The organism is Rhodopirellula islandica (genome assembly GCF_001027925.1).
Taxonomy (GTDB): Bacteria; Planctomycetota; Planctomycetia; order Pirellulales; family Pirellulaceae; genus Rhodopirellula; species Rhodopirellula islandica.
On sequence record NZ_LECT01000016.1, the window covers coordinates 115344 to 172365 of the forward strand.

57 protein-coding genes (2 of these 57 only partly in view) are annotated in these 57022 nt (G+C 56.7%); 35 read left to right on the forward strand and 22 right to left on the reverse strand.

From position 1 onward, the window contains the following. The 5 genes in view from RISK_RS07455 to coxB are tightly spaced (at most 42 nt apart) and all read right to left on the reverse strand, a layout consistent with a single transcriptional unit that may run on beyond the window. A protein-coding gene (locus RISK_RS07455; protein ID WP_047813648.1) for a c-type cytochrome crosses the window boundary here: on the reverse strand, positions 1-300 show its beginning. It extends 795 nt beyond the left edge of the window; only the first 300 of its 1095 coding nucleotides appear in the window; its start codon is at positions 298-300; its stop codon lies off the left edge, out of view. Positions 301-342: 42 nt separating this feature from the next. Further along, on the reverse strand, positions 343-1014 hold the full coding sequence (locus tag RISK_RS07460) for a cytochrome c oxidase assembly protein (RefSeq protein ID WP_047813649.1): 672 nt from the start codon (positions 1012-1014) through the stop codon (positions 343-345). After that, positions 1014-1427 carry a transmembrane prediction gene (locus tag RISK_RS07465; protein WP_173442634.1) on the reverse strand — a complete coding sequence of 138 codons (414 nt, stop codon included), beginning with the start codon at positions 1425-1427 and terminating at the stop codon, positions 1014-1016. Before RISK_RS07465 ends, RISK_RS07460 begins: the two co-directional genes overlap by 1 nt. After that, complete coding sequence (ctaD, locus tag RISK_RS07470) at positions 1427-3928, reverse strand: cytochrome c oxidase subunit I (protein ID WP_047813650.1); 2502 nt, start codon at positions 3926-3928, stop codon at positions 1427-1429. Before ctaD ends, RISK_RS07465 begins: the two co-directional genes overlap by 1 nt. Continuing rightward, positions 3925-4857, reverse strand: coding sequence for a cytochrome c oxidase subunit II (gene coxB / locus RISK_RS07475; protein ID WP_047813651.1), 933 nt, complete (start codon positions 4855-4857; stop codon positions 3925-3927). The genes ctaD and coxB overlap by 4 nt, the downstream gene beginning before the upstream one ends. 293 nt (positions 4858-5150) lie before the next feature. Between coxB and RISK_RS07480 the strand changes: the two genes are divergently transcribed. Beyond that, positions 5151-5669 carry an MgtC/SapB family protein gene (locus tag RISK_RS07480; RefSeq protein WP_047813652.1) on the forward strand — a complete coding sequence of 173 codons (519 nt, stop codon included), beginning with the start codon at positions 5151-5153 and terminating at the stop codon, positions 5667-5669. 20 nt (positions 5670-5689) lie between these two features. Here the strand turns inward: RISK_RS07480 and RISK_RS07485 are convergent, their stop codons facing one another. The 4 genes from RISK_RS07485 to RISK_RS07500 form a co-directional block, all read right to left on the reverse strand. After that, positions 5690-6310, reverse strand: coding sequence for a DedA family protein (locus tag RISK_RS07485; protein WP_047813653.1), 621 nt, complete (start codon positions 6308-6310; stop codon positions 5690-5692). 32 nt (positions 6311-6342) lie between these two features. After that, complete coding sequence (locus tag RISK_RS07490) at positions 6343-6813, reverse strand: response regulator (RefSeq protein WP_047813654.1); 471 nt, start codon at positions 6811-6813, stop codon at positions 6343-6345. Continuing rightward, positions 6806-7303, reverse strand: coding sequence for a nucleoside deaminase (locus RISK_RS07495; protein ID WP_236696122.1), 498 nt, complete (start codon positions 7301-7303; stop codon positions 6806-6808). The genes RISK_RS07490 and RISK_RS07495 overlap by 8 nt, the downstream gene beginning before the upstream one ends. Positions 7304-7583: 280 nt before the next feature. Beyond that, a complete protein-coding gene (locus RISK_RS07500) occupies positions 7584-7766 on the reverse strand; it encodes a zinc ribbon domain-containing protein (protein WP_047813819.1) in 183 nt (60 codons plus the stop codon). A gap of 293 nt (positions 7767-8059) precedes the next feature. Here RISK_RS07500 and RISK_RS07505 point away from each other — a divergent pair, with 293 nt between their 5' ends. The 8 genes from RISK_RS07505 to RISK_RS07540 all read left to right on the forward strand — a co-directional run bounded on the left by RISK_RS07505 (position 8060) and on the right by RISK_RS07540 (position 17928). Further along, positions 8060-8278 carry a hypervirulence associated TUDOR domain-containing protein gene (locus tag RISK_RS07505; protein WP_047813820.1) on the forward strand — a complete coding sequence of 73 codons (219 nt, stop codon included), beginning with the start codon at positions 8060-8062 and terminating at the stop codon, positions 8276-8278. A 76-nt stretch (positions 8279-8354) separates the two neighbouring features. Further along, entirely contained in the window at positions 8355-9161 is an 807-nt protein-coding gene (locus tag RISK_RS07510) for an SDR family oxidoreductase (protein WP_047813655.1), read from the forward strand. A gap of 54 nt (positions 9162-9215) precedes the next feature. Next, a complete protein-coding gene (gene dps / locus RISK_RS07515) occupies positions 9216-9710 on the forward strand; it encodes a DNA starvation/stationary phase protection protein Dps (RefSeq protein ID WP_047813656.1) in 495 nt (164 codons plus the stop codon). Between the two features lie 101 nt (positions 9711-9811). Beyond that, a complete protein-coding gene (locus RISK_RS07520; protein ID WP_047813657.1) occupies positions 9812-10084 on the forward strand; it encodes a GlsB/YeaQ/YmgE family stress response membrane protein in 273 nt (90 codons plus the stop codon). 160 nt (positions 10085-10244) lie between these two features. Beyond that, positions 10245-10727: a pyridoxamine 5'-phosphate oxidase family protein gene (locus RISK_RS07525; RefSeq protein ID WP_047813658.1), complete on the forward strand. Its 483-nt coding sequence runs from the start codon at positions 10245-10247 to the stop codon at positions 10725-10727. Positions 10728-11646: 919 nt separating this feature from the next. Continuing rightward, the gene (locus tag RISK_RS07530; protein ID WP_236696123.1) at positions 11647-12648 is read left to right on the forward strand and encodes an amidohydrolase family protein; all 1002 of its coding nucleotides are present in this window, start codon (positions 11647-11649) and stop codon (positions 12646-12648) included. Positions 12649-13143: 495 nt separating this feature from the next. Then, positions 13144-15318, forward strand: coding sequence for a right-handed parallel beta-helix repeat-containing protein (locus RISK_RS07535; protein ID WP_047813659.1), 2175 nt, complete (start codon positions 13144-13146; stop codon positions 15316-15318). An 81-nt stretch (positions 15319-15399) separates the two neighbouring features. Continuing rightward, positions 15400-17928, forward strand: coding sequence for a right-handed parallel beta-helix repeat-containing protein (locus RISK_RS07540; protein WP_102017541.1), 2529 nt, complete (start codon positions 15400-15402; stop codon positions 17926-17928). Positions 17929-18245: 317 nt separating this feature from the next. Here RISK_RS07540 and RISK_RS07545 read toward each other — a convergent pair whose 3' ends face one another. Next, positions 18246-18683 carry a hypothetical protein gene (locus RISK_RS07545; protein WP_150122514.1) on the reverse strand — a complete coding sequence of 146 codons (438 nt, stop codon included), beginning with the start codon at positions 18681-18683 and terminating at the stop codon, positions 18246-18248. Between the two features lie 139 nt (positions 18684-18822). Between RISK_RS07545 and RISK_RS07550 the strand changes: the two genes are divergently transcribed. Then, complete coding sequence (locus RISK_RS07550) at positions 18823-20859, forward strand: flagellin (RefSeq protein ID WP_047813661.1); 2037 nt, start codon at positions 18823-18825, stop codon at positions 20857-20859. Between the two features lie 390 nt (positions 20860-21249). Here RISK_RS07550 and RISK_RS07555 read toward each other — a convergent pair whose 3' ends face one another. From RISK_RS07555 to RISK_RS07575, 5 genes are all read right to left on the reverse strand, one after another. Next, entirely contained in the window at positions 21250-22278 is a 1029-nt protein-coding gene (locus RISK_RS07555; protein WP_047813662.1) for an AI-2E family transporter, read from the reverse strand. After that, the gene (locus RISK_RS07560; protein WP_047813663.1) at positions 22278-23597 is read right to left on the reverse strand and encodes a mechanosensitive ion channel family protein; all 1320 of its coding nucleotides are present in this window, start codon (positions 23595-23597) and stop codon (positions 22278-22280) included. The genes RISK_RS07555 and RISK_RS07560 overlap by 1 nt, the downstream gene beginning before the upstream one ends. Continuing rightward, positions 23587-24843: a DUF2254 domain-containing protein gene (locus tag RISK_RS07565; RefSeq protein ID WP_236696124.1), complete on the reverse strand. Its 1257-nt coding sequence runs from the start codon at positions 24841-24843 to the stop codon at positions 23587-23589. Before RISK_RS07565 ends, RISK_RS07560 begins: the two co-directional genes overlap by 11 nt. An 8-nt stretch (positions 24844-24851) precedes the next feature. Further along, positions 24852-26261 carry a mechanosensitive ion channel family protein gene (locus RISK_RS07570; protein WP_236696125.1) on the reverse strand — a complete coding sequence of 470 codons (1410 nt, stop codon included), beginning with the start codon at positions 26259-26261 and terminating at the stop codon, positions 24852-24854. A 164-nt stretch (positions 26262-26425) separates the two neighbouring features. Beyond that, positions 26426-27097: a hypothetical protein gene (locus RISK_RS07575; protein ID WP_047813666.1), complete on the reverse strand. Its 672-nt coding sequence runs from the start codon at positions 27095-27097 to the stop codon at positions 26426-26428. A gap of 226 nt (positions 27098-27323) precedes the next feature. Between RISK_RS07575 and RISK_RS07580 the strand changes: the two genes are divergently transcribed. Continuing rightward, positions 27324-28364 (forward strand): YheT family hydrolase, encoded by a 1041-nt coding sequence (locus RISK_RS07580; protein ID WP_047813667.1) that lies wholly within the window; start codon positions 27324-27326, stop codon positions 28362-28364. A 120-nt stretch (positions 28365-28484) separates the two neighbouring features. Here RISK_RS07580 and RISK_RS07585 read toward each other — a convergent pair whose 3' ends face one another. Further along, a complete protein-coding gene (locus RISK_RS07585; RefSeq protein ID WP_047813668.1) occupies positions 28485-28973 on the reverse strand; it encodes a hypothetical protein in 489 nt (162 codons plus the stop codon). A 72-nt stretch (positions 28974-29045) separates the two neighbouring features. After that, positions 29046-29501, reverse strand: a complete 456-nt coding sequence (locus RISK_RS07590; RefSeq protein WP_047813669.1) for a TIGR03067 domain-containing protein — start codon at positions 29499-29501, stop codon at positions 29046-29048. Positions 29502-29991: 490 nt separating this feature from the next. On the opposite strand from RISK_RS07590, the gene RISK_RS07595 reads away from it, so the two are divergent. From RISK_RS07595 to RISK_RS07640, 10 genes are all read left to right on the forward strand, one after another. Continuing rightward, positions 29992-30423 (forward strand): CsbD family protein, encoded by a 432-nt coding sequence (locus RISK_RS07595; RefSeq protein ID WP_047813823.1) that lies wholly within the window; start codon positions 29992-29994, stop codon positions 30421-30423. 2 nt (positions 30424-30425) lie between these two features. After that, entirely contained in the window at positions 30426-30812 is a 387-nt protein-coding gene (locus tag RISK_RS07600) for a hypothetical protein (RefSeq protein WP_047813670.1), read from the forward strand. Beyond that, on the forward strand, positions 30809-31018 hold the full coding sequence (locus RISK_RS07605; RefSeq protein WP_047813671.1) for a hypothetical protein: 210 nt from the start codon (positions 30809-30811) through the stop codon (positions 31016-31018). The genes RISK_RS07600 and RISK_RS07605 overlap by 4 nt, the downstream gene beginning before the upstream one ends. A 5-nt stretch (positions 31019-31023) precedes the next feature. After that, the gene (locus tag RISK_RS07610) at positions 31024-31509 is read left to right on the forward strand and encodes a phage holin family protein (protein WP_047813824.1); all 486 of its coding nucleotides are present in this window, start codon (positions 31024-31026) and stop codon (positions 31507-31509) included. 5 nt (positions 31510-31514) lie between these two features. Then, a complete protein-coding gene (locus tag RISK_RS07615; RefSeq protein WP_047813672.1) occupies positions 31515-31784 on the forward strand; it encodes a hypothetical protein in 270 nt (89 codons plus the stop codon). 111 nt (positions 31785-31895) lie between these two features. Continuing rightward, positions 31896-32225, forward strand: a complete 330-nt coding sequence (locus RISK_RS07620; protein ID WP_047813825.1) for a DUF4235 domain-containing protein — start codon at positions 31896-31898, stop codon at positions 32223-32225. Then, on the forward strand, positions 32222-33466 hold the full coding sequence (locus RISK_RS07625; protein ID WP_083434837.1) for a M20 family metallopeptidase: 1245 nt from the start codon (positions 32222-32224) through the stop codon (positions 33464-33466). The genes RISK_RS07620 and RISK_RS07625 overlap by 4 nt, the downstream gene beginning before the upstream one ends. Before the next feature lie 107 nt (positions 33467-33573). Further along, on the forward strand, positions 33574-34692 hold the full coding sequence (locus tag RISK_RS07630) for a glutamate--cysteine ligase 2 (RefSeq protein WP_047813673.1): 1119 nt from the start codon (positions 33574-33576) through the stop codon (positions 34690-34692). Between the two features lie 169 nt (positions 34693-34861). Further along, positions 34862-36325: a sigma-54-dependent transcriptional regulator gene (locus RISK_RS07635; protein ID WP_047813827.1), complete on the forward strand. Its 1464-nt coding sequence runs from the start codon at positions 34862-34864 to the stop codon at positions 36323-36325. A gap of 164 nt (positions 36326-36489) precedes the next feature. Then, complete coding sequence (locus RISK_RS07640; RefSeq protein WP_047813674.1) at positions 36490-36843, forward strand: Hpt domain-containing protein; 354 nt, start codon at positions 36490-36492, stop codon at positions 36841-36843. Between the two features lie 83 nt (positions 36844-36926). On the opposite strand, the gene RISK_RS07645 is transcribed toward RISK_RS07640, so the two are convergent. Next, positions 36927-37277, reverse strand: a complete 351-nt coding sequence (locus tag RISK_RS07645) for a hypothetical protein (protein WP_047813675.1) — start codon at positions 37275-37277, stop codon at positions 36927-36929. 51 nt (positions 37278-37328) lie between these two features. Continuing rightward, the gene (locus RISK_RS32540; protein WP_173442635.1) at positions 37329-37502 is read right to left on the reverse strand and encodes a hypothetical protein; all 174 of its coding nucleotides are present in this window, start codon (positions 37500-37502) and stop codon (positions 37329-37331) included. Between the two features lie 399 nt (positions 37503-37901). Here RISK_RS32540 and RISK_RS07655 point away from each other — a divergent pair, with 399 nt between their 5' ends. The 8 genes from RISK_RS07655 (at position 37902) to RISK_RS07690 (ending at position 48850) form a co-directional block, all read left to right on the forward strand. Further along, the gene (locus RISK_RS07655; protein ID WP_047813676.1) at positions 37902-38177 is read left to right on the forward strand and encodes a hypothetical protein; all 276 of its coding nucleotides are present in this window, start codon (positions 37902-37904) and stop codon (positions 38175-38177) included. Positions 38178-38258: 81 nt separating this feature from the next. Beyond that, entirely contained in the window at positions 38259-38438 is a 180-nt protein-coding gene (locus RISK_RS07660) for a YqaE/Pmp3 family membrane protein (RefSeq protein WP_047813677.1), read from the forward strand. A gap of 144 nt (positions 38439-38582) precedes the next feature. Continuing rightward, positions 38583-39128: a DUF421 domain-containing protein gene (locus RISK_RS07665; protein ID WP_047813678.1), complete on the forward strand. Its 546-nt coding sequence runs from the start codon at positions 38583-38585 to the stop codon at positions 39126-39128. A gap of 102 nt (positions 39129-39230) precedes the next feature. Continuing rightward, positions 39231-40382, forward strand: a complete 1152-nt coding sequence (locus RISK_RS07670; RefSeq protein ID WP_047813679.1) for an endonuclease/exonuclease/phosphatase family protein — start codon at positions 39231-39233, stop codon at positions 40380-40382. 18 nt (positions 40383-40400) lie between these two features. Continuing rightward, positions 40401-41174: a CDP-alcohol phosphatidyltransferase family protein gene (locus RISK_RS07675; protein WP_047813829.1), complete on the forward strand. Its 774-nt coding sequence runs from the start codon at positions 40401-40403 to the stop codon at positions 41172-41174. A gap of 651 nt (positions 41175-41825) precedes the next feature. Further along, positions 41826-42320: a response regulator gene (locus RISK_RS07680; RefSeq protein ID WP_047813680.1), complete on the forward strand. Its 495-nt coding sequence runs from the start codon at positions 41826-41828 to the stop codon at positions 42318-42320. Positions 42321-42690: 370 nt separating this feature from the next. After that, positions 42691-47604 carry a chemotaxis protein CheB gene (locus RISK_RS07685; protein WP_047813681.1) on the forward strand — a complete coding sequence of 1638 codons (4914 nt, stop codon included), beginning with the start codon at positions 42691-42693 and terminating at the stop codon, positions 47602-47604. Between the two features lie 61 nt (positions 47605-47665). Continuing rightward, positions 47666-48850 carry an App1 family protein gene (locus RISK_RS07690; protein WP_047813682.1) on the forward strand — a complete coding sequence of 395 codons (1185 nt, stop codon included), beginning with the start codon at positions 47666-47668 and terminating at the stop codon, positions 48848-48850. Between the two features lie 424 nt (positions 48851-49274). On the opposite strand, the gene RISK_RS07695 is transcribed toward RISK_RS07690, so the two are convergent. Continuing rightward, positions 49275-50201 (reverse strand): YihY/virulence factor BrkB family protein, encoded by a 927-nt coding sequence (locus RISK_RS07695; RefSeq protein ID WP_047813683.1) that lies wholly within the window; start codon positions 50199-50201, stop codon positions 49275-49277. Positions 50202-50601: 400 nt separating this feature from the next. Beyond that, on the reverse strand, positions 50602-51291 hold the full coding sequence (locus RISK_RS07700; protein WP_047813684.1) for an RNA polymerase sigma factor: 690 nt from the start codon (positions 51289-51291) through the stop codon (positions 50602-50604). Positions 51292-51381: 90 nt separating this feature from the next. Here RISK_RS07700 and RISK_RS07705 point away from each other — a divergent pair, with 90 nt between their 5' ends. The 6 genes from RISK_RS07705 to RISK_RS07730 all read left to right on the forward strand — a co-directional run bounded on the left by RISK_RS07705 (position 51382) and on the right by RISK_RS07730 (position 56856). Beyond that, on the forward strand, positions 51382-51735 hold the full coding sequence (locus tag RISK_RS07705; RefSeq protein WP_047813685.1) for a 4a-hydroxytetrahydrobiopterin dehydratase: 354 nt from the start codon (positions 51382-51384) through the stop codon (positions 51733-51735). After that, positions 51732-52073 (forward strand): hypothetical protein, encoded by a 342-nt coding sequence (locus RISK_RS07710; RefSeq protein ID WP_047813686.1) that lies wholly within the window; start codon positions 51732-51734, stop codon positions 52071-52073. Before RISK_RS07705 ends, RISK_RS07710 begins: the two co-directional genes overlap by 4 nt. Positions 52074-52217: 144 nt before the next feature. After that, positions 52218-53549 (forward strand): hypothetical protein, encoded by a 1332-nt coding sequence (locus tag RISK_RS07715; protein WP_047813687.1) that lies wholly within the window; start codon positions 52218-52220, stop codon positions 53547-53549. A 259-nt stretch (positions 53550-53808) separates the two neighbouring features. Further along, a complete protein-coding gene (locus RISK_RS07720; protein WP_047813688.1) occupies positions 53809-55143 on the forward strand; it encodes a beta-ketoacyl-[acyl-carrier-protein] synthase family protein in 1335 nt (444 codons plus the stop codon). A gap of 1064 nt (positions 55144-56207) precedes the next feature. Next, the gene (locus RISK_RS07725) at positions 56208-56378 is read left to right on the forward strand and encodes a hypothetical protein (RefSeq protein ID WP_236696126.1); all 171 of its coding nucleotides are present in this window, start codon (positions 56208-56210) and stop codon (positions 56376-56378) included. Positions 56379-56409: 31 nt separating this feature from the next. Beyond that, positions 56410-56856 (forward strand): hypothetical protein, encoded by a 447-nt coding sequence (locus RISK_RS07730; RefSeq protein ID WP_236696127.1) that lies wholly within the window; start codon positions 56410-56412, stop codon positions 56854-56856. Between the two features lie 8 nt (positions 56857-56864). On the opposite strand, the gene RISK_RS07735 is transcribed toward RISK_RS07730, so the two are convergent. Then, positions 56865-57022, reverse strand: partial view of a citrate synthase gene (locus RISK_RS07735; protein WP_047813690.1) — the 3' end only. It continues 1159 nt past the right edge of the window; the window shows 158 of its 1317 coding nt (coding positions 1160-1317); the start codon falls outside the window, past its right edge — the gene reads right to left on this strand; it ends in the stop codon at positions 56865-56867.

Genomic DNA, 57022 nt, shown 5'->3' on the forward strand with positions numbered 1-57022 from the left:
CGTCATCCCCTTGGCAACGGGCGGTTGTTCTTTCCCGGGCAAACCATGACAGAAACGACAATTGGTTTGGAAGATCTCGGCCCCCAATCGCACGTCCATCAGTTCACGGTCTTCGGGTGGCTCAGTCCCTCGAGAGTGAAAACTCACCGATCGGTCGCTTGCGAAATCGAGGAACCAACGTGTGACCTGCCAATGCCCACTGCTCGCTTTCACCGGAACGACACCGCTTATCAAGACAACGCTGCCCAGAAACCCAAAAACGCAAGCTGCGAACAATGCTCGCTTCCAAGTCAACAACATGATTCGGCACCGTCACTCTGCTTTGAAAGATGAAACCCAGGATCATTCATGTGATGCACTCCCGCAATGCGTTTGGAAAGACGCAACGGAGAGCCGTGCTGAACCATTCTCACCATCGCCGACCAAATCCCTTGTGAGCCAAAGCCCTCCCGCCAAGAAAGCAATGCCGCCGACCACCAACATCACTGCTCCACCAAGGTGTTGGTCCGTGATCGGATCCAGCCATCCTGAATGATGATGTGAATAGAGCAACCTTGGTGAGAGCGTCAGCAAGGCACCGAGCAACGTCATGTGCATCGAAGTCAACAGCAAACCAATCACACCCGCTCCACTGCGTGCCGGTGAGCGAGGCAATGAGCCCCCGAACGCAGAGATCCAAACCCACACGCCGGCAGCCAAGAACATGGATTGCTCGATCACAAATCCGATCAGGGAGTGACGAGCGAAGTGATGCAAGCCGGGAGCATGCCAAGCCCAAACGATCAACAGTTCGCCCACGGATGCTGGGATCGGTGAGAACAGACCAGGCACCTTCCGAACAGGATCCAACCTTGTCCCGGCTGCCGCGATCGCCAGCAGCGGCGACGCAACCGCAACCACCGCCATGTGCAACGTCATGTGCGCGGCGAAGGAAACCTGCGCGAGTTCAGGCAACGGTCCCAACCATGCAAGTCCGAGCACAGCCCAGCCAAAATTCCACATCCACACTTTCATCAGTCGCAACTCCCAATCAACACGAACACCAAAGCCGTGAACAGCGTCGCGACGACACTCAACACTGACAACAAAAAGGCGGTGAATCCGAGGAAGTGAGTTCGATCCGTCGGATCGTCAAAGTCATACGGGACCGGCGGATCGCCGCGACGAAAGTTGCGGTAGCTCGCCCAACCAACCCATCCAATTGCAGGCAACGCGATCGCGGTGTAGATCGCAACGGAGAACTGCAACGGCCGCAGGTTGCCTGCCATCATCTTCTCACACCAAATCGCCGCGGTGATGTAACTCGCCAGAAAGTGAATGGCCCAAACCGTCGGCGAAATCGCAATCCACCACAAACGCATCCGCATCGGGCGCAGTCGCTCATGCTCATGCAGTGGAACAGCCTGCCGATTCACACGCTCACTCATCAAGCCACCCAAGGAAAGAGTGCCAACACCGATCCGGTGATCGCAACGGTCAGCAACAAAAAGTGCCACGCCAATGTGACGTTCACGATATCCGCGTCATGCTCGGCATCCATCTTCCCGAAGAGGCGCCGAGCCATGCAGTAAAGAAGCATCGTGGCACCGAGAATCAAATGAACGAAAGACCAGAGGACCAACACTCCGGTGGTCGAGCTATACACGTGCACCGTTGGATCCATCCCGTTGGAATACGGTCCCCAAACAAGCGCCACGCCAGACGCCAGTGCGGCCGCCACCGCCAACGAGCTCGACGCATAAAACCCCAGAATGAAGTCGTTGTGATTCCAACGCCGCGCCATCACCACCGCGAACCACGCCACTGCCCCCAATCCAACCGAAACGAGGGGCCAAAGCGATCCTGCGCCGACAACAGGCTCGCCGTTCCAGTGTGCCGGGGGGAAGTCTTCGTGCACGGTCCAATAGAAGAAATACCCAAACACCAGCGAGATGAATGCTGTCATATCGCCCAGCATCGTGATGAACATCGCCCACCAACCCACCGCCGCGGGCCCCGACACATAAAGTGGCAACGATTGGCCCAATCCAACCGGCTTGGTTTCTTTTTCAGGGATCTCTGCCGTCCCCGTCCACATCCAAGTCACGATCGTTGCGAACGAGAGCACGCTGCAACAACCGGCCAGCATCCACCAGTGATAGGTTGAAAAGATGAACACTCCACCGGTGAACACTGCCGCCCAAAAAGGCAAAAACGATGGCCCCGGAACACGCAAACACTGGATCAATTCCGCGTCCACCGCACTGGTCACCAACGTCTCTCGCCGCCCCTCCTCCGCATCGGCCAAGTAGAATTGTCCGGCATCAATCTCGGCCATCAGATTCTCTTGCTCCCACAGCGGGTATCTCGTTTCAATGATCGGTATGGAGCGAATACCCCAGGGATGATCAGGCACCTGCCCGCTCCACTCAAGCGTTCCCGCGTTCCAAACATTTCGCGGTACATATGGGTGGTTCCCCTTGGGGCGAAACACGTCCCAAAGCAGCACCACGAATCCCGCCCCCAACCCAAATGCGCCAATGGATGAGATCAAATTTGGCAATTCAAACCCCATTCCACCCGGGAATGTGTGGACCCGGCGAGGCATCCCAGTCAATCCCGCGAGGTGCATCGGAAAGAATGCAACATTGAATCCGATCAACATCAACCAAAACGCGATGTTGCCCAGCCTTTCCGAAAGTCGCTTGCCCGTCACGAATGGGTAGTAGTAGTAAAATCCCGCAACGATTGGAAAAATCGTGCCACCGATCAACACGTAGTGCAGATGCCCAACGATGAAGTAAGTGTCGTGAGCTTGGTAATCAAACGGGGCGATCGCAACCATCACCCCTGTCAACCCGCCGATGATGAACGTCGCCAACCCGGCCAGCACAAACTTCAAACAGACCTTGCGTTGGACACGGCCCACCAACAACGTCGCGATGAAACAGAAAATCTGCACGCCGGTGGGTATCGCCACCGCTTGGGACGCAGCCGAAAAGATGCCAATCGAGATCCCCGGCAATCCGGTCGTGAACATGTGGTGAACCCACAACCCAAAGCTCAAAAACCCGGTTCCCACCGCTGCCAGTACGATCCACCCATATCCAGCCATCGGCGTACGGGCGAACGTCGGAATGATCATCGCGACCAAGGCAATCGAAGGCAGGAAAACGATGTAGACCTCAGGATGTCCGAAGATCCAAAACAGGTGTTGCCAGAGCATCGGGTCGCCACCACGCTCGACATCAAAGAACGGCCAATCCATGGCTCGTTCCAATTCCATCAACAAATCACCAGCGATCAATGGTGGAAAGGCGAACAGAATCATGACCGCCACGACCAGGATGTACCAAGCGTAAAGCGGAATCAGATTCAATCGCATTCCCGGCGGCCGGCACTTCAAAACACCAACAATGAGTTCCACCGCTGCAGCAATGGAAGCAATTTCAATGAACGAAAGCCCCAGCAACCAAATGTCGGGCCCAATCCCCTCTTGGTACTCCGTTGTCATCGGTGGATACATGAACCAACCACCGCGGGGGCCAACGCCGAAAAACAGCGAGGCGCACACAAACACGCCACCAATCAAGAAGCACCAGTACCCGTAGGCTGACAACCTTGGGAACGGCAGGTCACGTGAGCCCAACATCTCGGGAAGCAGCATGATCGAGATCGCTTCCAAGATCGGCACGGCAAACAAGAACATCATGACGCTGCCGTGCATCGTGAAGATCTGATTGTACTGATCAGGTGTCAGCCAATGGTTGTCGGGCAACGCCAACTGAACCCGCATGATGAGGGCCAGCACACCGCCAAATAGAAAGAACGCAAACGCAGTGAGCGTGTACCACAGTCCCACTTCGCTGTTGTTGACCGCCGACCAATAACGCCAACCTTTGGGCGTTTCCCACGCTTTCAACAACCGCTTCGCTCTTGGATCATTCACTTCAATTCCCCCAAGTAGCGAACCAACGATTGCAGCTCGGCATCATTCAAGACTTCAAACGTAGGCATCTCCACTCCCGGTTTGATGCGATGAGTTTCGGTGACCCAGCGAGTCAGATTGTCCGGATTGTTTGGCATCACAGACGCACCGATGCTTCGGCGACTACCAAAGTGCGTCAAGTCGGGACCGACAACTCCGTCAGACGACGTTCCGCGAATCGCATGGCAAGCGCCACAACCGGACGACTCAAAGACGCGTTGACCTCGTTTCGCCAAGCCTGACATTTCGACCGCGGGCGTTTTTTGTTGGCGTAGCCACTCGTCGTAATCCTCTCGTGACTCCACCATCACATCAAACGCCATCTGCGTGTGGGCCTCACCGCAGTATTCGGCGCACACACCGCGATAGACACCGATTCGATTGGGCACCAGCTTCAACCGATTTTCGCGACCAGGAATCATGTCGATCTTGCCGCCCAACGAAGGAATCCAAAACGCATGGATCACGTCGTCGCTCTTCAGCTTAAATTCGATGGGTTCGTTCACCGGCAAATGAATTTCGTTGGCGGTCTCCACCTTGTTTCCGTCTGTCGTTTGGTAGACAACTCGCCACCACCATCGAACCCCGGTGACCTCAATCACCTGGCTGCCATCCGGAGCCGGGCGTTGCAGCTCGGGCAACATCGCCAACCCGTACGCCAGGAGCGCCGTCAAAACCAACGTCGGGAAAACGGCCCCGCCACCAATGACAAGCATTCGTGTCTTCTTCTGGTCATGCTGACCCGGGAACACAATCGCATAGACTGCTAACCCGACCACGATCAGCCAAATCAAACTTCCACCGAACAACATCACCCAAAACAAGTCCGCAATCGAATCGGCACCGACACCGGCGGGATCGAGAGCGGACTGGGAGGCAGCAAAGTTCATAGACGGTGGTCGATAAATGCTCAGTGGGATAGCAATTCGTCCAGTGACCATGCAGCGCATGTTCGGATCGGTGGGACGCCAGATTGCGGTTGTCAGCAGCAATCGCCATGCCGGACAGGCTCGTGGACTGAACGTGTTCCCCCGGCGATCACCAACGATGTCATGAGCTGAAGATGCGTTGCAGGTACCGTTTGCCGGGGACGGCCCAGGGGGTGCTTCCCGCGACAGGTACCGGACACTGAGTTCACGACCGTTCTCAAGCAAGGGCACAACTTTTGCTCGGTGCAGAGCGCATGCTAGACAGTCTCGACATCACCCAATTGCAAACCATCGCTACCGCTGGTGGCCTGGGCGCTTTGCTGGGAATCGAACGTGAGTTCGCTCGCAAGCCCGCTGGAATCCGGACTCACATTTTCGTTTGCGCGGGATCATCGCTGATGATGCTGCTGGCTCAGGAAGCAGTGAATCACTTCCAATCTCGCGAGCCCGATTCGCTCCTCAGCGCGGACCCGATTCGTGTCCTTCAAGCGATCGTGGTTGGCATCAGTTTCCTAGGTGCCGGGACGATCGTTCATCAGAAAGGCGAACAGGTCGAAGGACTGACAACAGCGGCGAGCATTTTTCTGACGGCTGGCATCGGTGTCGCAACCGCTGTGGAACGAGTGGCACTGGCAACCAGCGTCGCGATCGCGGCCGTGTTCGTGCTTCTCATTGTGGGATGCATCGAACATCGCATCGCAAAGTGGGTGATTCGAAGGTCCAAAACGAGTTCGGCAAAGAATAGCTCAGAAGAGCCTCAAGACCGACGCTAAGCAGGTCGCCATCCATTCTCTCATCCGTGCGTTGTGCTACGGGCTCGCATACGACGTTGCTGAACCAACCGGTAGAGCCAGATCGCCACCATCAAAGCGATCACTCCTGTGCTGACCCAACTGAGCGGACCGGCGAGATCGCCGTAATTCTTACCGAGCCACCAGCCGATCACGGCCAACAGCGAGGTCCAAGCGACCGTCCCGACGGCGGTGTAAACGGAGAACTTGAAGGGGGGCATCTCTGCAAAGCCAGCGGGAACGCTGATCAACGTTCTCAAACCGGGAACCAAACGACACAAAAGCACGGCTGCGGCACCCCACTCTCCAAACCAACGATCGACCCGGTCAATGTCGTCACGGCTGATGGTCAGCCAGGCACCATGCTGATCCACCCACGCCGCCAAACGTTGTTTTCCGATTCGACGTGCGCCCCAGTACCACGCCCACGCCCCTGCAAAGGATCCAAGGCTACCGGAAATGACAACCGCGAGAAAAGAAGACTGTCCCTGGCTGACGGAGTACCCCGCCCAAGGCATCACCAACTCAGATGGAATGGGAGGGAACACGTTTTCCAGGAGCATCAACATTCCGACGCCGAACGCTCCAAACTGCTCCAAGACTGTTTCGATCCACTGATCCATGATTGATCAAATCCTCGCAAGTGACGTTTGTGTCAAAGGCCAATCTCTTGACCAGCCGAAAATCGCTCATGCAGCCAACGGCTGGTGGCAACCATCTTCAGCGTGACGCTCAACCGTGAGACGGAGATTGGTTTCTGCAGGAAATACACCCCAACGTACTGCCGTGCTCTCCGAGCGACTGCCTTGCTTGCCAGCGTGCTCGTCACAATCACCGGCATGGTTGCCACTCGCTGATCCTTTGACCTCCGCATTGCATCGACCAAATCAAAGCCACTCCAATTTGGCATTTCGATGTCGGTGATCACAGCGTTGAAAGCCCGCTTGGACAACCATTCGAATGCTTCGCGACCGTCGGAAGCCTGCACGCTTTCAACCTGCAGGTCACTCAAAACTCTTGAGATGATCGTTCGCATCACGGCGACATCGTCCACGACCAAAACATTTCCCATGCCAATCGTTGGTAGCGGCAGTTCCTGGGCAACCTTCCAATTCAGTTCAACCATCGCCCTGATCCTTCCTTCGATGATTGATCAGAAGAGCCGAACAGTCATACTCCAAGACACCGCCGGTCAGTTCAATGGCCGGCGACAACTGACTTGCGAGATCACTGGCCTTCAATCCCAAGGTGCCGAAGTTGGCCGCCTCGATGGTTGCTGCGGACGCTCCATACGCAACTCGTTGGATCCCTGCCAACCCGATTGCAGCCAGACACATCGGGCAGGGCTCGCCGGTTGAAACGATCCATAAACCTGACAGGTCCGGCCCCCGAAGCTTTTTGGCAGCCTTCCCGATGGCCAGAATCTCTGCATGGGCTGTCGGATCACAGCGTGTGACCACTTCGTTGTGAGCAACGGCGATTTGCCTTCCGTCCTCGGTGAAGACGCCAGCACCAAACGGATGCTCGCCGCTGGCCACTCCCTCGATCGTCACCGACACAACAGACTTCATCCACTGGCGAAGCATATCGCTGCGAACTGCCGAGGATGAAGACATGGAATTAGATCAATAAGAAAGGATGAAAGTTTGAAATCAAGGCGACGCAAGTGTCGTGCCGCGATCGACCGCCAGCTGCATACCGCTCGTGGACCCGGCGTTTTCCGCGGCGAAGCGTCCGGCGATGAAAATCAAACCTGATCCTCCCTCACAGGAGAACTTCAACTGAACAAATCATCACAATCAGCGGGACACATGATCGCGTTCAAACGAACGCGACAACGCTTGCGGATGTGAAATGATCTGCAATCGACCGCGTCGCACGAAAGGGAACCAAACACTACTTCCTGGGATCGTTCGCCGGCAAAGGCTCGTGCTTGGTCGGAGTGATCCCGCCCGGATGTTCGACGTAGATCTTCTCGCCGCATCGAGGGCAAGCCGGAACGCGATCATCCACCTGCTTCCCGCACCCGGGGCAAGGCGTGTGATTCAGAGGGGCGGTGTCTTGTTGAGTGTCGTTCATGACCATTGTCCGTGAGTGAAAGAATGCTGTGGGATCAATTCAGCCAAAACCCAGGCTGAACTGCCGCAGCGAAAGACGGCCGCGAAGGCATGCAATGAACCGTTTGCGTCCGCCTCTTCATCATCCGCAAGCGGCGAGCCAATCGTAACGGCATCACCTTTGGCCCGGCGTTTGCTTCCAAGTTTCTAGCAGTCTGATCTTCGCAGTCTGAATCGTTTCCTGTGCTTCGCTCGGACTCAGCCCGCGACGTTCGAAACCGAAGCACGCCTCCCCGAGAGCAGCCTGAACTTCTCATGAGCCAAAAATTCCAAGTCAACCAATACGTCACGTGGAACTATGGCAGCGGAACCGCCAAGGGACAGATCAAAGAGTCCCACAAAGAGAAGGTGACGAAGACCATCAAGGGCAATGAGGTCACACGAAACGCCAGCGACGAAACACCTGCCTATTTCATCGAACAGGAAGACGGCGACCATGTTTTGAAAAGCGAAACCGAGCTGGAGGACGCCTGAGCAACTCGGGTCTCCTAACGCAACGCAACATCCAGCGGCAAGAGTCCGCTACCAAAGATCCTCATCACAGAGTCCCATGAATCGCAAAGCAATCATCACCGGCGGCAGCACAGGCATTGGCCGCGCGACCGCTGTCGCCCTGGCTCAATCGGGGCATGACGTTGCAATCACCTACGCTCACAGCGAAGAAGACGCCCAGCGCACTGCCAAAATGGTGCAAGCAACAGGACGTTCGTGCGTGATCAAGCACTTGGATTTGACACATCCCGAAACCGCGAATCCAGTGGTTGATGAGATGGCCGACGAACTGGGTGGTTTGGACGTGTTCGTTAACAATGCCGGCATGATGGTCAACCAGACCATGCCAGATCTGGACGTTGCGACAGCACAGCGAATCTTCAACGTCAACACGATCGGTGCAACCTTGGCGATCCAGCGGGCCGTGCACCACATGTTGCCCGGTGGTTTGGACGGCGCCCCCAAAAGGACGCCTGGACGAATCATCGTCGTCACCAGCGTTCACGAAGCGATCGCCAGTCCAGTCGATACGCTGTACACCATGACCAAGCACGCTCTTGGCGGCCTGGTGAAATGTTTGGCATTGGATCTGACACCGCTCAACATCACGGTGAACTCCGTTGCCCCCGGTGAAATCGCGACACCAATGAACGACATGGATGCCGACGAGGCAAACAGCTCGCCGCGTGAGGCAATTCCCGTCCGCCGAGTCGGTCATCCCGATGAAGTCGCGGCCGTCATCAACTTCTTGGCTGGCGAGCAAGCGGGATTCATCACCGGAGCACGCTGGCCGATCGACGGAGGCTTCGAAGCCGCCGCACCACTCGCTGCCACCGCTTTTCGCGAAGACTACTTGGCTCCCTAGCGAACTCCCTCCCGCTCATCAATTCCCTCTCCCACAAACCCAAGAGATTAAAGCATGTCCACCACAACCACGACAAAAACTCCGTTCAAACGTGAGATCCTCGAGGACGAAACGAACCAGGAAGTGACTTCCTTGTTGCAACACAACCTGACGGATTTGATTGACCTTGCCCTGCTGATGAAACAAGCCCACTGGAACGTGGTGGGACAGAATTTCCGCAGCATTCACTTGCAACTCGATGAAATCATAGAAACGGTACGTGCCGGAAGCGATGAAGTCGCGGAACGGATCGTTACCTTGGGTGGACCTGCCGATGGGCGCAGTTCGACCGTCGTCGCGGAAAGCGAACTGGAAGAATACCCCGGCGGTTTCGTCAAAGTGAGCGAAACCATTGCGAAAGTCGCCGACGCACTGAAGCAAATGATTGACTCGCTTCGAAGTGCCATCGAAAAGCTCGGTGAACTGGACGCCATCAGTGAAGACATGCTGATTGCCCTGTCCGGGGAACTCGAGAAACATCTGTGGATGTTGCAAGCCCAAGAAGTCTGACCTGGCGTCCCGAGTCTTTGCTCGTTGAAAACGACTCACTTCCTTCGAAGTGAGTCCACCTCGTTTGAAGTTCACACATCGCTCTTGAAAGGAGCCCCACTATGTTAATTCCTATCATCGGCTGGATCATTTTCGGATTGATCGTTGGAGCCCTTGCTCGCCTCATCTATCCGGGTCGCCAAGACCTGGGAATGATCAAGACGACGCTGCTGGGCGTCGCAGGTTCGTTCGTCGGCGGATTCCTTGCCTTCCTACTATTCGGTGGGTCGGCCATGCAAGCGTCCGGATGGATCGGATCGATCATCGGTGCCGTCGCCGTGCTCGCCATCGCAACCCGCTGGAATCGGTCGCCTTCACAGACCCACATGCACTGATCCGCAAACGATTCGTGTGAAACGGATCGAATCACCGTTTCGAACTGCGAGAGGTTCCCACCTCTCGTTTTTTTGTGCGAAGGCATGATCTCAGGCATGTTGGCCTCCCATTTGCAACTCATGCCAGTCACGTAACTCGCCCCCGTTAGTAGGTACCAAGATGAACACTCAAAAGAAGCTGATTGAACTCATTCACGACTTCGACAATGCCATGCTCGTCACCAAGACCGATGATGGCGGGTTGGACGCTCGTCCGATGGCAATCGCCGAAGCGACCGACGACGGTCAACTCTGGTTTGTGACCAGTCGCAACTCAGGAAAGATCGCGGAATTGATGCTGGACCGTGACGTGGCGGTTACCCTGCAGGCGTCCAACAAATTCGTCACCTTGTCGGGGCAGTGCCGCGTCATCGATGACGCGGCCAAGCTGGACCAGCTTTGGAAAGAAGCCTGGAAGGTTTGGTTCCCCGAAGGCAAGAACGATCCCAACATCACCTTGCTCCGCGTCGAACCCGACCATGGAGAGTACTGGGACAACAGCGGCTTCACCGGAATCAAGTACTTGCTGCGTGCCGGGAAAGCGTACGTCCAGGGCGAACGTGCCGAAACGGACGAAAAAATCAACGCCAGCGTCTCGTTGTAAGCAGGTCGGCAGGAATGATCGGGCATAATCCTGTGAGCCGTTTGGGCGTTCGCCCCGGTTGGACAATCTTTGGTGTCGACGCAGCGTTTTCGTGGACAGTTTCTTGCCTGTCACCTCTCCCCCGACGAAGTTGGGGGAGAGGTCGGAGCGAGCGTTCAGCGAGATCCGGGTGAGGGGGCACGTGATGTGTGAAACGAGGCCAAAAAGGCGGTTTGCTGTGAATCGCCCCCTCACCCGAACAGGGGCTCCATCGGCCTGTTCGACCTCTCCCCCAGCAAAGCTGAGGGAGAGGTGACTTGTCGATGCGAGACAGAAACTTGCGCACACCAGAAGCGCTGTACCCCCAAAGATTGAACAGCCCAGGACAGCCCCCAATGCTTCTTTCGAATACAGAGGTTGAGCCGTCAATGAGGCTTCAACGCAGGTAGCATGTAGGATGGGCACTCTTGCCTTTTTGTACCCCACAACTTCTGGGAGCCGTTTGCGTTGTAAATGCAGGCGTTTTGAAGCCAAACATCCCTTGCCCAAGAACCATTAAGCAGGTACGCAGGTGTCATCGGGTATGTGAGCCGTTGGCGTTAGCCACGGTTTTCACGCACAACCGGGGCTAACGCCCAAACGGCTCACATGATTGTGCTTGATCATTCCTGCCGACCTGCTTCGTGTTCGATCAGCGGAGATGAGTGTTCCCTTGGCCGCTCTGGCGGAACACTAATCCACTCTGATCGGACACTAATCTTTGGTGTTTCGAGTTGTGGGGTATAAAAAGGCACTCTTGCCCGTCCAAGTTGCGGACGTCGGCCAAGAGTGGTCAACCTACTGCAAAATCGACTCGCCCTTTGCCAGCGGGCGGGGGTCGCAAGACGTCACGAACACGGCACTTCAAAATTGCATGACCTCTACACAGACCAGGAACAGCATGAGTGGTGAATCCTCATCCGATCGTTCGGCCTCGTCAGTCGAACACACGACCCGCCGTGGATTCATGGTGAGCACCGTTGCCATGGGAGCAGTGGCGGTGGCAGAGTCTGCAATCGCGGCACCAAGTCCGAAAGACGAGCCGATTCCAATCATCGATTGCCACATCCATCTCTTCGACGGGTCTCGTCCTCAGGGAGCGCCCTACGTTGGTCCGGGCGGTGACTCCCCCACCATTGCCATGCCAGCCGACTATCGGAAGCTGGCCGTTCCGTTGGGAATCACGGGTGCGATCAAGGTCGAAGCCAGCCCGTGGGTGGAAGACAACCTGTGGGCGCTTCAAGTCATGCAGTCGGACGACATGATGCTCGGGCTGGTCGGCAATCTGCAGCCGGAGAAACCGGACTTCGCCGAATTGTTGGTTCGCCACGCCAAGAACCCGTTGTTTCGTGGCATTCGGCACGGAACGCTGTGGGGCTACGATCTCCCGAAGATGGTCCAAGACGATGCATTCCTTCGAGGTATGCGTTTGCTGTCCGACCTGGATCTGTCGCTGGATGTTGCCAACCCGTCCGTGCCGTTGCTGGAAGCGGTCGTGAAGCTCAACGACAGCGTGCCGGATCTACGCATCATCATCGATCACCTGCCCCGGCTGGAACCCACCGCGGCCACTCAAACGGCTTACGACAATGTCCTGAGAGTTCTCCACCATCGAACGAACGTCTATGTCAAACTGTCGGGCGTGATTCATCGCATCGCTGGCAAGATCGTCAAGGACCTCGAGGTGCATCGCCCCAAACTAGATCGACTGATCGATGTGTTTGGAGACGACCGAATCCTGTTTGGCAGCGACTGGCCGAACAGCGACGGTGCTGCACCTCTGGATCAGATCGTGAGCATCGTCCAAGACCACTTCGCTGACAAACCGCGTGAACTCCAAGAAAAGTACTTCTGGAAGAACTCCCTCGCCGCTTACAAGTGGAAGGTGAACGAGGATCGCTGAAGCTGTTAGGCCGGGCCAACGCGCCACCTCGTGCGACTCCCCCGCTCGCCCCCGGGCTCCCGCCTGGGAACGCCATGCACCGCAGGCTCCCGCCTGCCGAATCAAACTCGCGAGGCAGGAGCCTCCAAGCCAGTGTGTCCCCAGGCAGAGCCTGGGAACAAGATCTCGCTTGCTCGTCCCCAGGCTCCCGCCTGGGAACGCCATGCACCGCAGGCTCCCGCCTGCCGAATCAGACTCGCGAGGCAGGAGCCTCCAAACCAGCGTGTCCCCAGGCAGAGCCTGGGAACAAGATCCACGCTCGTCCCCAGGCTCCCGCCTGGGAACGCCATGCGACGCAGGCTCCCGCCTGCCGAATCAAACTCGCGAGGCAGGAGCCTCCAAGCCAGCGTGTCCCCAGGCAGAGCCTGGGGACAAGAAGATTCCGCTAACATGGTGGGTGAAGTTAGCTCACCACCTCACTGCCATTCTTGCCCCGTCATCCCCTGAACATCTTGAATGAGAACCACTGCCTGCCTGTTGCTGGCCCTGCTGACCATGACGAACATCGCCCACTGCGACTGGAACCTGCATGTCGCGGCCGATGCGAGTGCCGGAGGAAAGGGAAGTCAGAAGCAACCATTTCGATCGCTGACCGAGGCACGCGACGCGATCCGTGCGGCCAGAGACTCCGGCGCGATACCAACGGACTCACCCGTGGTCGTTCACATCGGGGCTGGTACTTATCCTCTGGATCAGTCATTTGAGTTGACCAAGGCGGACAGCGGCACAGCAGAATCGCCTGTCGTCTATCGAGCGGTCCAGAGCGGTGCCGCCCAACTTCATGGCGGCATCCAACTGAAACCAGGTGACTTCCGATCGGTCACTGACGGCGAAATGGTGAAGCGGTTGGATCCTTCGGCACGCGAACTCGTGCGAGTTTGTGATCTTAAAAATTTCCCCGGGGAGTTCCAGGCATTCAGCGACGCATTCCGTGGCGTCTCGACCGGGCCTTGGCTGTACATCAACGGGCAACCGATGGAACTGGCTCGCTGGCCGAACAAGGACGCTGCGAATGGCGGTTGGGCGGGTTTCTCGAAAGTGATTGACACGGGCTTGCCACAACCCGATGCAAAGAACGAATCCTTGCGCAAGCCTCATCCGGGCTCATTTCAGTTTGAGAACACCCGTCCAAGCAAGTGGAACATCGACCAGGGTGTGTGGCTGCGAGGGTACTGGACACACGATTGGTTTGACGAAGTCATCCGCGTGGCCTCCTACGATCATTCAACGAAGGCAATTCGCTTGGCCAAACCGCACAACTACGGAATCATGGGCGGCACATGGGGCAAGGCAGAACGACGATTTCATGCGATCAATGTCTTCGAGGAACTCGATGCACCAGGCGAATGGTACCTCGACCGATCGCAGAAAAAGCTCTACGTCTACCCTCCGGCCGACTTTCAAAGTGCGAACATTGACTTGGCTGTCCTCGCCTCTCCGATGGTGAAAATGAGTGACACCCAGTATGTGACGCTCGAAGGTTTGACGTTGCAGTTCAGCTTCAGCGACGCGATGGTCTTGCGGAACGCGGAGCACGTCACGATCAAGAATTGCACAGTAGCGAATCACGCCCGTTCAGGAATTTCGATCGTTGGCAGTCACAACGAAGTCCGTTCCTGTCATCTGCACAACCTGGGAACGTCAGGCATCTCGGTCAACGGCGGTGATCGACGGACGCTCACGCCCGCCAACAATCGCATCGTCAACAACCACATCCATGACTATGCCAAATTCATTCGGACCTACCAGCCTGGCGTGAGTGTCCAGGGGTGTGGGCAAATCGTTCGCAACAACTTGATCCACGATGCCCCTCACAATGCGGTGACCTATGGCGGCAACGAACACTTGATCGAACGGAATGAGGTCCACCACGTTGTGATGGAAACAGGCGATTCGGGCGCGTTCTACACGGGACGTGATTGGACCAGTCGCGGCAATGTGCTACGACACAACTACATCCACGATCTGGGAGGTGGTGACGACAAGCACATCAACACGATGGGAATCTACCTGGACGACTGCGATTGCGGCGACACAATTGAAGGCAACGTGTTCTACCGAGCTGGTCGCGCGATCATGATTGGCGGCGGCCGCGACAACCCGGTCATCAACAATCTGATCATCGACTGCCCGATTGGATTGCACATGGATGCCCGCGGGATGACCTGGAAGCAGTGGAACAATCCCGACTACCCCAGTTGGCGTCTGGAAGCAAAGGCGGAGAAATTCGATTACCAGCATCCGCCTTGGAGCAACCGCTACCCACACCTCGCGAAGATCATGCAGGACTCGCCCCGGGAACCGCTCTACAATCCGATCCGTCGCAACATTTTTGTCGACGTTTCCAAGCAAGTCTGCAGCTTCGATGGAAACGTCAAGAAATTGCTCGATCAGTTTGAGATCTCTGACAACCTCGTTGTCAACACAACGGGAGCGTCCGAAGGGATTGCGACCGCGGCTGGCATCCAAGGGTTCACAAATCTTGGCGGTGTTGGAATCCCCTTTCCCGCTGGATTCAAAAATGCCACCCGCCAAGACTTCCAACTGCAATCGGACTCCAACATTTTGAAAGAGCTGCCGACCTTTGAGCGGATCCCCATGGATCAAATTGGTTTGCAGCCTGACCACTGAACTTTGCCTCGCCCCACAACCGAAACAACATTGGATCGAAGAATGCCTCGCACACTGACTCCCCTCCTGCTCGCGTGGATCATGATGGCGACAGTTGTCTCCGCGGAGACAACGTTGCAGGTCAGCAAAGATGGTCCGTTGCGAACGCTGGCGGAAGCCCGCGACGAGATCCGCAAGCGGCGAATGGAGACACCGAAGGAAGCATTTCGCGTGCTCGTGGGAGACGGTCGCTATGAAATCACCGAGCCACTGGCGTTTGAACTCGGCGATGGCAACGTGGTTTACGAAGCCGTCGCGGGAACCACCCCGGTGATCTCAGGAGGTCGACGCATCACGTCGCACTGGACGGAGGGAGAAGGTGGCATTTGGACCACTCAACTTCCTCCGGACTGGCTTTTTGAACAACTGTGGGTCAACGGCCAACGCGCTGTGAGAGCACGTGAACCCGACCACTTCTTTCACTATCTCGTTGCTTGCCGAGAACAGCCAATCGACGGTGGAAAGCGTGCCCAGCAAACGCTCTCGGTTCGTCCCGAGGACATCGTCGGCCTTGAAGGACTCACTCCAGAAGAGATTCGCCAGGTCCAAATACTCGCCTTTCACAAATGGGATACCACGCGTCGATTCCTCGACAGCGCCAACGTCGAGAATGGTCAATTGGTCACTTCCGGTCGGAAAATGAAGTCCTGGAACCCACTGACCCGCAACACCGGTTACATCCTGGAAAACTACCTCAAGGCTCTCGACGAACCCGGGGAGTTCTTTCTGGCGTCCGGAGGGCAACTCAGCTACCGACCGCGATCAGGCGAGTCCATGGATGACGCTGAGTTCATCGTCCCCGTTTGCGAGAAACTGGTCGTGATCCGGGGAGATTCCTCCCACGACAAGTTCGTTGAGGATCTCGAATTTCGTGGCATCGCGTTCCGCCACTGCGGAATGCTCACGCCTCGATCCGGGTTTGAGCCATCGCAAGCCGCCTCTCCGATCGAGGCTGCGATGCAGATCGATGGGACAAAAGGCGTTGTCTTGGATCACTGCGAAATTGGCCACACCGGTGGTTATGGCATCTGGTTCCGCAAGGGTTGCACGGAAGGAGTCCTCAAGCACAGCTTTGTGCACGACCTGGGCGCAGGAGGAGTGCGGGTCGGTGAAACAAGAATTGCAACCAATGAGTCGGAACGGACCCACGACATCGTTGTCGACAACAACATTGTCTACGACGCTGGGCATCTCTTTCCGTGTGCGGTGGGCGTTTGGATTGGCAACAGTGCCGACAACCATGTGACACACAACGAAATTGCCAACATGTACTACACCGGCATCTCCGTCGGTTGGCGGTGGGGATACGATCAAAGCCTGGCGAAGGGCAATCGGATCGAACACAACCACATTCACCATCTTGGCAAAGGCTGGCTCAGTGACATGGGCGGCATTTACACGCTTGGCCCGTCTGAAGGCACAGTCCTACGAGGAAATCGCATCCACGACATCGAGTCTTGGGGATACGGTGGCTGGGGGCTGTACAACGACGAGGGCAGCACTGGCATCTTGTTGGAAAACAATCTTGTCTATCGCACCAAGTCCGGTGGCTACCACCAACACTACGGTCGCGAAAATGTGATCCGCAACAACATCTTCGCCTTCGGTCGTGAGTATCAAGTTCGACGCAGCAGAGTTGAAAAGCATCTCTCCTTCACCTACCAGCAAAACATCATTCTGTGGGACTCCGAGAAATTGTTTCATGGCAATTGGGGTGACGATGGCGTTGAGATTGGTGGCAACTTGTATTGGCGAATGGGCAAGCCTGTCGACTTGAGCGAGGCCGACACCAGCGAGAATTCACTCATCGCTGATCCGTTGTTTGTCGATCCTGCGAAGGACGACTTCCGGTTTGCAGACACATCGATTGCCAAAAAGATTGGCTTCCAGCCGTTCGATGCGTCACAGGCTGGCGTTGATGGTGATGAGGCGTGGAAAGAACGAGCCAGGTCGTTGTCGATGCCAACGATGCAACAGGCCCCCGCCCCTCCGCCGCTGACCTTTCGAGAAGACTTTGAGTTCGGTGATCTTCCGGTTGGCTCATCTGTTTCTGCCACGCCGGACCTCGGTGGAATCCAGGTGATCGATTCGCCGCTCGCAAACAGCGGGAACAAGGTCTTGCAGTTCACCGACACCCCCGGTCAAAAGCATCGTTATTATCCGATGCTATCCATCCAACCCAAGCACAGCGACGGCACAACGAGTTGCAAGTTCGCCATCCGCCTCGGAAACAATGCGGTGTTCCAGCATGAATGGCGGGATTCCTCTCACCCCTACCAAAGCGGTCCCAGTTTGTGGTTCGAGAATGGCCAGCTTCGCTCCCCGAATCGTGTCCTGACGACACTCCCCGTCGACGAATGGATCCTCGTTGAGGTGACCGCCAAACTCGGAACAGACGCGGGCGAGTGGAGCGTTTCCGTATCAATCCCCCACCAGCAAACGCAAACATTTGACGGCTTGCCGCTCGTCAGCGACAAATGGAATCGTCTGGACTGGCTGGGCTTCGTGAGCCAAGCCGATGGCGATGCGGTGGTCCTCCTCGACGATCTCCAACTGACTCGAACGGAGTAACACCGTCCAAGTCCAAACGGTTCCTCGTCGTTTGCACCACCGCCTGCCAAGGGATGTCGTGATGTCACGACCAGCGAACGCGAAACAGGTCGGCAGGAGTCTTCCGGCATTGGGACTGTTTGGAAATGCGTGGTGGCTTCCACGTCCAACCGGGGCGAACGCTGAATGGCGATCAGCGTTGCGGTGATGCTCTTTCCCTGCGACCAACTGAGCTGCGGCGTGTCCTTCGTCCAACCGTCCGCGTAACGCTCACCGATGATCTTGCCATCGTATGCGACCACCAAGGCCCGAGTGTTCTGATCCTCTTGCGTCATCGCTCAATCCAGCGCGGCAGCGACTGCTTTGGAGTCAACGCCATCGGGAACCGGAACGGTCGCTCCGACATCCCCCATGGGCCACTCCTGTGTGGAAGGATCGGGCAGGTTTCGGGGAACTTGAACGGGTTCGAAGAAGACGTTTGTTTCGCCGCGCGGCAGAATCGTGCTGCTTTGGTCCCCGGTGTACCGAGCGCTGCGGGGCGGAGCATCGGGAGCCGTCACCGTGACGATCTTTCGAGCCTCATCGACCTGATACTCAAACTCAGGTTGCCAACCAAAGTATGAAAAAGGGGCGATGTCCTGCGCGATGACTTCCTCCGCGGTCCGCTGATAGTCGCGCCCCACCACCCACAGTCCAGAACAGAGATGGTGAGCGCAGATCGCGGCCCGAAACTCCATGTTCTCCTTGGGTTGAAGCGACTGTAGTGGATGGGGCATGTGGGCAACGGCATTCGCCTTTGTTTTTGGCAGCCACACGAGGCGCCAATTGAAGCTGCGTTTCAAAAATGTGTCATGGTTCCATACCCCCCTGCCGTCACTTTCGCTACACATCCTGGCTCACGTTGCCCCCGTCGCCATGACCCGAATCAACACGAACGTTTCGTCGTTGGTCGCCCAGAACCGCCTGGCGTCCAGCAACCATGATCTTCAGCAATCGCTAACTCGGTTGTCCACCGGCTTGCGAATCAATAGCGCCTCCGACAATCCCGCCGGCCTCTTGGCAAGCCAAGCTCTGCGAAGCGAGATCACTGGCCTGACCAAGGCGATCAGCAACACCACCCGAGCCAGCCAGATCATCAGCACCGCCGACAGCGCGCTCGGCCAAGTCAGCAATTTGCTCAATGACGTCCGAGGATTGGTGGTTGAGGCAGCCAACACGGGTGCATTGTCGGACGAGGAAATTGCCGCGAATCAATTGCAAATTGATTCGTCACTCGAGGCGATCAACCGAATCTCTCAAACAACGACGTTCCAAGGCAAAAAACTGCTCGATGGATCGCAAGAATTCATCAGTACATTGGACACGGTCCCCGGTGTGACCGACTTTTCGATCGACCAAGCGAATCTGGGCACCAGCGGCAAGATCGACGTGGAAGTCAATGTCAGTTCCGCGGCGGCCAAGGCGGAGATTTCCGTGGCCGCTGGAACCTTTGATCCGCCGCTCGATGGAGAAGCGGTCGCCACCAGCAAGCTGGAAACCAACACGTATTATCATGCGGTGCTCAATGACAGCGGCATCCGCATCACTGGCGACTTTGATTCCGTCCAATTTGTCGACGACGGCAACTTCAACAACATTCCTGCCGCATCAATCGCCGGCGGTGTTCTGACTTTGCTTTACGACTCCTACGATCAGCCTCATGCCATTGGTTTGAGCGCGTCAAGAATCAACGCTCTTCCCGGCATCGAAGCCCATTACGAGGGAGGCTATTCAGAGCACACCCAGCAAACTGGCGGTGTGACCCCAGTGCACGCCGGCCTGGAAGTTCGCCGTAGTGATGGTGGAAATATCGCGATCGCCTACACCGATGCGGATCAAGCCGCGACAACCGCCTCTTTCGATGAACAGACCAACACTGTCAACATCGCATTGGGAACGGACGAAACCGGGAAGGGGTTTGTCGACATCGCGCAACTGGTCAACGACCTCCCCTCGCTCTCCGGAGGTGCTGACCTAACCGCCACAGTCATCGACAGCGATGGGGAAGAAGCCACCGGATCATCGCAACGCTTGAACTTGACCGCCGCTGACCTCAGCACCAACCTCACGAACTTCCAACCCAAGCTGAAGGGTGACTTGATCTTCGAACTCAAAGGGAGTGCCGGCGGAGAAACCTTTCAATTTTCCGAGGGTGCCACCGCTCAACAGATTGCTGCCGCTGTGAACTTGGTCAGTGATTCAACCGGGGTGGTTGCGAGCATCGACGACGGTCTTCGTTTCACCAGTCAAAACTACGGCAGTGACGAATCCGTCGAAATCGAAGTGATCCGAGAAGGTGACGACGGCACATTCGAAAGCAACCTGAGCCAATCCCGAGGTCTCGGAAGCGACGTCGAAGCAACCGTCAACGGTGTGAAAGCCGGTGGAACTGGGAACAATCTTTCCATCAACACATCCGGCTTGGATTTGTCAGTGACCGTCGAGGAAGGCAGCAGCAGCAATTTCCAATTCAGCATCACAGGCGGTGGCGCCACCTTCCAACTCGGCCCCAATGCAACCAGCACCCAACGAGCGTCACTTGGAATCGGCAGCGTCTCCACCGGAAAACTGGGCGGCGCGTCAGGACGTCTCTACGAGTTGGGCAGTGGACAAGCCAAGTCGCTGACAAACGACGTGCAGGGTGCCGCCTCAATCATTGACGAGGTCATCAGCAAAGTCGTTGGCATGCGAGGCCGCCTAGGATCGTTCCAAAGTACCACACTCGAGAGCAACCTGGTGTCGCTTAATGAGACCAAAGCCAATTTGCAAGAAGCAGACTCCTCCATCCGCGATGCCGACTTCGCTCAAGAATCTGCCAACCTGACCCGAGCACAAATCTTGGTTCAATCAGGAACCAACGTGCTGTCGCTCGCCAACCAAAACCCACGGAATGTCCTGTCACTTCTTGGCTAAGCAGGTCGGCAGGATTGATCGGGCACAATCATGTGAGCCGTTTGGGCGTTAGCCCCGGTTGTACCTGGGAGCAACGACGCTTACCGAAACAGTCCAAATGCCGAAAGACTCCTGCCGACCTGCTTAGTGGTCTGTCAGGACTTGTTTTTAGGGTAGTGGACGAGGCCACGAGTCCTGAACTGGCGTCAAATCCAAGGACTCGTGGCCTCGTCCACTACGATCAACCCTCACTTTTAGCTGTGACAGACCACCAGAGCAGAATGACATCTCATTCGTCTGCCTCGCCGTGTTGATGCTATCATCCCCATGGCGAGATCCATGAACCTTCCTTTCAGACGGTGATTCCGCACGCATGTGAGCCAGCCATCTCCGAGCTTGACACTGGCGCCATCAACTCTCCAACCAGTCCTCGACGTAGACCTGTTTGATCCACAGCATGCTGACCGCGAACATTGGCGTGGCAAACACGATTCCCCAGAATCCAAAGACCAACCCGCCGACGATCTGCGCCAAGATCACCATTGCTGGCGGAAGTTCGACTTGGTGTTCTTGAACCATCGGCGTGATCAGGTAGCTTTCAATCGTCTGGATCACCAGATAGAGAACCAGCACGCTGATCAAGGCCGTTGTTCCCTCCTGGGATGCCAACAACAACGCAGGCACCACTGCCGCGATCCCGCCAATGTTCGGGATGAACGTCACCAAACCAGCGAACACCCCCAATTCCAAGGGCATCGGAACGCCGATCACAGCCAATCCGATTCCGAACACGATTCCCACCAGCGCCATCGCAATCAAACGACCGATCATCCACCGCCACAACGTTGTCGAAGAATCGGAGAGCAAATCAGAAGTCTTGTCACGCCACCCCGTTGGCAACAGCCGAATCGCACCAACGCGGTACTTGTCGGGACTGATTGCGAAGTAGATGGACAGGATCAACAGAATCAGGAAGTCCGCCATTCCACCGAACGCGGACGTGAAGAAATTCTTGGCCAATCCAATCGACTTGCCTGACGAAGGCATCATCGAACTGAGCTTCGCATCGTCCTTCAAATGATCTTCCACCAACGGTTGCGTCTTGAACGACTCAAAGGATTCTTGAACTGAACTTTCGATTCGGTCCTTGAACTGAGTGGCTTTGTCCACCGCCGAATTGGCGAACGAATACAACATGACACAGGACAGCAATGCAACCGCTGAGATCACCCATCCGACCCGTGCTGTATGAGACAGCGATGCTGGTACCAAGCGTCCCAGAACCGTGGCCAGTTGGTTCAGCACCACCGCAATCAGAATCGCCCCGAAGATCAACGGCACCAAATTCCGAGCAACGTAGAACAATGCCGCAACCGCCACGACGAGCAGCGTGATGCCGCTGGCAATCAGAACGCGTCGTGCAAAACCAGTGTCATCCATCAGGAATCGCTTTCGTCTGTTTGAGAGGAGTGAAACTTGTCCGACTCGCCAGTTTGAATGGATGGTTCAGGCGACTGAAAACCAAGCTGTTCCGGGTTTTTAAAGGTCAGTGTCCGATACGGGAATGGAATTTCAATTCCGGCTCCATCCAGTTCTCGCTTGATCGCCGCAACCACCTCGTCGCGACTGCGACGGATATCCAAGGGCTTGGATCCGGCCCACCAGGCAACCTCAAAGTTGATGCTGGAGTCCGCGAATTCTTTTGCAAAGACCTCGACAGTCCGCTTGCCTTGGACACTCTCGCAAGACTGAACCGCTTGCTTGATCACATCGCGAGATTGATCGACGTCTTCGTCGTAGGCGACCCCACAGATGATTCTCACTCGACGCTGTGGCTGACTGGTTAGCACGTCCACATTGTTTTTGAACAGCGTCGCATTGGGAACGACGGCCAACTCACCATCCAGCTTGCGGATCAAAGTGTTGCGAATCGTGATTTGCTTGACCTCTCCTGTCACGTCACCACAGGTGATGAAGTCACCTCGGTCAAACGGGTAGCCCCACAAAATCAAAATCCCGGCGAAGAAGTTTTCGAAGATATCCTTGAATGCAAAACCGATCGCGACGGAACCCAGCCCCAGCACGGTCAAGGCCTTGGAGGGTGTCATCCCGGGAAAAGCAACAACGGTTGCGATCAGCAACCCCACAATCCAGATTGCAATCAACGTCAATTGATTGATCAAGTCCTTGAGACTGGTTCGCATCCCGCGTTTGTCCAGCAATCGGTGAATCACCCAGCTCGCGAGCTTCGAAAGCAATGACGTGATGAGAACCACCACCAACGCCGCGACCAACAAAGGAGACCGAACCAGAAAATCGGTCCACAGCGAGTCCAGGGATTTGCTGACGACATCGCGGGTTGATTCCAAATTCACCGCACTGTCAATCGCCAACTCGTTGATCACCGCGACCACGTCTTCCGTTTTCCGAGCCACGTTCTCGGCCCACTGCCGGTGTTCGTCCGTGTCAGCCTTCCCTCGGATCGTGACAATGCCGCTTTGCAACTGGACCTCCACATCGGTCAGCCAGCCAGCGTTTTGGGCGGAGTCAAAAATCTCCGTCAGTCGATCACGAATCGCATCGTCGTCGACAATGTTCTGCACGGCGACGGTTTCCGCGGGAGCATTGGTTTCCACCGTGGGTTCCGTCTCGTTTGCGTCTTGCCCCTCCGCGTGATTCAGGCTCACGAAGAGGCACACACAGAACGCTGTCCAGACCGACCACCGACGCCCGCGACTGAATTGTGAATCAGTTTTCATCTTGCCAGGCCTGTTCGAGAGTACGGATGGGTTCTTCGATCAACTGGTTGAGCGTCTTGCAGTCTGAGATCTGAATCACGCGTTCCAGGGACGCAATGAAATACTGCGAAACATTTCGATCACCACGAACATAGGGAACCAACTGCCAAATCATTGACTGAACGAAATCCGCCCGCGTGACCTCCGTCGTGATGATTCGCAGCTCCTCGTTCTCATCCATGCGGTAGCGTGTCGGCAGCTTTCGCTGTGACAGCTGAATCAATCCATCCGACAACCAGTCGATGCACTGCATGGCAGTGAAGGGGTCATTCACGCCCGGCGACAGCGCCCGGGTCGCGACTTCCACAAATTCGTTGAGGATGAAAAACACATCCTGAGTCGGCGTGCGTGAATAGCCAATCGCGAAGCCGCGTCGAATCTGACGTGCGTCGTCGTCGCTCCAGCCCGTGATTCGGGTGACCTCAGCAATGACTTCACTGCGGCAGACAAAATCTCCCGGACGCTTGACCAATCGCACCACCGCTTGCTGTTCCTTCGCAAACCGAATCAGTTGCTCGTCGTCGATCCCTTGCAGGTACCCCGCCCCCTCCGACGTCACCACATGCAGAAAATCATTGGAAAGACTCGGGACATCCTGCTCTTCCTCCAAGGCTTGTCCCATCGTCTCAGGATACAACTCGTCAAATTTGTTCGACATGTCGATCGATAGCCGACGCAGCACGGTCGAAATGTGAATGCTGTCAGGCACATGGTGAATGAAGTAGATCAGCTCACCGACACTGGCGATGGTCAGCACCAAACTGAGAAACAACGAAAGCTGTGGAACAAAGGCCTCCACCGTCAAGTCCCAACTCTCAGGAACCGACCCGCCGCGCACGACCCGCAACACCAGCAAGCAATACAGAAACGTCGCGACGAATGTCCCCAACGTGATTTGGTTGCCGCGATCTCGCATGAAGTTGTCCAGCAATCGCGGACCAAAGTGCGATGTTGCATGCGACACCGCGAGAATCGTCAACGAAAATGTGACGCCGGCGACCGTGATCATCGATCCTGCGACCGTCGCCAACAACGCCCGAGCCCCGTCGGGTTGATTCATCGACGTGAACCAATAGTCCTGCAACCAGGTGTACCCGAGGGTACGGTCAAGCCAGATCGTCAACTGGGAAAGCACGATCGCTGAAAAGACCATCAACGAGGGAATGAACCAGTAGCTTCCTTTGATTCGGTAAATGAGCTGTTGCAAGGTAGCCTTCATGCGATCAAGTTCGCCTCACCCTCGACGGTTTCGTCGTCCTCGGTCGCTCGCAGCACTTCGCCTTGCTCTGGGCCCAAGTCTCCTTCGCCAACCGACGTGGTGGGTTCGGTGACTGACGGAGACCTCTGCGGCAGTGCAGGTGGCGTGGTAGGCAACTGATCCACCATCTGCACGGGCACACCTCGAGGGAAAACCAATTCGCGAGCTTCATCGGGCATGCTGATTCCTGCTTCCGTGAGTTTCTGTTTCACCAGTCGGATGACACTGCTGCTGACCTTCAGAGGCGAATGCGTCGTTTGGTCGAACCAGTAGTAGACACGCAAATTGACGGTCGCTGACCCCAGCGATTCAACAATCGCAATGGCCGCCGGATCATCCACCACGCCAACGTGATCCTTCAAGACCGACATCACGATCTCCTGAGCTTCCACGATTGAATCTTCAAATCCTATCCCCACGGTGAAATCCTGGCGGCTCAGCGGGGTCGCGGTGTAATTGATGATCTTCCCTTTGAAGACCGTGCTGTTGGGCATCTGAATCTGGTTGCCTTCCAGGGTGTTTAAAACCGTCCCGCGCGTCGTGACCTTGCGAACAAAGCCCTTGGCCCCTTCCACTTCAATCAGATCACCGACCCGGAATGGATGATTGAGCGAGAGCAGGATGCTGGCCAAGTAGTTTTCGGCGATGTCTCGAAAAGCAAATCCCAAAGCCAATCCAACCAAACCGGTGCCGCCCAAAACCGTGACCGCCAATCGGGTCAGCCCCGAAACCCGAAGAGCGACGTAGGTGCCGATGATGAAGATCAGCACCGCAACCACGTTCCCGGCAACTTGACGCAACAGCGAACTTTCAATCCGCGAACGAGTGAACCAACGTGTCAATCCAGCTCCAACTCGGGCCAGGAAATAGGACACGATTGAAACTGCGATCGCAACCAGCACGAGCGGCAACACTCCGGTCGCCTCGCGGCCGAGTTGCTTGAGGGATGCTATCGCGGGAGCAAAATTCCAAAGAGGCAACTCAGCGACTTTGAGCCGATTGACAACCGCAACCACGTCAGACGTTTTGATTGCCGTCGACTCGGCCCATTCTCGATGACTCTTTGTGTCCGATGTGCCGCTGAGAAACGCGACACCACGATCGACCTTCACCTCCGGTTTGTCGAACCAGCCGGTCGCCTCCATGATCTCCTGCAACCGTGACTCGATTCGCTGATCACTGTTGACGGGATCGACCTGCACTTCGTCGGCGACCTGCACTGCCTTCTTCGTCGATTCCGTTTCACTGCCAGTCACTTCCGCGGCCACATCGTCGGCGGTTGGAGTTTCGTCTTGTGAAAGGGCATGCTCTCCACACACGGCCAAGCCGAGCACCAACACAAGCAGCGCCCTGCACGAAACATTCATCAACCGAATCATAAAGCCACACCGGGTGCAGGGAAGAAACAAAATTGGCACGGGGGCCTGGAAGAAGCGTACCAGCAAGAAGGGCACAGAAGGATCGGACGCCCCAGGGCTCGGATTCGAGCCTGGGCATCATGGTGCCTGCAGAGGAAATCCTGGCAGCCGACCTAAAAGTCGACGCGGTTGTTCTTGCTATCGAAGCGGGCTTCGTAGTCGATCTGAACCAGATAGTCTTTCAGTGCGACCACTTCACGGATATCCAGCTCGTCTTTGATCGAATCAACCGCTTCTTCCATGCGTTTGACCATTCGGTGAACCTTGATGAAATCGAACTCTCGGTATTCAGTCTCCGGCTGATATCGTTTTGCCAAGGTCTTTTCGATTGGACGGCGGTACGGTTCCAACACGGGACTGTCCAGCGGTTCGGGCCAGAAAATTTCGCCGGTTTCTCGCTTGATTTGATTCTCATTCAAACGATCAGGCTTCTGAGAGTTCGCGATCTTCATTCGATCGGACGCTGACAAGCGATCCTTCTCAAGTTGCTCCTCTCGCAACTCCTTGAGGTCATAGTAGAGCTCGACAGACTCTTTCCTGTTCTCGAGTTGTTTCGCGATGGCCTCTTGAAATCGCTTCGCCGAAAGCGAACGCAGGACGGCTCCACGCCCCAACCCTTCGGCTAAATCGCCTCGAGATTCCAGCACGTCGCCTGCGACGGTGGATGCACCATCGTTGTCAAACAAACCGTCGTCCGCGTGAGTGATCGTGATCGCGAATAGCACCGTCAGTGCTGTGACTGCGATCGCGACGGCGGCGTGTCGGGAGTGGGTTGAATGTGTCATCGTTGGTCCCCATCGTTGAGTGCTTGCGAAGTGTTTGGTTTGAGAGGATCTACGCAAACACCGTTCCAATTGGCGTTGGCCTGAAATTCGCTACTCAATTGGCACCTCCCTTCTCACTTGCGAATCAACGCAAAAAAAAGGGAAACCATGACGTCCGTCAACAATCTGAAATCCATTCGAGGGTACAACTCCCACCAACTTCAGCCTCGCCTTTCCAAAGTCACCCATGCCTGATGCCTGTCCGACAGACGCGGACGATTCCACCCCTTCCGCGAGACGCATTGATTCCATTGAGCCCTTTGATCCACATCCCCTTTGCCGTGGAGGCTGGCTGCAAACACTCTCGGTCAAATGGTTGAATCCACAGCTCGATTTGCAATCTCGACCGGATGCCATCGCCATCTCAGTGCCCGACGATCACACGCCTCCGGACGAGATGAGTGGCTACTACTTTCCAGCCACGCAGAACTCTGGAAGCAAACCACTGGTGACGATATTTCATGGGATGGGCGGCCACGCGCTCAGCCGGTACATGCGTTCGCTTGGGCAACGGCTCAACACCAGCGGATTTGATGTCTTGCTTTGGAACCACCGCGGCGCAGGACGATCCTCCTCAAATTGCTCGCGATTTCATCACCCGGGCTTGACCGCGGACATTTGCCATCTGACCGAACACCTGAAAGCAGAACGATCAGACTGGACCAGAAACGGTCTCGCCTGCGTTGCGTTCTCTCTAGGAGCCAATGTGATGTTGAAGTACTTGGCAGAATCGGGTTCGAAGTCGAACTTCGACGCCGCGGTCAGTGTGTCCGCCCCGCTCGACATGAGCATCACTTCACGAAATCTACAAACGGGATCGAACCGCGTGTTCGATCAATACCTGCTGAACAAACAACGCGATGAACTCCTCCGAAGCTCGGCAAAGCTGACTGAGAAAGAACGAGGCACGCTCGAATCAGTCTCCTCCGTCTGGGAGCTCGATGACGAATTCACAGCGCCCCGTTTTGGGTACGAGGGAGCAGAAGCCTATTACGCAGACAACTCAGCGATCGATTCCCTGCAAAGGATCCGCACGCCGACGCTACTGTTGCATGCGAAAGACGATCCCGTTGTTGTTCCGGATGTCTTCGAAGGCATTGAATGGGAAAACAACGTGGCTTTGCACCCCATACTGTGCGATTCCGGTGGTCACACGGGATTCCTTGATCGGAACCGTCAGCGCTGGCATGAATCCGCGGCCATCGCATTTTTCGAATCGTTTCAGTGAGCAACCGGAACGATGATCAACAGGAACCCGCGACTTTGAGACGAGACTCACAAAAAAGTGGCTGGACCGACGTACGCCGATCCAACCACGTTGCTCTTGATGCTGCCTCCCCATTTCAGTTCAAGCCTCGTATCGTTCCATCGAAACGGGATCACATGTCTGCAGGGTTTGGGCAGCGGTGTTCAGCTTGGCCTGGTCCCCTTCAATCACGATCAGCGAAGAACCAGCGTTCAGGTTGGATTCGTAATTGGCACTCGACTTCTCATCCAATCCCCAGCGTTTGACAGACGCAAGCAGACCACCACCAACAGCTCCGGCCGCCATCCCTGCGATCGGTCCTGCGACCAAGAACGGCCCGATCATCGTTGGCGCTGCGAGCAGCGCTCCAATCGCGCCGCCCGCAAGCGTCGCTGCGCCGGTCGTCTTTTCGGGTGGTGGTGACGAAGCCCGATCACTGCTGCCGCTGCCAGACACAACGTCATGTCGCTGGTCAGCCGCAGTGATGACACTGAAGTCAGCGGCTTGATACCCATCTTTCTGAAGTGCCTCGACGGCGATCGCCAACTTTTCGCGGCTGGAATACTCGGCAACCAAGCATTGATGACTCATGACTTTTCTTTCTTTCTTTGTGGGCGGTCTAAAAACGGCTTCGGGAACGGGTGCAACCTCACAACAACACGATCAGTCTTCCCGTTCGGCTTCAAACAGCATCACTTTGCTTCCTTTCGGAGATTGAAACTCCTTCGGCCGATCGGCGCCCGGCAAGGCATAGCAAAGTTCAAACTCGTCACCCTCCTCCATTTGAATGATGCCGAGCGATTTCATCGGAGGCATTCCTTTCATCTCGGTTGTCATGTCGATCTGAACGGGCTTCTTCGTTTCGTCAACGGTGAACAAGGCTCGGTACACCTCACGCTTCTCGCGATCGTAGGTGATGATCATGTTCTTCTCGATCTTCATGATTGTCCCCTCCAATTCATCCTCGGGAATCTCTTCCCCCTGATTCACGCCCTCTTCCACGTCCCAAACGCCTGCCAAGCGTTTGAGCAGCGGCTGCGTGTGTTCGTCACCCTGAGCTGGAACGATGGAGGCGAAGACGAGACAAGGCAAAACGGCGAACATCGAATAGCGTGACATAGCAATGGTCCTTCGCGGAAGCAGATATATGGTTGAGACCCGCCGAGGACAGGCGAGTTGCCCTCGTCACCCCCGGTGAGCCAACGCTGCGGAAAGCGGAGCGTTCTGAACCTGACAACGAACGCAATCGCCATACCACCTGGATTCGACAGGCTCACGTATTTCCTCACCGAAACGCTGACGCCTCAATTGGTCGGCAAATCGGAGGGCCTGCCTCGTTGCACTGGACGACAACCGACCAAGGTGCTCGGGGAAGCACCGGCAACGCCTCGCCACCCCACTCGAATGTGCGCCCTGGTTGAAATCAAGTCGTGAGTTCTCGAACCAAGACAAAGGGTTTTGATCAACGCCCGCTATACCCAAAACGTCATCTCAACCGAGGACTTGAAAATCCGAACAGGTTTTGGCCCACGAAATGCGTTTCTCATCCCACGCCATCTCAGACGAGATTGCAAGCAAGACAAAACACATTCAAAAAGGAGTTCAACTCATGGTTAATCGTCAAGAACTGCAGGGTCACTGGAACGAAGTCAAAGGTCGCCTGAAAGAGAACTGGGGCCAATTGACCGAGGACGACCTGCAACAAGCACGCGGCTCAGCCGAGCAACTTGTCGGCGTAGTGCAGCAAAAAACGGGTGCCACTCAGAACGAGATCGAGAAGTTTCTCGACAGCGTGCTGAATCGCAACTTCGGTGACCAGGCCTCCGAAACCGTCCAGCAGTACAGTGAGGCAGCCCAAGCCGCCGCCGCGGATGCCGCCGCCTACGCTCGCCAGAATTACCAGCGTCTGGCCTCCCAGTCCGGCGAGTACGGGGCCAAGTTGGCCGACACCGTGCGAACCCGTCCAGGCGAATCACTCGCGATCGCATTTGGATTGGGAATCGCCGCTGGCGCACTGTTGTTCTTCGGAAACAAGAAGTGATCATGGCGACCACGTTAGCAACCAAGAAGCAGTCCGCGGCGATCAAGCAGCGAATGGCTGAGATCCGAACGGAACTTCCTTATGAGGTCGACGACGCTCGCGTTCGTGTGCGCCAATTGACGGATTGGAAGTACCACATGTCTCGACACCCTCTGCCAATCTTGGCAGGTGTCGCGGCCCTCGGGTTCTTGATCGTGCCCAATCGACGCAGACCGGACCGGATCATCATTCGCGAAAGCTCGCGTCCTGAGCAAACGTCTCCGGAACCTGCCAAGAAAGGGCTGATGGCTGGGATTGCCGGGACCGTGATGACTCTCGCGATTCGGCAGGCCAGCACCGTGGCAGCTCATCAAATCAATCGCATCCTGACCAACCGAACGTCCACATGATTGCTCCCGCACATTCTCGTCCACCCAGACGCATCGAGTTCGACGACGCTCTTCCGGAGTCACTCGGGCTCGATGCGGATGGCAAGACACCCAGCAAACTGAAGTTCATCAACCAATCCGTTGCCAAGTACCCAACCGCCTCGCTTGTCGCGGCGGGCGTCTTTGGCGTGGCTCTTGGTTGGATCGTTAAACGCCGACCCGTGTGATCGACATGCCAAACAATGCCAGCATTCAAAAAGTCCTCCGGGATGTGCTTGACCTCTGCGAACTGCAACTGCAGTTGATGTCGGTCGATGCTCAGGCTGCGAAACGCAAACTGACCACCGCGGCAATCTTTGCACTCATCGCGCTCGCACTCGCGGGATCCGCGTTGACCGTGTCCCTGGTTGGCTTGGGATTCCTACTCGACGAGATGACGGAATTGTCGACGGGTGGCGCCTTGCTGACGCTCGCCGTCGTGACCTTTGCCGTTGTGGGCAGCTTCCTGTTCATCGCTGCGAAGGCAATCCAGGCCGCGACCGATGCAATGTCCGAAACCAAGTCGGAGTTGGCTGAAAACGTTCGTTGGCTCAAGGCCACGATGCTTTCGCCGTCCACTTCCGCACGAAATCAGCTGCGTCGAGAGTCCTTTCAAACGCATCGTGAGCCGCCTCACTATCACTCACCCGAACCTGTCACTCCACTTCCTCAAAGGTAATTGTCATGAACGAAGCAACCACACCACAGACCCAAACCGGTTCTTCCTCGAACACCGCGAATATGAACGGCATGTCGGACCAAGCACGTGATGCGGCCGATCGTGTTGCACATGGCGCGATGGACTTCAGCCGCGACGCGGCTCAACACTACGTCAAGGAGCCGGCACAAGACTTGTTCGCGCTGGCGAAGGCTTACGCGAAGGACCATCCCGACGTGGCTGCTTGCTGGGCATTCGGCTTGGGCGTCATGGTCGGCTGGAAACTCAAGCCGTAAGCGTGGCCCCGCCCCGCGGGCGAATTCCCTTCCGCGTTCCAACCGATGGCACGCTTCAAAATTCTTTCCGAGCAACCGCATCTGGTTGCTCGTTCACCAAGGACATCTCCCATGCACGAACAACTTGAACAGCTCAAGGAACGGACCACAGATCTGTTTGCAGACGAACCCGATGGCCGCAACCAAGGCATTGGGCAGACTGAAAATGCCATCGCTTTCGCAGCAGCGATCGGCTGCACCTTTCTGGTTCGACAAGCGTTGCAAGTGGGATGGCGTGCTGCCTTGAAGCGAGATCCACCGAAAAACCCAGCTTCCCATGAGGTTCAGTGGCGAGAGGCATTGATGTGGGGCGCGGTGTCGGGCGCCATCGTCGGTGCTGCCCGGATTGCTTCCCGCCGGGCATCCTCCTCGGCCTATCGCTCAATGCGATCCGTCTCATGATGATCGAACAGAGTCTGCTTGACCGCTTGCAAGCCCTGTCGCGTTCCCACGCCATGAAAATGCGAGAGGTGCGCCGCTACCTCCATCGACATCCGGAACTCTCTGGCCAGGAGTATCGCTCGACTGACTTCCTCGCCGAGATCGTCACCGATCTGGGACTCCATCCCAAGCTCGCCGACGACAACCGTGGTTTGTACGTCGACATCGGGGAAGAACTGCAACTCGGACGAACCGCCATCCGCGCCGACATTGATGCGCTGCCGATTCAGTCGCTGGTCCAACAGGAATACGCCAGCGACACCGAGCAAGTCATGCATGCCTGCGGGCATGACGCTCACTCTGCGATCGCCTATGGCGTCGCTGCGATCCTCGCGGAACTCGCTCGCGATGGCTTTCCTGTTAACTCCCGCGTGATCTTTCAACCGGAAGAAGAAACCAGCCGCGGCGGGCTTCACATGATTCGGTCGGGCGCCCTCCAAGGAGTGAGATCGGCAATTGCACTGCACGTGGACCCCACGCGTCCTGTCGGCACCATCGGAATTCGCGAGGGAGCCTTCACGGCGGGATGTGATCTGTTCACGGTGGAGATGACCGGCCCCGGTGGCCACGGCGCAAGGCCTCATTTGACCGGCGACTTGGTCGGGGCGGCTTCCCAATGGGTGACGGATATCTACCGTCGTGTTCCCCGCGCGATCGACGCACGCGATGCGGTTGTGATCAACGTTGGCAGCTTTCACACCGGAAATGCACCCAACGTCGTCCCTTCCAACGCCTCGCTCAGCGGCACCCTTCGCACGCTCTCATCCGAAAGCGCCGAGCGCGCAAAAGAAATGATGGCAGAGATTTCGCGAGCGATTGCATCGATTCATTCCTGCCGAATTGACTTGAACTTCGGGCAACACACACCGCCTGTTATCAACGACGTCACCGTCGCTCGGCGACTTCGAAAAGCGGGCGAGGAGATTCTGGGCGAAGCAAACGTACGTGAAATCACGCAACCCAGCATGGGTGCCGAGGACTTTGCGTTCATGGCACAGCAGGTCCCCGCCGCCATGTTCCGACTCGGCGTTGCGGGCATGGACCTGGGCAGCGAACCGCTTCACACACCCAAGTTCGACATTGACGAATCCGCGTTGCCGATCGGCGCCAGCGTCCTGGCTCTGGCTGCGTTCCAAGACACGGCAGATTCCGATTCGTCATTCAACGAATTTCCAAATTTGAATTCGCCTCGCTTTCAGTGACTCAGTCCGGCGCTGTCGCGCACGGAATCACTGTCGTCCTCCCCTGACTTCGTTCCTGTCCCGTCCGGTATCCAATCGGCGGTCCACTGTTTGATTGGAGATCCCTCATGTCGTACACCATCCCGACCATCGGCGTCGAAGAAGAATACCAACTGGTCGACCCTCAAAACGGCGAATTGATCCCGAACTGCAAGGAGGTGATGCAGACGATTCGTCGCAATCGTGGCTCCCAGGAGGTCGGATCAGAAATCCAACATGAACTGCATCTGAATCAAATCGAGATGGCTTCCGATGTTTGCAGCAGCCTGGAAGAGGTTCGAAATGCCCTCCATCAAACGCGTCACCTGTTGATCGAAGCCGCCCGATCAAACGAGACCGAGCTTGCCGCAGCCGGCACGAATCCGCTGGCAGTGCCCGAAGATGAGGCCCTGACACCCAAGGACCGATACCTGGCGATGACAGATCGATACCAACAGATCGCTCGCGAATTGTTCATCTTCGGCTGTCACGTGCATGTCGCGATGGAAGACCGAGAACTCGGGATTCAAGTCATGAACCGTTGCCGGCGTTGGCTCCCAATCCTGCAAGCGATCACCGCCAACTCGCCATTCTGGAACGGAGTGGACACGGGCTACGCGAGCTACCGCCGTGAACTGTGGGCTCAATGGCCGATGGCCGGGCCGCCCCCACAGTTCGAGTCACTCGCTGACTATTCAAGGTGCGTTGATGACTTGGTGGCATGCGGCGCGATCCGAGACGAAAGCTTTCTCTACTGGGACATCCGATTGCCAACTCGTGTGCCAACCATTGAGTTTCGAGCGGCGGACGTCATGACCCATGTGGAGGAAACGGTCGGGTACGTGGGGATTGTCCGCGCCATCGTGATGCTAGCGATCTCGGAAGCAGAGCATCAACGCCCCATCGCGGCGATCCATCCTTCTGTCCTTTCCTATTCCATTTGGCACGCCGCCCGGTATGGAATGAGTGATCAGTTGATCGATCCGGCGTCCTGCGAAAAGATCCCCGCCGCCGACCTGCTCGCGCGTCTGATGGCAGCTCTTCAACCAGCTCTGCTTGCCACCGGCGAAGCCCGCCCGGTGGAAGCCTTCGTCAACCAATTGCTCGCGACGGGGACTGGCGCGGACCGCCAACGCCGTGGCGGAAATTTGAGCAACGTGGTCGCTCAGGTGGTCGCCGAAACAGTCCCCACGGCCATGGCCACTTGAATGTTGGCCCGAAAATTGCTCGGCCATCAACCAAACTGATCGACAAACGATTCTTCAAACGATAATCTCTCACACTGGGTGATCTCCTATGGCAGCAGGCACCGCTCTTCAAGCCCCTCACAATGAGACGGGGGCCCAATCCGCTCCTCGCTCAAAGTGGTCAAAATCCATGCCCAGCCTTCTTGTCATCGACGATGACCGAACCATCTTGGCGCTCGCCGAGAGAGCGTTGGCTCCCATCGCGGACGTGTCGGTCGCCGCCGATGCCGCAACCGGACTGAACCAAATCCGGGAGGGCAATTTCGATGCGGTGCTTCTGGACATTCAGCTCCCTGACCAAAATGGCCTCGCCGTTTACTGTGAAATTCGCGAGCACGATCGACGCATCCCCGTGATCTTCATGACGGTGGAAGCGGCCAGCAAAACCGCGATCGAAGCGATGCAACTGGGGGCGTTCGACTACATCGCCAAGCCGCTCAACGTCGAGTCGCTTCGTGACCTGGTTGAGAAGGCGATCGAACAGCGGCAAATTAGCAGTGTCCCAGTCGCGATCTCTGCCGATGACGAGGGCGGAGACCAATCCGCCGAACTGTTCATCGGTCGCTCACCGGTCATGCTGGACGTTTTCAAGGCAGTCGGAAAGGTCGCCAAGCAGGACGTTCCCATTCTCGTGCGAGGCGAGAGCGGGACGGGCAAGGAGTTGGTTGCTCGGGCATTGTTTCAATACAGCCATCGCAGCGACGAAACCTTTCTCGCGGTGAACTGCGCTGCACTCCCAGACAATTTGCTCGAGAGCGAACTGTTCGGCCACGAAAAAGGAGCCTTCACCGGCGCCGAATCGCGGCGGATCGGTAAGTTTGAACAGTGCAACGGCGGAACCCTGTTTCTCGACGAAATCGGAGACATGGCACCGTCGGTTCAAGCCAAGGTTCTTCGCGTGCTGCAGGAACAACGCTTTGAACGCGTCGGTGGCAATAAAGAGCTGACCACCAACGTCCGCATCATTGCCGCTACAAACCGACCACTCGAACAGATGGTGGTGGACGGAGACTATCGAGAGGACCTGCTGTATCGTCTCAACGGGGTCACCATCGAACTGCCGCCACTGAGGGATCGCCTGAGTGACGTGCCCGCGTTGATTCGATTCTTCCTGGCGCAAGCCAAGATAGAATTCAACAAACCTGACCTGGAAGGCCTGTCCCCCGAAGCGGTTGACTTGCTGACAGTTTACGAGTGGCCCGGAAACGTTCGCCAACTTCGCGCCGTCATCCGTCGCTGTGTTCTCGACACAGTGATGCCTGTGATCACACCGGACACCCTGCCGGACGCGATTGCTGGTCCCAGACCAAACGGAAACAAACCCGATGCAAAGTCGGCTGAAACACTCGAAAACCAAGCCCCCGGCAGTCAGCTTCCACAACTGGTGAAGCGACTGTTGAAGGAGAAGTCGACGAATGTGTATGGTGAAGCGATGGAGTACATGGAACGTTTCGTCATCCTGCAGGTCCTGCAAGCGACCGACGGCAATCAAAGCCAGGCCGCTGAAATTCTAGGAATCACCCGTGGGAAACTTCGAGACCGAATCAATTCGTACAACATCGTTCTGAAGAGCGACATCGCGGTTGAGTCCTGAGTTCGTCAATCATTCTTTGCCTCATTGCCGGTGTCCGGCCGAACATTCCATGCGTTGCTTGTTGATGCACCGCTTGAATGGATACGAATTCAGTTGACACCCACCTCCATTCCATCCCTGTGAAAGGCACTCGTGCCCGATCAGACATCCCCCTCAACCCTCCTATGAACGAAGCCCAACGCGAACGTTTTGCTGCTGCTCTTCAGCGAGTTGCCGGCGACGAAGACATGCTCGTGATGCTCGCCAACATTGCTGCCGAAGACGGGCCTCCGATGCTGAAACAGGTTCACGAATCCGTCGACAATGGCGACTGGAACGAGGCCGCTCGAACGGGACATGCGCTCAAGGGACTGCTGAGCACCTTTGAAGCTGGTTCACCAGTCGATCAACTGCAGCCATTCATTGATGCTGCCAGAAGCGAAGACGCCGCCGCTGCCCAGCGTACCCACGCATCGGTGGAACCCAAGCTCGAGCAGCTGATGGTGGAAATTGAGACGCTTGCTCGCGGCGTTGAGTGACGACCGCTCAAAGCCCACCAGGGAAATGGCAAAACAAGCTTTTGACACAAAAAGCTGACGCCGCCTGCGATGCGGTCCTGCGTTCAGGACAAGGATGTGCGGGGTGGCATCGCCGTCCCTGCTGGTGACTCCTCATCCGACGACGCTTGCATTCGGCTGACATCGTCATAAACGGACTGAATCTTCCCAACCACCGCGTCCAGTTCGCCACCACGATGAATCGTGATTTCCGGCCGCTGCTCCTTCGCCCTGTCCTTCAACACGACTGACAGCGGTGGGCTGTTTCGAGAATGCCGCTTCCAACCGCTGGTCGACAAATTCTGGCAGAGCGATTCGACGCGGGCATGATTCAGTGTTTGGCTTGGCTCCAGTGCATCGCAGCACAGCGTCGCCAACTCAGACAGCATTGCCTCAAGTTCAGGTGAAAGTTTCATCTTGGTCTCCGGGAAGGTTGAGTAGTGTCACACCATCGGGAATCGCGAGCCTCAACTGGAGGCCCACATGATCATCGCAACCACGCCTGATACCACCGCGAGAACAGCCAAGTAGCTGAGTGCAACGAACAAGAAGGGTGCCCCGGGTGATTCCTCACCGAGTGGACGCTCGTTATCAGTAACAGCCTTCTTTGTTTCTTCGAGAATGCCAGTTTCATTGGCCATGATGAAGTTCCTTCGTTTGAGTGCGCCCCAGCGAAGTGACGGGGCCAACAGGCTGAAGAGAAAGCAACGGCCGTGCCACTCAGCGCCGCTTTGCAGCGCCGACGACATTTCGGATCCATTCCCACGCCAGCGATCCAAATGCCGCTCACGGCTGGTTGCGGCCGACAGCGTGATTTTGCACCAACCTGAACGATCCGCTGTCAGTTCAGCCGTTGCCCGGGTGGAAAACAATCGCTTCATGCAGAACAAGAGTCGCTTCGAGACACAGCAGACGCTCTTCCTAGGCACGACCGCGGTGAGTTGGCACACCCTTTGCCATCTTAGTCATCTCGCGGCACCAACACGATCTCCAGATCAGGCTCATCGCCGCTGCCCTGATCCTCTTAGGAAAGAACCAAAATGAACAAGACATTCTTCATGACGTTGTTGTCAGCTTCCTTGGCACTTGCAACGACCGGTTGCGACGTGGAACAAACTCGCGATGGCGAAATGCCGTCTGTCGATGTCGACGTGCAAGGTGACTCGGGGCAACTCCCTGAATACGACGTCGACGCACCCGACGTCGACATCTCAACCAAAGAAAGCAAAGTCAAAGTGCCCGACGTGGACGTCGACATGAAAGAGAAGACGATCGAAGTTCCTGATGTTGACATCGACCTTCCCGCCGACGAGTGAACCATTGACTGATCGCGTTGACATTCGTCCCACGCGACCAACGTCCCTTTCACTTTTCCTCCCGTTCACCGGAGCGCCAAAATGACAACCATTGCAAAAAACGAAAACACCGTCCTGAAAGTTCTACTCGCGATTCTGCTGCCGCCCTTGGCTGTCTACATGGACAAGGGCGTTGGGACTCAGTTCCTTCTGAACATCGTGCTGACCTTGGTCGGATTTTGGATCATCGGAATCATCCACGCCTTGATTGTCGTGCTCTAATTCCCATCGCCAGGCGTCGGAATCATCCCGATTGAATTGGGCGCTCCGGTATCATCCGCGGCACCCGAGTGCTGCGTTGCAATCGCCGCCCAATTCTTCGTCATCCCGCCTGTTGGACGCCACCTCCGCCTCGGAAAGAACTCGATGTTCGAAAAATGGATTGATATTTCCTCGACTGAGATCGCAGGGATTCTTTTGACAGCGTTCTTTGCGTACGCCGCGGTGATGGTTTACACACGCGTCACGGGCCTACGCAGCTTCTCAAAGATGTCGGCTCCTGATTTTGCGATGACCATCGCGACCGGATCCATCCTGGGTGCAACCATTTCGCAGCCATCTCCCACCTTGTTTGCAGGATCGCTGGCGCTGCTGTCCCTGTTCACGCTTCAGTGGGCCGTCGCGTTCTTCCGCCGTCGCTCGAGAAAGTTCAGCGCGTGCATCGACAACCAACCGGTTCTGTTGATGGCAGGCTCCACGATCCTTCACGAAAATCTTCATCGAGCGAATTTGACTGTAAACGATTTGATGGGAAAACTGCGAGAGTCCAACGCCTGCAGCCTCAACGATGTCCAAGCGGTTGTCTTTGAAACCACCGGTGATATTTCTGTCCTGCATTCGAAATCGAACGAACCCATTGATCCGCTCCTGTTGCAGAACGTTTACGATGCACAGCGACTGATCGCTGATTGAACCGCTCACAGCACTCGGCGTGACCGTCGGCCGATCCCCTCCAACATTGCCAGAACACTTCATTTTGCCACGAGTCGCACTCCTCGGACCACGGGACGTCAGATGCTGACCACATTCAACTCAGTCATCTATTTGCTGTTCGCTGTGCTGGCACTTGGCTCGCTTGCGCCATTGAGTTCGCATCCTCACTGGTTCATTCGTGGTTGGGACTACCCTCGCGTTCAAATTGTGTTGATTGCGATTGTCGCCGCCGTCGCATTCTTCGCGGTGAATTCCTTCGGCGCAGAACCTCCTGCCATCAGCTGGAAATCGATCACCGTTCTCGCCGTCGCCATCGCGGCTTGGCACCTGTTTCGGATCGTTCCTTACACCTTTGTTGCGCCAACCCAAGCCACCGCCTGGGATCCGCCCCAATCCAGTGGCGTCTCCGCTGAACAACGTCGATTCCGGATGCTGGTGACCAACGTGGAAATGGAAAATGGCCAGTTCGAACAATGGTCGCGGGTCGTTGAACAGACGGATGCCGACGTGGTCATCGCAGCGGAGATCGACGGGCGATGGACATCGACCCTCGAAAAGTTGAAGCCGATCTTCCCGCATCAAATCATCTACCCGCAAGACAATTGGTACGGGATGGCGATGCTGTCTCGGTTACCAATTCTCGAAAGTGAAATTCGGTTTCGAGTCCAAGACGATGTCCCTTCGATCGACGCGATGATTGAGCTTCCCAGCGGCGAAGCCATCCGCGTGATCGGAGTTCATCCGCGTCCTCCAGAACCCATCCGCGACAACGACGCGACAGCTCGCGACGCGGAGTTGGTTCTGTGGGGAAAAGAACTGGCGGAAGACGATCGTCCGATCGTGATCGGTGGCGACTTGAACGACGTTGCTTGGTCACCATCCACCCGATTGTTCTTGCGACTGAGCCAACTGCTGGATCCTCGTCGAGGCCGCGGCTTCTACAATTCCTTTCACGCCGATCACGTTTGGATGCGATTCCCGCTCGACCATGTTTTTCACTCCACCCACTTTGCGATCCGCGAACTCAAACGCATGGAGCATGTTGGTTCGGATCACTTTCCGATTCTCATCGACCTGCAATATCAACCCGTGCTGAAAGACGAGCAACGCCCTTTGGAGGAAAAGGCCAGCGATGAGGAAGAGGCCGAAGAAAAGCTGCGTCGAGCCGCTGAGTCAGAGGAGATCAACACCGTCTCGGCCTTCTTTCCCGCCCGAACGCCGTCGATCACCTGAGCCATGCGGAATCCACGAATGGCAAAGTGGATCGCCTACGGCGTGCACATGTTCACCGCGTCCGGCATCATCCCTGCCGCGTTTGCGATGCACGAGATCACGCAGCCCGACTGTGATCCGCGCTGGGTCTTTGGGTGGCTCTTGTTGACCACCCTCATCGATGCCGTCGATGGTCCGCTTGCACGCCGCTTTCACGTGAAGACGCGAGCTCCGGCAATCGACGGCAGGACGATCGATGATCTGCTGGACTACCTCACCTTCGCGTTCATTCCGCTGATGCTGGCCTGGCGAATGGGTTGGATGCCAGTCGGGTTTGGCTTCACAGTTTCCTTGGCGATGGGAGCCAGCCTGTTCGGATTCGCTCATCGCGAAGCCAAGGACGAGCGTCACGGCTTCTTTCGCGGATTCCCGTCGTACTGGAACATTGCTGTCTTCTACGCAGGAATCATGCACGCTTGGTGGGGCCCTTGGCCCGTCGCCGTGCTGCTCTGGTTGCTGGCTGGGTTGACTGTGGCACCGATCCATTTGATTTACCCCAACCAAGCACCGCGTCGTCATCGGCGTTGGTTGTTGCTGGGGTCCGCGGTCTGGAGCTTGGCCCTGCTCGCGATGCTTCCGTCCTATCCTCAACCGCCCATGTGGCTGGCGTTCCTCTCGCTCGTTTATCCCATCGTGTACGTCGCCATTTCGATCCGCCTCTGGCGTCAACGCCCTCGAGATTTACCACTGGAATCCACCCAGCAAAGTTCTTTGGCGAGCCAGTCATCTCCACCGGAAAGGTCGTGCAGTTGATCCCCCACACTCACCAGCGTTTTTCCGCGTGCTGCACCTCCCCTGAAACGGAGTTTCGGGCGGAGGTCGAGCGACGCCGTTCAGGGGTATGCAAGGAAAGGTGCCGGGTATGAGATCGCATCGTGAAGTGCCGCTCCACCGCAAAGCTCGCTGAACGCTCGCTTCCCGACCAATCCCGCTGGGGAGGTCGTGCAGTTTTTTGGTGCTGCAGGTTTTCACTCGGCGCACCTCTCCTGAAACGCAGTTTGGGGAGAGGTCGAGCGACGCCGTTCAGGCGTACGCGAGGGTGAGGGCCGAGCATGGGGAGCGGCGCGGATGGCCCTCCCCCGGTAATCTCGCTCAACGCTCGCTTTCCGACCCCTCCCGCTGCACGGGCGGGGTTCTTAAGGCATTGCAAGCACAGCATTTAAAAACTGCACGACCTCTGGGCGGGCGGGGTTCGCAAGATGTCACGAGCACCGCATTTGAAATCCGCACGACCTCTTCACGGGCGGAACTCTCGGTGGTGATGCACAGCACTTCGAAATCGCACGACACCGTCAGCGGGAGGGTCTCGGCCAGCGATGTGCTGCCGGATTTGCAATCGTTCGATCCGTTTGGCACATCTTTCGCATCGCCGGTCGCGAGCTTCCCCCACGCCCACGAGTTTATATGCCAACAACATCGCCCGACCAAACGGATCACCCCCGCCGGTGTGTGATCGCGGATGACGTTCGTGTCATCCGAGAGCAATTGGGACACTGGATGCGAGAACTGGGATACTCGGTCGTGCACGCGTCTTGTGGCGCAACGGCGCTGACGGAGTTGCGTCGCGAACCGACCGATCTGGTGATCGCAGACATCGACATGCCCCATGTCAGCGGCCTGCATCTGCTGCAAACCGTTCGATCTGACGCAGACCCGAAGGTTGCCGCCATTCCTGTGATCGTTTCAAGCAGTTTGGAAGATGGTGAAATCCATCGAATGATTGCGGTCCTCGGTGGAAACGCCTATTTGAGGAAGCCGGTCTCCAAGGAACAGGTGGTCGGCTGCGTGCGTTTCATCACTCAAAGCAACAACCCAATGCCGCCAGGCGATTGCTCGGCAGCGGCGCATTCCGTCTCGTCACGATTCCGACGGATCGCATCGGAATTCCGCGAATTCTGACAAACCACGTTGCATCATCCCACACGCGAGGTGCCAATCCATGATCTCGCGTGGTGGAACGTCCATCGCTATGACCGATCTGCCACCAACCCCCTGTCGCGAAGGAGGCGTCGCAAACGTACCTCTTCGCAAACGCCAGGTAAGATTGACAACTGCCAGTGCATTCTTACACTGCAATGGCATCCATTTTGCAGCGGTGCCTAGTCGTTCAACGCGGTCGGTTTGCAATCGGATGTCACAATTGGATGGTGATCGCACATCACGCCATCCTGTTGATCACCTGACTCACGGATCTCCGCCAGGTGCCCAACTCGCCATTGAATGAAAGGGCCCTTCGAGACGGCAACCAGTCCCTTTCAAACCATCATCCATGGCTGATACCAACTCTCCCGACGACGCCCCCATCGACTCAGAAACCGGGCGCGTCGACAGCAATCCAACCGTCCGTGCAACTCCGCAGCACGTGGTTGGGATTGGGGCCTCAGCGGGCGGCTTGGAAGCCCTTGAAAAACTGTTCGGGAAGATGCCTGTTGCCACAGGCATGTCCTTCGTCGTCGTTCAGCATTTGTCACCGGACTTCAAGAGCCACATGGATGACTTGTTACGACGAGTCACCAACATTCCGGTGGAGGTGGTCGACAACGGGGTCCAAGTCCAGCCGGACACCATCTATTTGATCCCTGCGAAAAAGGAGATGGTGATCAGCAATGGCAAGCTCCTGCTCACCGACCGAGGGATTGAAAAAGTCCTGACGCACCCCATCGATCAATTCCTAAGATCACTGGCGCAAGACGTTCGCGAACGTGCCATTGGGATCATCCTTTCCGGGACCGGCAGTGATGGGTCGCGAGGAGTCGTCGAGATCAGCAACAACCATGGCTTGGTTGTGATTCAAGATCCTGCGACTTGTAAATTTGACTCGATGCCCATGAACGCTCGCAACACGGGTCAGGTCGACCTGGAATTGGCACCGGAGCGGATGGGCGAAGCCTTGCAGCAATATCTGTTCGACGGACAGAAATCGATCACCGATCATCCCTCCAAGATGGAAGAAATCCAACGTTCCGGTTTGGAACGAGTCTTCCAGCTGCTCAAACAAAATCACGGGATTGATTTCAATCACTACAAAGTGGGAACGGTTCACCGCCGTATTCAGCGGCGAATGGACCTGCTTCATCTGGACGACCTCACTCAGTACGTCGCCCATATCAACGAACATGCCGATGAAGTGAATGAGCTGTATCGCGATTTGTTGATCGGCGTCACCAAATTCTTTCGCGATCGGGATGCGTTCGATGCCCTTGAAAATCGAGTCATCCCAGAACTGATCGAGCGTGCTGAAGACACCATCCGCATTTGGGTTTGTGGATGCGCGACCGGAGAGGAGGCCTACTCGATCGCCATGATGATGCGGGAAGGCATCGAGCGGTCGGCCCGAAATCTCGATTTCAAAATGTTCGCGACCGACCCGCATCGTGGATCCCTGCAAACGGCGGCCACCGGTTTCTATTCCGAAGCTCAACTCAACGAAATCTCTCAGGAACGACGCGATCGATTTTTCACTCGCCGAGACAACGGCTATGTGGTCAAGGATTCACTCCGAAGAAGCGTCGTCTTTGCAGCACAAAACGTGATCAACGATCCCCCCTTCACGCAGATGGACTTGGTGTCGTGCCGCAACATGCTGATCTACCTGCAGTCACCGGCACAACGCAAAACGTTGTCCCTGTTTCACTTCGCCTTGAAAGCGAACGGGATTCTGTTCTTGGGCCCTAGCGAAAGCGTCGGCGACATTGGCGATGAATTTGATGCGATCAATTCTCAATGGAAGCTTTTTCGAAAGCGTCGGGACGTTCGCCTGCCCATCGAACTGCGGATGCCGCTGACCAACCAATCGCTCCCAAGGATGACCGCCAGCCCGCCAACAACCGTCGTCGCCCCTTCGACACGACGCGGCGACAACCTGCTCGAGATCTACAACGTTCTGTTGGCCGACAAGATGCCCCCGAGCGTGGTGATCGACACAGACTACCGAATCATTCACACCTTCCCAGGAATGAACCAGTACTTGCGGGTCCCAGATGGAACCCCATCGGACAACGTTCTGCACATGGTCTCCAAGGAATTGCGAGCCTCCATCGGCGCCGCGGTGACCCAGGCCGTCAAGCAGAACAAAGCCGTCCATTACCACGGCATTCCGTCGCCCATCGACGGCCCCAATTGGGTGCTGGACTTGATCGTCCAGCCCTACCAAATCCCCAAATCGGCCGAGACTTGCATCCTTGTCCAATTCAAGTCTTCCGAGATCCAAAGCGTCGTCCGTGAAGCCGCGACGGATTCGACCGGCGAAGATTCTGCCACCGAAACCATGTTGGACTTTTCGTCGGCGGCTCACGCGCGAATTGAGGACCTGGAACAAGAACTCAATTTCAACCGCCAGAACCTTCAGGCCACGATCGAAGAACTCGAAACCTCCAACGAGGAACTCCAAGCGACCAACGAAGAAATGGTCGCCAGCAATGAAGAACTGCAGAGCACCAACGAGGAACTGCAAAGCGTCAACGAAGAGCTTTACAGCGTCAACGCCGAACTTCAAATCCGCGTCAATGAACTGAACGAAGCCAACGCGGACATGGTCAACCTCTTGGCGACCACGCGTGTTGGAGTGGTGTTCTTGGACAGTGAACTTCGCATTCGACGCGTCACCCCCGAAATTTCGCGTTTGTTGTCCATCGAACAGGATGACGCCGGCCGATTGTTCGAGTCGTTCATTCACCCCATTGATGACAAACAATTCCTGGAACGTATTCAAACCGTTCGTGACAACCGCATCGAAATCGAATGGGAGGTCACCTGCCGCGAGTCGTCCTACCTGGTCCGAGCGCTGCCCTACCTTCGCAATCACGAAGCCAGCGGTGTCGTGCTCGCCTTCATTGACGTCAACGTTCTTCGAAAAGCCGAACTGGACGTCCTGAAGTTTAAATTCATGGCGGATGAGAACATCGATGCACTGGTGTTGCTCGACCAAAACGGAAAGATCAGCTACGCCAATCGCAAGATGTGCGAGCAACTGGGGTACGCCCAAGAGGAATTGTCTGGGCAATTGTTCTCCCGTTTCAAATCGGAGATGGACCCGCAAACCTACGACGAACGACTCCAGAAATCGCACGAGAACCGCGGGGACGTCTTTGAATCCTGGCACCGCCGAAAGGATGCCACCGAGTTCCCCGTCGAGATTGCATTGACGCCCGTCACCTTGCAGAACAGACCGTGCCTGTTCGCATCGATTCGCGACATTTCGCTTCGCAAATCACACGAGGCTCAGATGCGGTTGCTCAGCAAGGCGATTGAATCCGCTGCCAATGGAATTGTGATCACGGATTGCTCGCAAAGCGACCACCCCATCATGTTCGTCAATCAAGGATTCATGGACATGACCGGATTTTCCGAGCAGGAAATCCTGGGGCACAATTGCCGCTTCTTACAAGGCCATGGTACCGATCCTGAAACGATTCAATCGATTCACCGGGCCTTGGATCGCGGTGAGTCTGTCCGAGAGCTGATCAAGAACTATCGCAAAGACGGGGAGCCGTTCTGGAACGACCTCTACATCACTCCGGTGCACAATGAACACGACCAACTGACACATTTTGTTGGCGTTCAAAACGATGTGACCGAACGCATTGAATCGGCCAGACAAACGGAAACCAATGAACGAACGATTCGTCTTTTGATGGATTCAACCGCCGAAGGCATCTTCGGCCTGGACGTCGATGGCACCTGCACCTTCAGCAATGAAAAGGCGGCCCGCATGCTGGGCTACCGTTGCGGCAGCGAAATCATTGGTCTCGAGCTGGCTGACTTGGCAAAGCCTTGTGACGCGGAAGGGCACCCAGTCGAGCGACAGCAATTGCAAATTCTCAGTGCGATCCACAACGGCGAAGCGCTCAATCGCTACGACGAACGCTTCTGCCGCCAAGATGGCGGCAGTTTCCCGGTGGAATATTGGTGTCACCCGATTCACGAGGACGACAAAATCATCGGTGCGGTGGTGACCTTTGTGGACATCGAAGATCGCCTGCGTGTCGAGACCGAGTTGCGGGAAGCCAAACTGGCGGCGGACGCCGCGAACGATGCCAAAAGTCATTTCCTGGCCAACATGAGCCACGAACTCCGCACGCCGCTGTCCGCGATGCTTGGGTTCACAAAAATTCTGCAGGAAGACCCCGACGAAAGCACCATCCAAGAATACTTGGCCACCATCCAACGCAACGGCGACTACTTGCTGCGACTGCTCGGGGATGTGCTCGATCTCTCTCGCATCGAAGCCAACAAATTCACCACCGCCAACAACAGTGTTTCTCTGGGCGAACTATTGGGGGACATCTTCGAAACCATGAAGATGCGGACTCAAGACTACGAGAACACACTGCACTTCGATGTCAGCGAACCGCTGCCACAAACCATCACCACCGACTCCGCCCGTTTTCGTCAGATCATGATCAACCTGATCGCCAATGCCATCAAGTTTGCTCCCAAAGGACGCGTTGACGTGATCGTCCGGTCCGAAGGCGACGAGGGTCAGACCTACTTGTTGCTGAAGGTGGTCGACAACGGCATCGGCATTGCCGACGAAAAACTGCGAACGCTGTTTCAACCCTTCGTGCAAGCCGATGCGACGATTTCCAATCGTTTCGGTGGCACCGGACTGGGGCTCAGCATCACCAAACGCCTCGTCAACGCGCTGGGCGGGACGATCCAGGTCAACAGCACCGAAGGGGAGGGCAGCGAGTTCGCCATCCGATTGCCGGTGGATCCAATCGGTCCCATGAGCCACCTGACGATCCAATTGAGCGATGAAAAGGACAACGACAACCTGAAGACGACGATTGACCAAGACATCCAACTCAACTCGCGAATCTTGATCGCCGACGACATGCGAGACGTTCGATTCGTGGCCCAGCACTTCCTCAAAAAGGCGGGCTGTGAAGTCGAGGTCGCCGAAAACGGACGGCAAGCCGTGGACATGATTGTCGCGGCGATCGCCAACGGTTCACCATTCGAGCTTTGTTTGATGGACATGCAAATGCCCGAACTGGATGGACTGGGCGCAGTCCGAGAACTTCGTAACCGAGGGATCGAAATGCCGGTGATCGCACTGACCGCTGACGCGATGAAAGGCACCCGCCGGCGACTGATCAGCGAGGGCTTTGACGAATACCTGAGCAAGCCGTTGAAGGTGAACCGATTGCTTCGAATCGCCAAGGGATTGCTGGACGGCTGAGCGTGGCGCCGGATTTGCTCCCTTGGAGAGCTTTCAACCACTCCGTCCTCACCACGCATTCATGCCCCGATCAGCTCCACCTCCAATCCATGACTCACTTCGCCACTGGCTGACCCGCACCGCAGCGATGGCGGACGATGTGGCGGACTCAGCCATCCGCCGTATCCGCCACCGCTGGGGACAAGGCGTCACCCCACAAATCCAGGCCTACACCGGTTTCGCGACCGCCGAAACCATCCATCTTCGCGGACGAATTCTCGCCAACCCACCCCTGAACCCGGACTTTCACAACGACCGGTGGTGGCAAAACCTGAAGCATTCCTGGCGTCGATTCGCGAGCGATGAAGTTCCCGGCGTCAGGCTGGAAGGTTTCTTCGCGGGCTCCACCAGTCGCACCATCAGCGATTCGGAAGGCTACTTCCAACTCGATCTGCCACGAAAGGATTGCGAGACCACGTCCGAATTCTGGTCGCTGGCGCATCTTGCAATTGTGGATGACGAACGCATCTCGCCCTTTGATTCACTCACCACCTGCGACGTCCTTCAAACTCCGGTCGAGGCCAAGTACGCCGTCGTCAGCGATGTCGACGACACCATCCTTCGAACGGGAGCCACGGACATCGCCACGATGGCCAAGCTGACATTTTTCGGAAACGCGCGAACGCGTGCTCCGTTGGAAGGGGTCGCCTCTCTCTACGAGTGGATGCAACATGACGGGACCCCATTTGGACCGCCTTTGAACCCCATCTTTTACGTCTCGTCATCGCCATGGAACCTGTCCGATCTGCTGGAAGATTTTCTTCAGAACAATGCGATCCCCCAAGGCCCCCTGTTCCTCCGCGACCTCGGGATTGATGAGGACAAATTCATCAAGCAAGGTCATGATCGCAAGCTCGAACAAACGCGTTTCTTGATGAACGCCTTCCCCGATCTCCCATTCGTGTTGGTCGGGGATTCAGGCCAAGAGGATGCACGCTTGTACGCGACCGCGGCGGCCGAGTTTGGCGACCGCATCCAGGCCATTTTCATTCGCGACATCGATCCGGGTGCGTTCAGCAACCATGATGAAACAGTCGATCGCTTCGCCAGACAAAGCCTCGCATCAGGCGTCCCGATGCACCTGGTGAAAGACAGCATCGAGGTCAGCGTCATCGCGGAACGCCTTGGCCTGCTGTCCAAGGCAGCGCTGCCTGCCATCGCTGCGGCAACCAAGCGCGATCAAAATCGCAAAGACGGACTGCTTTGAACAGGCGTGCGGGAGCTTTCGGGAATGTGAGCCGTTTGGCGAACGCCACGATTCCGACGCACAAGCGTGGCGAAGCATCGCGTGATGCACAACGGGCGAATTCTCCGTGGACAATTCAACCAGGTCTCGATTGCCCACCAGTGAAAACGATATCCCGTGAGGGATCTTAGACGGCATCCGTAGGTCGCCTAGCACACCTGCGGATCGAGGGAAGGCACCGTCGCGTTTCGCCTCCGAAGCGGCGTCACAGAATTCAACCTGGCCGATGCACGACCACCGTCGGGGGCGGCCGGGGAGTCCTTCCACGCGTCTCCGGCGGTGTTGGCTCCGCTCGACCGCCGGCTACTTGCTACAGAGCCTCCGGAAAAAAGAGGCAAACTCTGTGAACGGCAAACTCATCGATCGAAAGATTCATCGATTGGAATCACGCCGGGCTGCGATCGCCCTCACGTTTGATTTGCTCCACCACGCGAACCGCCTTGGATTCAGGTTGGATGCCATCTCCATAGCGAACCGCATAGACCTGCGTGGCCTCTGCCCCCAGCAACACAATCATTGCGGTGTAGTAGACCCAAACCAACAACACGGCCAGCGACGCTGCCGCGGCCCCGAGTTGGGCCCCCGGTTCACTCATCGAGAAATACAGTTGCATCGCGTACCGCCCAATCAAGAACAGAAGGGTCGTGAGCGCCGCGCCGACCGCCACATCACGCCACTTGGTGACCGCGTCCGGCATGAATTTAAAAATGGATGCAAAGATCACGAACACCACCACCGCCTGCACTCCAAAATTCGCGAGGTGCGCCACCGTTTCGGACATCCCGATCCAGCTGCCGACCTGGTCCCCCAAAGCAGTCAAAACCGAAGAAACAACCAGCGAAACCAGCATCAAAAAACCCAGCCCCAGGATCATTCCAAAGGACAAGAATCGCTTGGCGAGCATGTCCTTGATGCCACTGGTTTCTGGATCCGGTTTGACCTCCCAAACCTGGTTCAGCGCCCCCTGCAATGCCGAGACGACTCCCGTTGCCCCCACCAAAATCCCAGCAAAACTGAGCAGGGTTTTCCACCACTTCCCTGAGGCTTGCTCGTGGTTGTTCATGATCGTTTCAATCTGGTCCACCGCTGCGGGATTGCCGATCATCTGCGAGGCTTGTGATTGCAAAATGCCTTGAGCCTTGTCGGTCGCCTGTTCGCTGTCGTACATCACCGACAGACCAAACGTCAGCAGGGTCAACATCAGATACAACAGCGGTGGCAGAGCAAACGCGGTGTAGTACGCCAAAGCCGCCGCCAACGTGCTGCAGCGATCCTTTGAAAATTCCGAAAACGTCTGCTTGAGAAAACCCACAACTCCACCGCTTGATTGAAAGGAACACAACTGTGTGCTTTCCTCTCATGAGCAATCGATGTGCCGATTGGCTGCTAAGCAGGTAGGCAGGTGTCATCGGGTATGTGAGCCGCTTGGCGTTAGCCACGGTTCCCACGCACAACCGGGGCTAACGCTGGGCTGTTCAATCGTTGGTGTTGACACAGCGTTTTCGTGGACAGTTTCTTGCCTGTTACCTCTCCCCCGACGAAGCTGAGGGAGAGGTGTCTTGTCGATGCGAGACAGGAACTTGCGCACACCAGAAGCGCTGCACCCCCAAAGATTGAACAGCCCAGGCGAACGCCAAAACGGCTCACTCATTTAGACCCAACCATTCCTGCGTCCCTGCTTAGACGAATCGGTTGCCGATCCGTACCGACGCTCAAGCGTTCTCGCGAAGTTCTGGAAACACGTCCAGGTCCAAATCTTTTCGTTTGATGACGGCCGCAATCCGAGTCAGAAAATCGCTTTTCAAGTTCGCGACCTGTTGCTGCGTCAAATGCAGCTTTTCCGCCACTTCGCGATTGCCTCGTCCCAGCACAAACAACAGCTCAATCGCTTTGAGCTTTTCAAAGTTGCCACGCGATTGCCAATTCACAATTTGCTCTTGGACGACTTCTCTCACCAGGTGCTGCTCCAGTTCGCGACGCTCCGCGCTTCGACAAATCGAACTCGCCAAACGAACTCCGCTGGCTTCCACGTTGTCACCACTGCCCGATCCTGATGAACTGCCTCGCCCCAGCAACGGCAACTCCGGACGGCGACCGCTCTGCCGCAAATGATCAGTCAACTTGTAACTGCAAATCGAGAACAGATAGCTCTCCAGCTTTCGCCGCGAATCGTAGTTGGGCAGTGAAACCAGAAACCCAACAAACGTTTCTTGCACCACATCTTCGCTGGTCGCCATGTCCCCCAGACGCCGGCGAGCAAACGCCAGCAGGCGCCCCTCATACCGGTCGATCAATTGTTGCCACGCCTGCTGGTCCCCCTCACGAATCGAACCGATCAGCCGAATTTCCTCTTCGCGGTCGGGATCGTTGTCGGCGGACGGGGAATCAGCAGATGCATTCATGACCACAGGTTAACGGCAATTCGCAAATGCGTCGATCAACCCAACTTTTGCACCTACGAAACACATTCCCTGAAATGTAAAATCGGGCCCATGAATGAATCCACCTCCACACCCGACTGGAAAGATCGTCACTGCGTGCCCTGCGAGGGCGGGATCGATCGTGTCTCTGCCGAATCCGCTCAGCGATACTTGACCGATCTGCCGGACTGGTCGCTGGAAAATGACGGGCTGCAAATCGCCCGCCAACTCAACACCGGGGACTTTCGCACGGCGGTTCGGCACCTCAATGCCATTGCGGACTTGGCCGAATCAGAACAACACCACCCGGACCTGCATTTGACTGGGTATCGCCACCTGCGCGTGGTCCTGACCACACATGCCATCGGTGGACTCAGTGAAAACGACTTTGTCATGGCGGCTCGCATCGACCAAATCCTCTCATGATTGTGTCCCACGACCGCGCCCTGGCGCTGCTGGACGAGTGCAACGGCGATGATCTCTGGAGCGTCGCACACTGCCAACTCCGCCGGGTCCCCCAAGCCTGGATCGACGAGCTGGCCGATGCCTTCGAAACCAGCTACCGCTTTCGCGATCAAACGATCTCCGTCCCCGATCCCGAATCCGGGCGCCGTGTCGTCAACCAATATCATGGGGTTCGCGACGTCGACCTGGCGATCAAACTCGGGCAACAACTGGGCGTCCAAGTGGACTCGATTCGAGCGATTTCACTGACTCGCCAAGCCCTCGTGCGGAACATCAAAGAGGCGGTGTTCGAGGGCTGAATCCGTCTGTCGCACGACTTTTCCTGCCCATCACGCAATTCTTTCGGACTTGTTGCCCACCTCCCGATTGCTGTATAGGCATGTTCGCAAGCGGTCCCATGGGCCGCACACGAACAATGCCCGTCTTTTCAATTGCGACCCGCCATGGCTCAAGCAACCCTCCCGGGAACTCTCCCTTTCTACCTTCGCTCGCGAATCGTTCGCGGACTCGCCTCCGCCTGCCTGTTCGCTGTCGGTTCCGCCGCGCTCAGCGATCACGTTCACGCTCAAGGTGGTTTCGCTCTCCCGTCCAATTCAGTGGCTCGAGGACCTTCGACCTCAGAAGCACAGGCTGCCCCGCAAGGCTTCACGCCACGAGCCGCGGGACCAACCGCAGCCAACACGCCTCCTAGCCTCCAAACTCCCCCCCAAACAACCGCCAATCGCAACGCATTGCCAGCGGGCGCCTCCGGCGGGCAGCTCTCCCAAGGCGGCCAACTGCCTCGCGAAGCCGGCCAAGAACACCGGGTTTACGACCTCAGCCCCTACACCGGCTACCTGACCAAACACGACCGGCCTCACCAAGCCGTTGTTGACTGGATCGTTCGAGAAACTGGGACCGACGTCTGGCACACCGAACCGTTTGGTTTCATGAGCGCCGACCGAGACCAACTGAACGTCTACCACACCAACGAAATGCACCAAGTCATCGGCGGCATCGTCGAGCGCTTCGTGGCGGGCGACAAAGAACCGCAAGTCATGAACCTGCGACTGATGACGGTTGGCAACCCCAACTGGCGCAGCAACGCTCACATGCTGATGCAACACGTCAATGTGCAATCCCCAGGCCTGCAAGCCTGGTTGCTGACCAAAGAAAACGCTGCCTTGGTCATGAACATGCTTCGCTCTCGAACGGATGTTCGCGAAGTCCAAGCCGTGGATTTGATCACCAACAACGGTCAAACCGAAAAACTCGCCAGCACACGCGGACGCAACTACGTCCTGAACGTCAAACCATCGCCCGCCAACTGGCCACCGTACGAACCCGAGACCGGCGAGATCCAAGAAGGATTTCAAATCGAAGTCAGCCCGCTGCTCAGCGTCGACGGACGCACGCTGGACTGCGTGATCAACGCCAACATCGATCAAGTCGACAAGTTCGTGCCCGTTGAGCTCGACCTGCCGCTTCCCAACAACCAGGTCCACCGGACGAAAATCGAAGTCCCTCAACTGGTCAGCTGGCGTTTGCACGAACGTTTCCGTTGGCCATCGGACATGGTCCTGCTGCTTTCCTGCGGTGTTGTGGCCAGCCCCGAACGCCCGCAATCCAGCGTGCCACTGTTCAATTTCAGCTCGATCACGGGAACCACCGCCGGCCGATCTGACGCCTTGATGTTTGTCGAATTTCGCGGGCGTGCCTCCGACAACCTGACCACCACGCCTCTGGTGCCACAAATCGGATCTCGCGTTTCAGCTCCCAATCGCGGCCGATATTGATTCGCATGCAATCGCAGCACCCTCGCCCCGGCATTCGTCGACCCGACACCCCTCGGCCGGGGAAACAACCATCTCACCAGCCCACTCTCACCCGCGTTTTGCGGGTCCGCAGTGGGCTCTGACGTTCCCGGTCACAGTCCGGCTCCCGCTTCGCGAGCGGATTTGCTATCTTCGCCGGCCCTCCAAGTCCACCTTTCCTGCTTCGTTTCCATCCGGTCAGACGTGACTGGGTACGAACCAATCCCGTTAGCCATCGTCCATGCCAGCTACCTCCGCCCAACGCGTCGTGATCACCGGCATCGGCGTGATCAGTCCGCTCGGTAACACTCCCGAAGATCTGCTCAACGGTTTGCGAGAAGGCCAGAGCGGCATCGCTCCGTTCACCCAGATCCCAACCGATGCCTTGCCCATCAGCAACGGCGCCGAAGCCAGTGCCTTCACGGGCCACATCAGCGATTACGGGCCGCTGGAAAAAACGCTCCAACGAACGATTCGCAAAGGCAGCAAAGTGATGTGCCGCGAAATCGAAATGGGCGTTGCGGCAGCCCAGCTGGCACTGCATCACGGCGGCCACAACCCAGACGACTTCAATCGCGATCGCACCGGCGTCGTCTACGGCTGCGACTACATCATGTCCTTGCCCGAAGAATACGCCGAAGGAATCGCAGCCTGCACGACCGATGGCGAATTCGACTTCACCAAATGGGGCGACCTGGGCCTGCCCAAAGTCAACCCGCTGTGGTTGCTGAAGTACCTGCCCAACATGCCCGCCTCGCACATCGCGATCTACAACGACCTTCGCGGCCCCAACAACTCGATCACGCTTCGCGAAGCGTCGGCTGGTGCAGCTTTGTCCGAAGCCGTCTCCACCATCTCACGTGGCCACGCCGACGCCTTGGTGGTCGGTGCCACCGGGTCTCGCGTTCACACACTGCGAACGCTGCACGCGTCCATGCAAGAGAAATTGGCCGCGGACACGGAAGACCCCAGCCGCATGTCACGCCCGTTCGACACCAGCCGTGACGGCAGCGTCGTCGGCGAAGGCGCTGGCGCATTCCTGTGTGAATCGTTGGAACACGCTGAAAAACGCGGTGCGACCATCTACGGCGAAGTCATCGCTTGCAGCTCCAGCGCCGTTGGCCCCGCCGCAGGCGACCAACCGATGCGAAAAGGATTTGCCAACGTGCTTCGCGGAGTCCTCCAAGCCGGCCGCCAGAACGGGTTCGCACCTGCGGAAGGCAAAGTTGACGTGGGACACATCCATGCTCACGGACTCTCCGATGTCGACACCGACATCTGCGAAGCAGGTGCGATCGCCGACGTGTTTGGATTCCCCGGCGATCAACCGCCGGTGACCACCGCCAAAGGCCACCTCGGCAACATCGGTGCCGGCAGCGGCATGGTCGAAATGATCGCCAGCCTGCAAAGCCTCAGCAGCGAGCTGTTCCCAATCCGCAACCTGAACGAACTCGACCCCAACTGCCTGATCGCAGCGGTCACGTCCAACGACCAACCCGCCGGGACCAACTTCATCAACCTCAACATCACGCCGCAGGGACAAACCTCCGCGGTCTGGATCTCAAAGCCGCGTTAGAGCTTCTAGCTTCTAGCAGGCTGTCAGGACTTGTTTTTAAGGTAGTGGACGAGGCCACGAGTCCTGAACTGGCGTCAAATCCAAGGACTCGTGGCCTCGTCCACTACGGTCGACCCTCACTGTTAGCTTCTAGCTTCTAGCTCGTGCTCGCCGTACGATGGCCTTCCAAGGCCGTCGAAATGCCCCCCGAAGCGTCAAGCCTTATCGATTGAGTCATCAACGCAAGTAGGATGGGCACTCTTGCCTTTTTATACCCCACATCTCGAAACACCAAAGATTAGTGTCCGATCAGAGTGGATTAGTGTTCCGCCAGAGCGGCCAAGGGAACACTCATCTCCGCTGATCGAACACGAAGCAGGTCGGCAGGAATGATCAAGCACAATCATGTGAGCCGTTTGGGCGTTAGCCCCGGTTGTGCGTGAAAACCGTGGCTAACGCCAACGGCTCACATACCCGATGACACCTGCGTACCTGCTTAATGGTTCTTGGGCAAGGGATGTTTGGCTTCAAAACGCCTGTATTTACAACGCAAACGGCACCCAGAAAATGTGGGGTACAAAAAGGCAAGAGTGCCCATCCTACCGGCGTTCAAACCTCGTGGACGACTCAATCGACAAGCTGCAACGGGAGGGGTCGGAAATCGAGCGTTCAGCGAGATTGCCGGGAGAGCGGCATCACGCGCCGCTTCTCATACCCGGCCCCCTCCCTCGCGTATGCCTGAACGGAGCCCCCCCCCAAAACTTCGTTTCGGGAGAGGTTCTCAAAGGCAGAAACCCGCCAAAACGCAGCATCTGAAAACGGCACGGCCTCCCACCAGGGAGATTGCTTTCGCCTGCCAATGAGCCGGCAAGGTTTACCAGACCGGAACAGGCGATTGGACCGGCAGCCCTTGCTTCACCGGACCGACCGTCACGACCGAATCGTCAGTGCAAATCGGTGCAGAATCAGCCGATCGATCAGCAACAGCGGAGGTCATCTCGCACGCATTGCGTCGCTGGAATCTTTGCGTGATGGATCGCACCAGAACACGTTGATCGTGCTCGTCTCCAACCGGAATTCACTTGATGTTGCCACATTCGCTTGCTGAATCAGACGCAGAAGCACCTGGAATGTTGCTGGAAGAGCTGGAACGTCGCCAAGACGATGTGCTCGCTCAGCTCGATGACCTCGAAGCGAAACTCAACGAAGTCCTGAGCGGGTTGAAGATCGAGCCTGACACGACGCCACTGGACTGATTCAGGCTGGACCACGAACGATTCTGCCCGCGTGAGCCTCCGATCGCTCGCACAACACACGGTCACGAATCCGAACCTGGCTGATTGGGTCAACTTTTCAGACAGTTTTCCTGAAACGCTGTGCAACGATGACGTAGGCTTCATTATGAAGTGCCACGAACTCGCTGAGAAAGTCTCGCAACTGCGACCCGAACTGTCGCCGACGGACGTCGCGCGCCTGTGCTTGATGATCCTCAATCAAGAGGTCAATCCTTCGCGGCTGGACGACCCGGCAGTTCTAAACTCCGTCTGGCAAAACGTCAGCTTTCGATTCGAAGCGGCCACCGACCAACACGCGGCCGTCTCACACGAATTGGACACCCTGATGAACGACGGCCCGGTCGAGTTCTCCCCGGACCAACTTTGGACGCTGCTTCGGGCCGTCAAGGTCCAAGGTCAAATGCTGGACCTCTACACAAAAGACGTCTCGTTCGCTTAGACCGACAATCAGCGTTGGTCGACGGGCACCACGTCTCGCTTTGTCGCACCCGTGTAGATCTGACGCGGGCGATTGATTCGCGAGGCTGGGTTGGAGTGCATTTCACGCCAATGAGCCAACCAACCAGGGAGTCGACCGATCGCGAATAGAACGGTGAACATCTGGA

What these genes read in the sequence shown, in the direction of transcription:
- RISK_RS07570 (WP_236696125.1), bottom strand. Translation starts at nt 26,261, where the DNA reads ATGAATGTTTCGTGCAGGGCGCTGCTTGTGTTGGTGCTCGGCTTGGCC.
- dps (WP_047813656.1), top strand. Translation starts at nt 9,216, where the DNA reads ATGTCCACCACAACCACGACAAAAACTCCGTTCAAACGTGAGATCCTC.
- RISK_RS07645 (WP_047813675.1), bottom strand. Translation starts at nt 37,277, where the DNA reads ATGAAACTTTCACCTGAACTTGAGGCAATGCTGTCTGAGTTGGCGACG.
- RISK_RS07540 (WP_102017541.1), top strand. Translation starts at nt 15,400, where the DNA reads ATGATGGCGACAGTTGTCTCCGCGGAGACAACGTTGCAGGTCAGCAAA.
- RISK_RS07635 (WP_047813827.1), top strand. Translation starts at nt 34,862, where the DNA reads ATGCCCAGCCTTCTTGTCATCGACGATGACCGAACCATCTTGGCGCTC.
- RISK_RS07630 (WP_047813673.1), top strand. Translation starts at nt 33,574, where the DNA reads ATGTCGTACACCATCCCGACCATCGGCGTCGAAGAAGAATACCAACTG.
- RISK_RS07520 (WP_047813657.1), top strand. Translation starts at nt 9,812, where the DNA reads ATGTTAATTCCTATCATCGGCTGGATCATTTTCGGATTGATCGTTGGA.
- RISK_RS07685 (WP_047813681.1), top strand. Translation starts at nt 42,691, where the DNA reads ATGGCTGATACCAACTCTCCCGACGACGCCCCCATCGACTCAGAAACC.
- RISK_RS07460 (WP_047813649.1), bottom strand. Translation starts at nt 1,014, where the DNA reads ATGAAAGTGTGGATGTGGAATTTTGGCTGGGCTGTGCTCGGACTTGCA.
- RISK_RS07535 (WP_047813659.1), top strand. Translation starts at nt 13,144, where the DNA reads ATGAGAACCACTGCCTGCCTGTTGCTGGCCCTGCTGACCATGACGAAC.
- RISK_RS07500 (WP_047813819.1), bottom strand. Translation starts at nt 7,766, where the DNA reads ATGAACGACACTCAACAAGACACCGCCCCTCTGAATCACACGCCTTGC.
- RISK_RS07610 (WP_047813824.1), top strand. Translation starts at nt 31,024, where the DNA reads ATGCCAAACAATGCCAGCATTCAAAAAGTCCTCCGGGATGTGCTTGAC.
- RISK_RS07620 (WP_047813825.1), top strand. Translation starts at nt 31,896, where the DNA reads ATGCACGAACAACTTGAACAGCTCAAGGAACGGACCACAGATCTGTTT.
- RISK_RS07530 (WP_236696123.1), top strand. Translation starts at nt 11,647, where the DNA reads ATGAGTGGTGAATCCTCATCCGATCGTTCGGCCTCGTCAGTCGAACAC.
- RISK_RS07675 (WP_047813829.1), top strand. Translation starts at nt 40,401, where the DNA reads ATGGCAAAGTGGATCGCCTACGGCGTGCACATGTTCACCGCGTCCGGC.
- RISK_RS07655 (WP_047813676.1), top strand. Translation starts at nt 37,902, where the DNA reads ATGAACAAGACATTCTTCATGACGTTGTTGTCAGCTTCCTTGGCACTT.
- RISK_RS07710 (WP_047813686.1), top strand. Translation starts at nt 51,732, where the DNA reads ATGATTGTGTCCCACGACCGCGCCCTGGCGCTGCTGGACGAGTGCAAC.
- RISK_RS07700 (WP_047813684.1), bottom strand. Translation starts at nt 51,291, where the DNA reads ATGAATGCATCTGCTGATTCCCCGTCCGCCGACAACGATCCCGACCGC.
- RISK_RS07715 (WP_047813687.1), top strand. Translation starts at nt 52,218, where the DNA reads ATGGCTCAAGCAACCCTCCCGGGAACTCTCCCTTTCTACCTTCGCTCG.
- RISK_RS07465 (WP_173442634.1), bottom strand. Translation starts at nt 1,427, where the DNA reads ATGAGTGAGCGTGTGAATCGGCAGGCTGTTCCACTGCATGAGCATGAG.
- RISK_RS07670 (WP_047813679.1), top strand. Translation starts at nt 39,231, where the DNA reads ATGCTGACCACATTCAACTCAGTCATCTATTTGCTGTTCGCTGTGCTG.
- RISK_RS07720 (WP_047813688.1), top strand. Translation starts at nt 53,809, where the DNA reads ATGCCAGCTACCTCCGCCCAACGCGTCGTGATCACCGGCATCGGCGTG.
- RISK_RS07625 (WP_083434837.1), top strand. Translation starts at nt 32,222, where the DNA reads ATGATGATCGAACAGAGTCTGCTTGACCGCTTGCAAGCCCTGTCGCGT.
- RISK_RS07585 (WP_047813668.1), bottom strand. Translation starts at nt 28,973, where the DNA reads ATGAGTCATCAATGCTTGGTTGCCGAGTATTCCAGCCGCGAAAAGTTG.
- RISK_RS07640 (WP_047813674.1), top strand. Translation starts at nt 36,490, where the DNA reads ATGAACGAAGCCCAACGCGAACGTTTTGCTGCTGCTCTTCAGCGAGTT.
- RISK_RS32540 (WP_173442635.1), bottom strand. Translation starts at nt 37,502, where the DNA reads ATGGCCAATGAAACTGGCATTCTCGAAGAAACAAAGAAGGCTGTTACT.
- RISK_RS07705 (WP_047813685.1), top strand. Translation starts at nt 51,382, where the DNA reads ATGAATGAATCCACCTCCACACCCGACTGGAAAGATCGTCACTGCGTG.
- RISK_RS07495 (WP_236696122.1), bottom strand. Translation starts at nt 7,303, where the DNA reads ATGTCTTCATCCTCGGCAGTTCGCAGCGATATGCTTCGCCAGTGGATG.
- RISK_RS07480 (WP_047813652.1), top strand. Translation starts at nt 5,151, where the DNA reads ATGCTAGACAGTCTCGACATCACCCAATTGCAAACCATCGCTACCGCT.
- RISK_RS07490 (WP_047813654.1), bottom strand. Translation starts at nt 6,813, where the DNA reads ATGGTTGAACTGAATTGGAAGGTTGCCCAGGAACTGCCGCTACCAACG.
- RISK_RS07665 (WP_047813678.1), top strand. Translation starts at nt 38,583, where the DNA reads ATGTTCGAAAAATGGATTGATATTTCCTCGACTGAGATCGCAGGGATT.
- RISK_RS07595 (WP_047813823.1), top strand. Translation starts at nt 29,992, where the DNA reads ATGGTTAATCGTCAAGAACTGCAGGGTCACTGGAACGAAGTCAAAGGT.
- coxB (WP_047813651.1), bottom strand. Translation starts at nt 4,857, where the DNA reads ATGAACTTTGCTGCCTCCCAGTCCGCTCTCGATCCCGCCGGTGTCGGT.
- RISK_RS07525 (WP_047813658.1), top strand. Translation starts at nt 10,245, where the DNA reads ATGAACACTCAAAAGAAGCTGATTGAACTCATTCACGACTTCGACAAT.
- RISK_RS07485 (WP_047813653.1), bottom strand. Translation starts at nt 6,310, where the DNA reads ATGGATCAGTGGATCGAAACAGTCTTGGAGCAGTTTGGAGCGTTCGGC.
- RISK_RS07510 (WP_047813655.1), top strand. Translation starts at nt 8,355, where the DNA reads ATGAATCGCAAAGCAATCATCACCGGCGGCAGCACAGGCATTGGCCGC.
- RISK_RS07600 (WP_047813670.1), top strand. Translation starts at nt 30,426, where the DNA reads ATGGCGACCACGTTAGCAACCAAGAAGCAGTCCGCGGCGATCAAGCAG.
- RISK_RS07725 (WP_236696126.1), top strand. Translation starts at nt 56,208, where the DNA reads ATGTTGCCACATTCGCTTGCTGAATCAGACGCAGAAGCACCTGGAATG.
- RISK_RS07505 (WP_047813820.1), top strand. Translation starts at nt 8,060, where the DNA reads ATGAGCCAAAAATTCCAAGTCAACCAATACGTCACGTGGAACTATGGC.
- RISK_RS07615 (WP_047813672.1), top strand. Translation starts at nt 31,515, where the DNA reads ATGAACGAAGCAACCACACCACAGACCCAAACCGGTTCTTCCTCGAAC.
- RISK_RS07550 (WP_047813661.1), top strand. Translation starts at nt 18,823, where the DNA reads ATGACCCGAATCAACACGAACGTTTCGTCGTTGGTCGCCCAGAACCGC.
- RISK_RS07545 (WP_150122514.1), bottom strand. Translation starts at nt 18,683, where the DNA reads ATGCCCCATCCACTACAGTCGCTTCAACCCAAGGAGAACATGGAGTTT.
- RISK_RS07575 (WP_047813666.1), bottom strand. Translation starts at nt 27,097, where the DNA reads ATGACACATTCAACCCACTCCCGACACGCCGCCGTCGCGATCGCAGTC.
- RISK_RS07690 (WP_047813682.1), top strand. Translation starts at nt 47,666, where the DNA reads ATGCCCCGATCAGCTCCACCTCCAATCCATGACTCACTTCGCCACTGG.
- RISK_RS07590 (WP_047813669.1), bottom strand. Translation starts at nt 29,501, where the DNA reads ATGTCACGCTATTCGATGTTCGCCGTTTTGCCTTGTCTCGTCTTCGCC.
- RISK_RS07605 (WP_047813671.1), top strand. Translation starts at nt 30,809, where the DNA reads ATGATTGCTCCCGCACATTCTCGTCCACCCAGACGCATCGAGTTCGAC.
- RISK_RS07580 (WP_047813667.1), top strand. Translation starts at nt 27,324, where the DNA reads ATGCCTGATGCCTGTCCGACAGACGCGGACGATTCCACCCCTTCCGCG.
- RISK_RS07555 (WP_047813662.1), bottom strand. Translation starts at nt 22,278, where the DNA reads ATGGATGACACTGGTTTTGCACGACGCGTTCTGATTGCCAGCGGCATC.
- RISK_RS07660 (WP_047813677.1), top strand. Translation starts at nt 38,259, where the DNA reads ATGACAACCATTGCAAAAAACGAAAACACCGTCCTGAAAGTTCTACTC.
- RISK_RS07680 (WP_047813680.1), top strand. Translation starts at nt 41,826, where the DNA reads ATGCCAACAACATCGCCCGACCAAACGGATCACCCCCGCCGGTGTGTG.
- RISK_RS07560 (WP_047813663.1), bottom strand. Translation starts at nt 23,597, where the DNA reads ATGAAAACTGATTCACAATTCAGTCGCGGGCGTCGGTGGTCGGTCTGG.